Source organism: Pseudomonas sp. EggHat1, from assembly GCF_014892995.1.
Taxonomy (GTDB): domain Bacteria; phylum Pseudomonadota; class Gammaproteobacteria; order Pseudomonadales; family Pseudomonadaceae; genus Aquipseudomonas; species Aquipseudomonas chaetocerotis.
This window is the reverse complement of the sequence record NZ_JACKQK010000002.1, coordinates 1-53,588: the sequence shown is the minus strand read 5'-3', so window position 1 is coordinate 53,588 and position 53,588 is coordinate 1. Positions and strand designations below refer to the sequence as shown.

The following is a 53,588-nucleotide window of genomic DNA, read 5'->3' as shown; positions in this document are numbered from 1 at the left end:
AACGTCGGCGGCCTGTCCAACTACCTGGCCAAGATCATCTCCAGCCGCACCTACGCCAGCATGCGCGAAGGCAGCAAGAAGATCCTCTCGCGCCTGCCCGGTGCCTGGGAAATCGCGCGCAAGGTAGAGGAACACGCCAAGGGCATGCTGGTGCCCGGCACCCTGTTCGAGGAACTGGGCTGGAACTACGTCGGCCCCATCGACGGCCACGATCTGCCCACCCTGCTCGCCACCCTGCGTAACATGCGCGACCTCGACGGTCCGCAGTTCCTGCATGTGGTGACCAAGAAGGGCAAGGGTTTCGCCCCGGCCGAGGTCGACCCCATCGGCTACCACGCCATCACCAAGCTCGAACCCGTCACCCCCAGCGCGGCTCCCAAAAAGCCGGCTGGCCCCAAGTATTCCAACGTGTTCGGCCAGTGGCTGTGCGATATGGCTGCGGCAGACAACCGTCTGGTCGGCATCACCCCGGCGATGAAGGAAGGCTCGGATCTGGTGGCCTTCGCCGAGCGCTTCCCCGAGCGCTACTTCGACGTCGCCATTGCCGAGCAGCACGCCGTGACCCTTGCGGCCGGCATGGCCTGTGAGGGCGCGAAGCCAGTGGTGGCGATCTATTCCACCTTCCTCCAGCGTGCCTATGACCAACTGATCCACGACGTCGCCGTGCAGCACCTCGACGTGCTGTTCGCCATCGATCGCGCCGGCTTGGTCGGCGAAGACGGTCCGACCCACGCCGGCAGCTTCGACCTGTCCTACCTGCGCTGCATCCCCGGCATGCTGGTGATGACTCCGAGCGACGAGAACGAGTTGCGCCGCATGCTCACCACCGGCCACTTGTTCGACGGCCCGGCCGCCGTGCGCTACCCGCGCGGCACCGGCCCCAACGCTCAGCTCGATGCAGGCCTTGAGCCGCTCGAAATCGGCAAAGCGGTAGTGCGCCGCCGGGGCAAGGGCGTCGCCCTGCTGGCCTTCGGCGTGCAACTGGCCGAAGCCCTGCGCGTGGGTGAAACGCTGGATGCCACTGTGGTCGACATGCGCTTCGTAAAACCCCTGGACGAAACCCTGCTACGCGAGCTGGCAGACAACCATGAGCTGCTGGTGACCCTCGAGGAAAACAGCATCATGGGCGGCGCCGGCAGCGCGGTCAGCGAATTCTTCGCTGCAGAAAATCGCCAGGTACCGGTGCTGCACCTGGGCCTGCCGGACTACTACGTCGAACACGCCAAGCCCAGCCAGATGCTCGCCGAATGCGGCCTCGACGACGCGGGTATCGAACGCGCGGTGCGCGAGCGCCTGAGCCTGCTCAAGGCCTGAGCATGAAGCCCGCTCATCGCTGAATGAGTGGGGCTTGCTTGTCATTCATACTCGCGCGCACTAAGGTGCGCGCCATTCATGTTCCGCCAGGGTGCGCTGCGCAAGCGGCGTTAAACGGGAAGTCGGTGCGCTCTTCACGGGCAATGCCGACGCTGCCCCCGCAACGGTAATCGACAGCAAGCGCTGAGCTTGCGCCGCGTCCAACAGCCACTGGGCCAGGCCTGGGAAGGCGGACGCGGATCGACAGCCCGGAGACCGGCCAAGGCGGTGCGACTGGTGTTGCGGAGGGCGACACGGTCAAGCGCTGCCCTGCCCGCGCTTGCGCCTGCCCTCCTCGAACGTCTGCCGACCGTTGAGGAAAGAAAATGAAACTGTCTCGTCTGGCTCTGGCCATCAGCTTCATGCCTGCTGCCGTGCTGGCTGCCGAGCCTTACGCAAGCGAACCACTGGTAATCACCTCCGGGCGTCTGGCAGAACCGCAAGTGCAGGCTACCGCCGCCACCACGGTGTTTACTCGCCAGGATATCGAACGCTTGCAAGTCAGCAGCGTTGTCGAACTGCTGGAACGCGTGCCAGGCCTCAGCGTGGTCCGCACTGGCGGTGCCGGCAGCCAGACTGGCGTGTTCCTGCGTGGCACCAGCACGGCACAAACCCTGGTCCTGGTCGACGGGCAACGCATAGCGGCGGCCTCCAGCGGCACCAGCAGCCTGGAGTTTCTCGCTCCCGAACAAATCGAACGCATCGAAGTGGTCCGTGGCGCCCGTTCGGCACTCTACGGCTCCGACGCCATTGGCGGGGTGATTCAGATCTTCACTCGCCAGGGCGACGGCCCTGGTCTCAAGCCCTACGCGCGCCTGGCGGCTGGCAGCGACAGCACCTACCAGCGCAGCCTTGGCCTCTCCGGCGGAGACGAGCGCACTCGCTTTCACCTGGGCGCCGCCCTGGACGAGACAGCCGGCATTGACGCGACCCGCGACGGTTTCGGCGCCAATGGCGACGACGACGCCTACCGCAACCGCTCGCTCAGCCTGAATCTGTCGCACCGCTTCAATGATGATCTACAGGCTGGCTTCAGCGCACTCGACCAGCGCGGACAGGTGGAATACGACGACGTCTTTACCGGCCTGCTTCCGACAACGGACTTTCAGGTCAGCAGCCTTTCCGGTTTCATCGATGGCCAGCTCAACGAGCGCTGGAATAGCCGTCTGGAAATAGGCCACAGCAAAGACCAGCGCGATAGCGGTGATGACTCGCCGGCAGCGCCAGACTATTCATTCTTCACCTACACCACCTATCGCGACTCTGTGAGCTGGGTAAATACCCTGACGCTCAGCGATAACCAGCAACTGCTGGTCGGTGCCGACTGGTACGAGGATCGCCTGCACAGCAGTGCGGCCTTCGCCGAGGACTCACGCTGGAACCGAGCGGCCTTCGTCCAGCATCGTTACACCGGCGACACATTTTCTACCGAGCTGGGGCTTCGTCACGACGACAACCAGCAGTTCGGCAGCGAGAACGCCTGGAACGCGGCACTGACCCTTCCCCTGAACAGTGCCAACGACCTGATCCTGTCCTATAGCGAAGGCTTTCGTGCGCCGACTTTCAATGACCTCTACGATCAGTGGTACGGCAACCCCGGCCTGCAAGCCGAGCGTTCCGAAAGCTACGAGCTGCAATGGCGCAGCCGCTACAGCGACACAGGTTCATTGCAGGCGTCCCTGTATCGAACCGACATCGAAGATGCCATCGTCCTGGACGAAAATTTCATTCCGCAGAACGTCCAGACTGCGCGGATCAATGGCTTCGAAGCGGCCGTACAGCAGGAGCTGTTCGGCTGGCAGGCCAATCTCGCTCTGGGCCTGATCGACCCACGTGACCGCAACAGCGGCCATACCTTGCAGCGCCGGGCCAAACGCACGCTGAGCCTGGATGTCGACCGCCGCTTCGGCGATGTCTCACTCGGTGCTGGCTGGCGTGCGATCAGTGGTCGCTACGATGATGCCGAAAACCAGCGCGACATGAGCGGCTACGGCCTGCTCAGCCTACGCGCCGCCTGGCAGGCCAATGAGGAACTAGGCCTGAGCCTGAAGCTGGATAACCTGCTGGACAAGGATTACGCAGAAGCGACCTACAGCACACCCAATGGCCGTTTCGGCTACAACAGCGCCGGCCGCACTGCGCTCTTCGCCGTAACCTGGACGCCGCAACTCTGACCTTGGTGCGCGCGGCGCACCCTACGAGCGCTGTAGGGTGCGCCGTGCGCACCAAGGGCTTCGGGCTACCGCGCCCCCGCCATCCGCTCACACAACTGCTCGATGGCGCCCAGCATCTGCCGGCTGGGCCGTTCCAGGCCCTTGTCCGGCACCGCCCATACCTGTTCCCGGCGCACTGCATGCAGCTGCGGCCAGGCCTGCCAGGCTGTGAGTTCGGCATTGCTTCCGCCAAGAATCACGTCCGGATCACGCGCCAACACCGCCTCGACGCTGACCTGCGGCGCCGGCTGCGCTAGATCGTCAAACAGGTTGCGCGCGCCGCAGACCTGCAAGGCGTCACTGATCAATTGCTCGCCACCAATGGTGTAAAGCGGTTGGTGCCAGACCTGGTAGAACACCGTCAGGGGCTGCTCGCGCCGGTAGCGCTGGCGCAGCGTATCCAGCTCAGCGCGAAATTCGGCCGCCAAGCGCTGCCCCTGCTCTGCCCGGCCCACTCGCTCGCCAATCCGCACGAAAGCTTCCCCGAGCTGCTCGAGACGCTGCGGCTCGACGATCAGCAGGTCAATGCCAAAACGCTGCAACTGCGCTTGCTGCGCCAGTGGCACGCTGCCAGGCGCGATGAGGATCAGATCCGGCGCCAGCTGCAACAGGCGCTCGAATTCCAGCTGGCCATAACGACCGACTGTGGGGAGATGCGCCAGCGCGGCGGGACGCTCATCCCCTTCAAGCACGCCAACCAGCAGGTCGGCAGCATCCAGATCGAGCATGATTTCACTGAGCGAAGGAGCCAGGCTGACCACCCGCTCGGCGGCTGCCAGCGGCAGCGCCAGCAGGCAAAGCGTGAGCAGCAGCGTGCGCATCAGCCCAACTGGCGAGGTATGCGGTAGAGACCGTGCAGCACGATGGACGACAGCGCCAGCAATACCAGCGGGATCGCCTCGAGGCCAGCCAGCACCGCCAGCGCCGCGATCCACGCAGGCAGGGCAGCGCCAAGCAAGGCGCGCAAACGTACGCGATCCAGCTCCAGCCAGGCGGCGGGCTCGTCGTCGCTGTCGAGTGCTTTTTCAGTGGCGATCAGTGCGCGCTTGTAGGCGGAGAACAACGGCAGGCTGACGAACATCGCAGCCATGCCGGCGATGAACAGCGGCATGGCCAGCACCGTGGGACCGCCGCCGCCAAACAGCAGGTTGAACACAAACAGAGGCGCCAGCGCCACGCCCAGCTGACGCCACCAGGCCAGCGCCAGACGGCGCTTTACCTGGCCTCGGGTCACAAGCTTTCCTCGGTCTCGCCCTGGTGCTGATTGCCCAGCATATGGCCGAGCTTACCGGCCTTGGTGGCGAGGTAGCGCTTGTTGTAGGGGTTGTGCGCAATCTGCAGCGGAACACGATGATCCACGGCGATGCCCATGTCGCCCAGCGCCTTGACCTTGCGCGGGTTATTGGTCATCAGCTTGAGACTGTCGATACCCAGGTGCTCGAGCATCGGTAGGCAGATGGCGTAATCACGCTGGTCGGCACCGAAACCCAGGCGCTCGTTGGCTTCCACCGTATCGGCACCGCCGTCCTGCAGCTCATAGGCGCGGATCTTGTTCAGCAGGCCAATGCCACGGCCCTCCTGACGCAGATACAGCAGCACGCCACGGCCTTCGTTGGCGATGGCCTGCAGCGCCGCCTGCAGCTGCGCACCGCAGTCGCAACGCAGGCTGAACAGCGCGTCGCCGGTCAGGCATTCGGAATGCAGACGGCCAAGCACCGGCGCACCGTCGGCGACGTTGCCGAAGGTCAGGGCGACATGTTCCTTGCCGGTGGCCTCGTCAAGGAAGCCGTGCATGATGAACACACCGAAGGGGGTGGGCAGTTGGGAGGCGGCGACGAACACGACGGACACCGGATACTCCTGGCAATGAGTACGAAACAGGGCCGGCATTGTATCAGCAGCCCTCGCTGGCGGGTCAGTCAGAATTGCCGATCATCAGTATCGAAACGGTCAATGAGCACGATCAGAATCAGTTCAAAGTCTCGCGAGCTAGAGCAATGCAAGGCAGAAGTAGGCGAGGAAGCGGAGTCTACTGATTGTAAATGAGCAGTACTCGCTTCGCTCGCCCCTCTGGGGCCGCGCTGAAGCGCGTTGGCCGCAAACGGCCTCCGACCGGGCTGGCGCTCCAGCCTGCTTCTAACGCGGCAGTGCCGACGCGCAGCAGACTTTGGGCTGATTCTCATAGCTTGGACTCCAGCACTAGCATCCCCTGCTCCTCGCGCCAGCCCACCCGACCGAGGAAGCTCATGCCCAGCAGCGCCTCATGCGGCGCGCCGCCTTCGAGCACCACAGCTTCGACGCCGAGCACCTCGAGATCGCCGATCTTGACCCGGTCGAGCATCACTCGCCAGCCACGGGCCACGCCGCTGGCGGTATTGACCTGCAAAGGCCGACCACTGACCCGGTAATCGATACCCAGACGCTTGGCATGCGCATCGTTGAGCGCCACCGAGGTGGCGCCGGTATCGACCAGAAACTGCACCGTCTGGCCGTTGACCGAACCGGCCACCCAGTAATGTCCACCGATGCCCTTGGCGATGCTCAAGCGTTTCCTTACCGGCTCGGCGAAACCGGCACTGTATTCACGACTCAGTGGATAGGCACGCTCGACGCCATCGACACGCAGCACTGCGCCCTGCTTGTCGACGCTGACTACTTCTACCCCGCCCGGACCGGTCTGTCCGATCCGCACCAGCTTGCGCAGGCCATCGACATTGACCACCGCCGCGCCGGGAAACAGGCCGACCACCTGAACCTGAGAGGCCGCCCAGGAAGAACTCGCACATAGCAGCGCCAGCGCGGCGAGACAGTGACGAAGCTGCATGTATGAAGGCCTCCCGGCTCAGTCGAAGGGATAGGGTTGCTGCCAGCGCTCGAAGATCGGCCGCAGCTCACCGCTGGCGATCAGCTGCGTCATACGCTGATCGAAGAGTTCGGCCAGGGCATGAGCGCGTGGCGTATCGGCAAAACCTAGATACAGCGGCAACTGCGTCAGATTCGTCACCCGGTATTGCTGCGGCTTGGCGGCCCGGCTCAGCACGTAGTCGACCTCGGGACGGGCATCGATATAGAAATCCGCGTGGCCCAGTTCGAGCATGCCGAGGATACCGTCGCGCCGCTGTACTTCCCGGTAGTCGTGCACATTCGGCAGATATTCCTCGTAACCGTAGCCTCGCACCCAGACCAGCCGGTACTCGCCGAGGCTGTCGAGGGTCGGCACCGGTTTGTCCTTGAGGCCAAGTGCGACGATCTGATCACGATCATAGGGGTGCCTGGGGTAGAACACCGGCCCCTCGACCTCGTCACGATAGGCACCGACCCAGGCATCGGCTTCGCCACGCTGCACCAACCCGACAGAACGGGTGTAAGGCACGCTGTGAATATCCAGACGAACACCTGCCGGCTCGAACACCGCGCGCATCACATCCCAGCCCAGACCGCTACCATCGGCTTCGGTATAGGCCTCCCAGATCTCACTGGCCAGGCGTATTTCACCTGGCTGCTCACTCTGAGCCTGGACACCAGACAAGGCAGAGAGCATCAGCAGCATCCCCAACCAGACTTGCCTCATGCGCATGCCCACTCCTTAGAAACCCAGCCCGGCTCCATAGTTGTCCCAGCCCCAGACCAGCCCCTGCATGGCCAGCCAGGCAAAGACACCAGCGATGACATCATCGAGCATGATGCCGACACCGCCATGCACATGCCGGTCGATCCAATGAATCGGCCAGGGTTTGACGATGTCGAACAGACGAAACATGAGAAAGCCTAGCAGCAACCAGACCCACCCCTCGGGCACCAGCCACAGGGTGATCCACATGCCGACCATTTCATCCCAGACGATGCCTTCGTGGTCGTGCACACGCAGGTCGTCGGCAACCTTGCCGCACAGCCAGAAGCCGAACAGCATGGTCACGCCGAGCATCAGCCAGTAACCCCAGTCCGGCAGCATCTGCCAAAACGGCACGAATGGCAGTGCCACCAGTGAGCCCCAGGTGCCGGGCGCCTTGGGCAGGGTGCCGGAGCCGAAGCCGAAGGCGATGAAGTGCCAGGGATTGCGCCACACCGAAGGCGGTACGTATTCGGCGGGAACCTGGTTGGGGTGATCGGTCACGCGCACTCCGTCCTGTCAGAAATGTTGGTAGCCGCCACGCGGCGGATCGATGGGCTGGTCGGCAGCATCCAGCAACTGTACCCCAGAGCCGGCCAGTACACGGCCGATAACCCGTACATAAGGCCAATCGGCCTGCAGGTCGGCGAGCAGGGCTGGTGGCAGGGTAAAGGCGAGGCGGTAGTCGTCGCCGCCGCCCAACGCACAGATCCGAGCCTGTTCTTCACCGGCGAAAGCGCGCAGCGCTGCAGACAGCGGAACACGCGCCAGCTCGATCTCAAGGGCGACCTGTGAGGCCTTGGCGATATGCCCGCAGTCGGCCAACAGGCCGTCGGAAATATCCAGCGCGGCCGTGGCCCGCCCGCGCAAGGCCTGGCCCAGGGCCAGTTGCGGCTGCGGCGACCAGTAACGCGCCAGCAAGGGCTCGGCGACTTCAGGAGCTGCCTCACGTTGACCCAATACCAGCGGCAGGGCGCCAGCGGCATCACCCAGTTCGCCACCGACGCAGAGCAGATCGCCAACCTGGGCGCCGCTACGCAACAGCGCCTGCCCGGACGGCACACGGCCAAACACGGTCAGCGTCAGGCTCAACGGGCCCCGCGTGGTGTCGCCACCGACCAGCGCCAGTGAACAGCTCTGCGCCATCGTTTGCAGGCCGCGAGCGAACTCGGCCAGCCAGGTTTCATTGGCGCTCGGCAGGGTCAGGGCGAGGGTAAAGGCCAGCGGCGTAGCGCCCATGGCGGCCAGATCACTGGCGGAAACAGCCAGCGCGCGCTGACCGAGAAGAAAGGCATCGCAGGCTTCGGGGAAATGCACCCCGGCGACCAATGTGTCGGTGGAAACCGCCAGCTGTTCACCGGCGGGCAACGCCAGCAGTGCGCAGTCATCACCAATACCGAGAACCACTCCGTCGCCGCCCTGAGCACAACGGGCGGCGGCGAAGTAGCGGCGGATCAGTTCGAACTCATTCACGGGCAGGCAACGATCTGCTGCGCGTCGGCCCTGCTGCGTTAAAAGCAGACTCGGAAAGCCGCTTGCGGCTAACGCACTTCAGTGCGGCCCCGAAGGGGCGAGCGAAGCGAGTCATGCTCATTAGATACAGAACAGCAGCACACTGCGCTTCCTCGCCTGTTTGACTCGCTGGCGCTCGCCCTACGGGCCAGCCTTCGGCTGTTACTCCCGCTGGTCGTTGCGCCTTGCATGGCTCTAGCTCGCAAGATCGTGAATCAAGCATCCCCATGGGCCTCAACGTTTGTTGGCGTTGACTTCGGCGGCACGCAGCTTGGGCGCGAGCTTGTCGAGGATGCCGTTGACGAACTTGTGTCCGTCGGTGGCACCGAACACCTTGGCCAGCTCGATACCTTCGTTGATCACCACCTTGTAGGGGACGTCGACGCGGTTCTTCAGCTCGTAGGTGGACAGGCGCAGGATGGCCAGCTCGACTGGATCGATCTCTCCCAGCGGGCGATCGAGCAGGGGCGTGAATGTCTCGTCCAGCTCGGTCTTCTGCCGCGGCACGCCGTGCAGGATCTCGTGGAAATAGGCGCCGTCGACCTTGCTGAAATCGTTGTCGACGCGAAACTGCGCTTCGATCTCGTTCAGCGGCTGCCCGGCGATGTGCCAGGAGTACAGGGCCTGCATGGCCAGGGTGCGGGCTTCACGGCGCGCGAGGATCTTGCCGCTGGGGCCCTTCTTGGCCGGCTGGCCGTTACCGGAGTTGCTCACTTGGCCTCCAACTGCGCCAGCAGGCTGACCATTTCCAGGGCAGACAGCGCAGCTTCGGCACCCTTGTTACCCGCCTTGGTGCCGGAACGTTCGATGGCTTGTTCGATGGAGTCGACAGTCAGGACGCCGAAGGCGACCGGTACGCCGTATTCCATGGAAACCTGAGCCAGGCCCTTGGTGCACTCGCCTGCGACGTACTCGAAGTGCGGAGTGCCGCCACGAATGACCGCGCCCAGGGCAATGATTGCCGCGAACTCGCCACGCTGAGCGACCTTCTGGGTAACCAGCGGAATCTCGAAGGCACCCGGCGCGCGGATGATGGTGATATCGCTCTCGCTCACGCCGTGGCGAACCAGGGCGTCGATGGCGCCACTGACCAGGCTCTCGACGACGAAGCTGTTGAAACGGCCTACCACCAGGGCGTATTTGCCCTTCGGGGCGATGAAGGTACCTTCGATGGTCTTCAGGGTCATGACGGGTCTCACATGGGTTAAAGAGCCGGAGCGGCGGTGCGCTCCGAAAATAAAATTCGTTTGGCTGCGTAGCCCGGATGCAATCCGGGGCCAGTGTGCCGATCTTCCCGGATTTCATCCGGGCTACGTGCTTTAGCTCCCCTCTCCCATAAATGGGAGAGGGGTTGGGGCGGCCCGCGTAGGGAGAGGGTTAGGCGTTGGCCACAACACCCTCTCCCGCCCTGCGGGCACCCTCTCCCGGAGGGAGAGGGTCATCAGATGCGGCTCTGTCGAGCCGCTTCTTATTTAGAAGGCAGGTATTCTACAACCTCAAGGTCGAAGCCGGATATCGCGTTGAACTTCATCGGCGAACTCATCAGGCGCATCTTGCGTACGCCAAGGTCGCGCAGAATCTGCGAGCCGGCGCCCACCGTGCTGTAGGTCGCCGGATTGGCCGGCTGCTGACGGCTGATCAGCGCCAGCAACTCCGGCCCGGTCAGCGGATTGCCCAGCAGCAGCACCACGCCGCTGCCAGCCTTGGCCACTTCCGCCATCGCTGCACGCATGCTCCAGCGCCCCGGCTGGTTGACCATGAACAGGTCGCGCAGCGGGTCCATGTTGTGCACGCGCACCAGCGTCGGCTCTTCGGCGCAGATGGTGCCCAGGGTCAGCGCCATGTGCGCGGTGTTCTCCACACCATCGCGGTAGGTCACCAGGTTGAACTGGCCCAGTTCGGTGTCCAGCGGCTGTTCGCTGATGCGCTCGACGGTGCGCTCGTGGATCAGACGGTAGTGGATCAGGTCGGCGATGGTGCCGATCTTCAGACCGTGCTCTTCGGCGAACTTCTCCAGCTCCGGGCGACGCGCCATGGTGCCGTCGTCGTTCATGATTTCGCAGATCACCCCGCTCGGTTCGAAACCGCCCATGCGCGCCAGGTCGCAGGCCGCTTCGGTGTGACCAGCACGCGCCAATACGCCGCCGGGCTGAGCCATCAACGGGAAAATATGACCCGGACTGACGATGTCCTCGGCCACGGCGTTGCGTGCCACGGCAGCCTGTACGGTGCGCGCGCGGTCGGCGGCGGAGATGCCGGTGGTCACGCCCTCGGCCGCCTCGATGGAGACGGTGAACTTGGTGCCGAAGCCGGAGCCGTTGCGCGGCGCCATCAGCGGCAGCTTGAGCAGTTCGCAGCGCTCACGGGTCATCGGCATGCAGATCAGGCCACGGGCGAAGCGGGCCATGAAGTTGATGTGCTCGGCGGTGACGCATTCGGAGGCGATGATGATGTCGCCTTCGTTCTCACGGTCCTCGTCATCCATGAGGATGACCATCTTGCCGGCGCGGATGTCTTCGATCAGTTCTTCAGCGGTGTTGAGCGCCATCGGGGCGTCTCCTCAATTCTTCAGGTAGCCGTGTTCGGCGAGAAAGCTTTCGGTCAGGCCCGAGGCCTTGGGTTCGGCGGCCTTGTCGCCGAGCAGCAGGCGCTCCAGGTAACGCGCCAGCAGGTCGACCTCGAGGTTGACCTTACGCCCGGCCTGGTAGTCGACCATGATGGTCTCGGCCAGGGTGTGCGGCACGATGGTCAGCTCGAACTCGGCGCCATCGACCGCGTTGACGGTCAGGCTGGTGCCGTCGACGGTGATCGAGCCCTTGTGTGCGATGTACTTGGCCAACTCACGCGGGGCGCGCACCTTGAACTGCACGGCGCGGGCGTTATCGGCGCGCGAGACGATCTCGCCAACGCCGTCGACGTGGCCACTGACCAGGTGCCCGCCGAGGCGACTGGTTGGCGTCAGGGCCTTTTCCAGGTTCACCGCGCTGCCGGGCTTGAGATCGACGAAGGCGGTGCGCGCCAGCGTCTCGCGACTGACGTCGGCCCAGAAGCCGTCGCCAGGCAGTTGCACAGCGGTCAGGCACACGCCGTTGACGGCGATGCTATCGCCGAGTTTGACGTCACCCAGATCAAGCTTGCCGGTGGCCACGTAGACACGCACGTCGCCCCCCTTGGGCGTCATGGCGCGAATGCTGCCGATGGCTTCGATTATGCCGGTGAACATAAGCCCTCCGGTTTCACGTTGAAGGTATTTCTGAACAGCATGGACGAACTCCTGTTTTGGTCAAAAACAGGGCAATGCCGATCGATAGGGATTTCGCGGACACGCACGAGGCGCCCGTGGAGGGAATCCCGCTCTCTCTTTATCCGGACTATACCGTCGGCCCCGGAATCACACCGGGTCTGCTGGACCTCGCACGGCAGGTGCCGTGGCGAGCGCTCGCGGGCTAGGTTCTGCGAACCATTACCGCCGGTGGGGAATTTCACCCCGCCCTGAGAACGTTGCGGTCATCTGAAATGACCGCGTGGCGTTTTACCATATTTATCGCTGCGCTGCATGGCCTGTAGGTTGCGCTGCGCGCACCAGGGTCAACCGTCAATATGCCAGGCCAGCGCCTGCTCCCGTGCCAGCTCGAATCGTTGCCACCAGACAAGGGGCATGTGGGAAAACTGCGGCAACCGCAGTGCGCACGGCGCACCCTACCTGGCCTTGGGCATTGCAGTCCCGTAGGGTGCGCTATGCGCACCGGGGCTAACCGCCGATTTGCCAGGCCAGCGCCTGCTCCCGTGTCCGTTCGAGTCGCTGCCACCGGGCAAGGGAGACTTGGAGAAAACTGCGGCGCACTCTACCTGGCCTTGGGCACTGCAGTGATCTGCCAGTCGTCGCCGACAGCACGAATATCGAGAATCTGCAGTTCCGGTGCCTCGGCCATGCGGTTGAGCGGCAGCTCGAACAGCGGCCGCGCACTGGACCCCAGCAGCTTGGGCGCGATGAAGATGCGGTACTCGTCCACCAACCCGGCACGGGCAAAGGCTCCGGCCAGACGCGGCCCGGCCTCGACCAGCACTTCGTTGACGCCACGGCCAGCCAGCTCCAGCAGCAGCTTGCGCAGGTCGACATGGCCATTGCTGCCGGGCACGGCGAGCAGTTCGTGACCATCGACCAGATAGCGATCACGCGCGGCGGCCGCCGCGCAGGTGGCCACCAGCGCCGGGCCGACCTGGAAGAAGGCTTTGCTCAGCGGCACGCGCAGACGGCCATCGACCAACACCCGCAGCGGCGGCCGCGAAGCGGCCATGAAGGTGGCTTCGACACCCAGCCCCAGCTCGTCAGGGCGCACGGTCAACCGGGCATCGTCCGCCAGCAAGGTGTCGGCGCCGCTGAGCACCACGCTGGACTGCGCGCGCAAGCGCTGCACCTCGGCGCGCGCCGCCGGGCCGGTGATCCACTGACTCTCACCGCTGGCCATGGCCGTGCGACCATCCAGACTCATCGCCGACTTGACCCGCACCAACGGCAACCCGCTCTCCATACGTTTGATGAAACCGGCATTGAGTGCTCGCGCCTCGGCCTCCAGCACGCCGGACAGCACTTCGATACCGGCATTGGCCAGGCGCAACAGGCCGCGACCAGCGACCTGCGGATTGGGGTCCTGCATCGCCGCGACCACCCTGCCAACGCCAGCGGCGACCAGCGCATCAGCGCAAGGAGGCGTACGCCCGTGATGGCTGCAGGGCTCCAGTGTGACGTAGGCCGTGGCACCGCGCGCCCGTTCGCCGGCCTGGCGCAAGGCGTGCACCTCGGCGTGTGGCTCACCGGCACGGGCATGCCAGCCCTCGCCAACGATCTCGCCATCACGCACGATGACGCAGCCGACACGCGGATTGGGATGAGTGGAGTAGAGGCCTTTGCGCGCCAGCTTGAGGGCACGCGCCATGAAGACGTGGTCGCGCTCGCTCATCGGCTTTTCGACGGTTCGCGGGCCAGGCGTTCGATTTCCTCGCGGAATTCGTTGAGGTCCTGAAAACGGCGGTAGACCGAGGCGAAACGGATATACGCCACCTCGTCGAGCTTGCTCAGCTCGGTCATCACCAGCTCGCCGAGCACCAGCGACTTCACCTCGCGCTCGCCGGTGGCACGCAGTTGCTGCTTGATGCGGGCGATGGCCTCTTCCAGGCGTTCGACGCTCACCGGACGCTTTTCCAGCGCACGCTGCATGCCAGCGCGCAGCTTCTCTTCATCGAAGGGCTGACGGCTGCCGTCCTGCTTGATCAGGCGCGGCATCACCAGTTCGGCGGTTTCGAAGGTGGTGAAACGTTCGCCGCAGGCCACGCATTCGCGGCGGCGGCGCACCTGATCGCCCTCGGCGACCAGACGGGAATCGATGACCTTGGTGTCGTTGGCGGCGCAGAAGGGACAATGCATGGCAGGCGCGGGCTAGTGGCGGCAAAGGCGTCATGGTAGCGCATAGAGGCAGCAAGACAAATTAAGCTATGGGGACGCACCTCCAAGAGCCGTACATGCCATGAACCGATACCTGCCCCTCCTGCCACTGGCCCTGAGCGGCCTGCTTGCCGCCTGCGCCAGCGAGCCCACGAACACTGCGCCGCCCATGCCAGCACCTGCACCGGCAGAACCCAGCACTGCGCCGACTCTGGGCCCTGGCCTGCGTGGCGAGTTGCTTGGCGTCGCGGCAGGCGCCGATGTCGACCTGGCACTGTTGGGCGTGGATATGCGCGGCAGGCCACGTGCCCTGCTCGGCCAGGTTCATCTGCGTGGCAACGGCGAAGCGCTGCCGTTCCATCTGCCGCTGGACACGCTGCTGGCGCCTCAGGATCTGCGCCTGGAACTGCGCGGCCGCGTCAGTCACGCCGGGCGCCTGGTGAAACGTCTGCCGGCGCGCAGCATCGCCGAACTGAGCGATCAGGACCTCGGCGCGCTGCATCTGGTGCCGGCGCCATGAGGCCACCCCAAGCGCTGCAGCAGGCACTCAGCGAACTGCTCGGCGATGCCCGCCTGGTGGCCGAAACCCTGCCGGGTACCGATATCGCCCTGTGGCTGATCGATGCCAGCAACATGGATCGCGCTTTCAACCCCGAGGAAACCCAGCGCATTCTCGAAGAGCCGCCCTACTGGTGCTTCTGCTGGGCCAGCGGCCTGGTGCTGGCGCGCTGGCTGGCCGAGCGCCCCGAATGGGTGCGTGGCAAACGCGTGCTGGATTTCGGCGCAGGTTCCGGTGTGGCCGCCATCGCCGCAGCCAAGGCCGGTGCCGCCGAAGTGGTAGCCTGCGACCTCGACCCCGTGGCGCTGGCCGCCTGCCGTGCCAATGCCGAACTCAATGGCGCGACGCTGAGCTACTCGGCAGATTTCTTCGCCGAAGCGGATCGCTACGACCTGATCCTGGTGGCCGACGTGCTTTACGATCGTGCCAACCTTCCACTGCTCGATCACTTTTTAAGCCGCGGGCGCCAGGCGCTGGTGGCCGATTCGCGGGTCAAGGACTTCCAGCATCCGCTCTACCAGCGCCTGACAGTGCTGGATGGCTGCACCTGGCCGGACCTGGCCGAGCCGGCGCAATTCCGCGAAGTCAGCCTGTATCATGCGCAACGACCGACGTAGCCCGGATGTAATCCGGGAAACAGGGTGCCGGCCATCCACGGATTGCATCCGGGCTACAGGCAATATCGGCGCCCCCTTGTTTCGCCAGCCACCCGCCCGCATTAATAAGCCATTGCCCTTCTTTTTCGAGACCGACCATGAGCGACTCCCCTTACATCTTCGACATCTCCGGCGCCGCCAGCTTCGAGCAACTGGTGATCGAGAACTCCTTCCACAAACCGGTGCTGGTGGACTTCTGGGCCGAGTGGTGCGCACCGTGCAAGGCGCTGATGCCGATGCTGGCGAAGATCACCGAGGAGTACGCCGGTGAATTGCTGCTGGCCAAGGTCAACTGCGATATCGAGCAGGACATCGTCATGCGCTTTGGCATCCGCAGCCTGCCCACCGTGGTGCTGTTCAAGAACGGTCAGCCGGTGGACGGCTTCGCAGGCGCGCAGCCGGAAGCGGCGATCCGCGAGATGCTCAAACCCCATGTCGCCGAACCAGCTCCCGCCGCTGCCGACCCGATGGAAGTCGCCCAGGCGCTGTTCGCCGAAGGACGTTTTGCCGAAACCGAAGCACTGCTCAAGCAGGTGCTCACGGAAGACAACGAGCATGCGGCCGCGCTGATCCTCTACGCGCGCTGCCTGGCCGAACGCGGCGAGTTGGGCGAAGCGGAAACCGTCCTCAACGCGGTCAAGGGCGACGAACACAAGCAGGCGCTGGCCGGCGCCAAGGCGCAACTGACCTTCCTGCGTCAGGCCGTCGACCTGCCTGACGCCGCCACACTGAAAAGCCGTCTGGCACAGAACGCCGAGGACGACGAAGCGGTGTATCAGTTGGCCGTGCAACAACTGGCGCGCCAACAGTACGAAGCGGCACTGGACGGCCTGCTCAAGCTGTTCGTGCGCAATCGCAGCTACAGCGACGGCTTGCCGCACAAGACCCTGCTGCAGGTGTTCGATCTGCTCGGCGGCGACCACCCGCTGGTCACCACCTACCGCCGCAAGCTGTATCAGGCGATCTACTGATCTTAGGTTTTTTCACGCAGGGTGCGCCACCGCAGGCCTCTCCAGGCCTGCCCGGTGCGCGCGGCGCACCCTACGGACCACTCGGACAAGACGTTGGCCTGCCATGGATGGCCTTTGTAGGGTGCGCCATGCGCACCGGAATCTCGCCAGTTCCAGCAGGTAATGCCTGATGCGCGCAGCGCACCCGACGAAGGGCCAGAGCGGGCCGCAACGCCCTACTCCGTCACCCAGTGATAGATCGGCGCATCCGCACCGGTTTCCATGCGGATCTGCTCGCAATGACGCAGACGCACCAGCAGGCGTTTGCCTGCAGCTTCGCCACCCGCCAGCGCAGCCAGCTGCGCCATCAGCCGTGGCCCTTCGACCTGCCCCGCATCGCGTACCAGCTGCAATGCGGTCTGCCATAGCGCATCACCCGCATCCGTCATGGGAGTCGCTGCCACCACATTGGCGGCCGGCGTAACCGCCACATGCTGCGCAAATTGCGCCCAATCCTCGGCATCCAGCTCCAGCGTCAGGTCCACCGGCCAGTCGCCAATGCGCCCACGTATTCGCACCATGTTCAGCCTCCAGTCATGATCTTGCATGCTCCCATGACAGCGGCAGACTGGCCAGTTCGCCACGAAAGTTGTTATAACGTAACAATCGAATCGTACCTACGCTGGAGACAACCATGCGCCACCTGCTGCTCGCCCTGCCCTTCGCCCTGCTGCCCCTGGTCGCCGCCCAGGCGCAAGAGCACGACCACGACCATGAACATTCCCACGACAGCCTGGGTGCTCACGAGCACGGCGTTGCCAGCCTCAATGCCGCGCTGGACGGCAACCTGCTGGAGCTGCAACTCGAAAGTCCGGCGATGAACCTGGTCGGCTTCGAACATGCAGCCAAGAGCGATGCCGACAAGGCCAAGGTCGCGGCAGCCAAACGTGAACTGGAGCAGCCCATCAGCCTGTTCGCCCTGACCAGCGGCGACTGTAAGGCCACTCAGGTCGAACTGGAAAGCCCACTGTTCGCCGACGCAGATCACGACCACGACCACGACCACGACCATCATGATCATGAGAGCGAACACAGCGATATCCACGCGCACTATCGCTTCGAATGCGCCAAGGCCAACGAATTGAAACAACTGGATCTGGCCGAGCTGTTCAAACGCTTCCCCGCCACCGAGAAGATTCAGGTACAACTGATCGGCCCGAACGGCCAGCAGGGCGTGGAGCTGACTCCAGCCCAGCCACGCCTGTCTTTCTGATGCCGTAGGGTGGATCGGGGCGCGTAGCTGACGCTCGTTTCACCCACTACGCCAGCGTTGTGGGAGGGCCAGGTGGCGACCTGCTTTAGCCGCGAAAAAGCTCGCTGCCAAAGCGCCTCCCGCAAAACCTGCTCAGGAGGTATGAATGCCATCCTCGAGCTCTGCTAACACAATCAGGCCACCATGCCCGGCTTTTCATGAACGACGATTCGAAGAAACCATGACCCAACCTCTGATCGAACTCGCCGATCTCGGCTTCGCCTGGCCCGGCCAGACGCAGTTGCTGGATATTCCCGATTTCACCCTGGCGCGTGGCGAGAGCCTGTTTCTCAAGGGCCCCAGCGGCAGCGGCAAGACCACCCTGCTCGGTCTGCTAGGCGGCGTGCAACGGGCACAAAACGGCCATATCCGCCTGCTCGGCCAGGACCTGGGCCAGCTTTCGGCCGGCGCCCGAGACCGTTTTCGCGTCGATCACACCGGCTACATCTTCCAGCAGTTCAACCTGCTGCCGTTTCTTTCCGTGCGCGAGAACGTCGAGCTGCCCTGCCGCTTCTCGCGACTGCGTGCCGAGCGCGCACGCCAGCGCCATGGCAGCATCGATGCGGCCGCCGCGGCGCTGCTCGACCACCTTGGCCTGCGCGCCGACCTGCTCGGCCGCCGCGCCGACGAGCTGTCCATCGGCCAGCAACAGCGCGTTGCCGCTGCCCGCGCGCTGATCGGCCAACCGGAGCTGGTGATCGCCGACGAACCGACCTCGGCACTGGACTTCGACGCACGCGAGGCCTTCTTGCAATTGCTCTTCGCCGAATGCCGCGCTGCCGGCGCCAGCCTGCTGTTCGTCAGCCACGACCAGAGCCTGGCCCCATTGTTCGACCGCAGCCTGTCGCTGGCCGAGCTCAACCGCGCCGCCAAGCCCGCCGAGGTCTGAGATGCACCTTCTGCGTATAGCCCTGGCCAGCCTGGCCAACCGCCGCTTCACCGCCCTGCTCACCGTGTTCGCCATCGCACTCTCGGTGTGTCTGCTGCTGGCCGTCGAACGCGTACGTACCGAAGCACGCGCCAGCTTCGCCAACACCATCAGCGGCACCGACCTGATCGTCGGCGCCCGCTCGGGCAGCGTGAACCTGCTGCTGTACTCGGTGTTTCGCATCGGCAACGCCACCAACAACATCCGCTGGGACAGCTTCGAACACTTCGCCAACCACCGTCAGGTGAAGTGGGCCATTCCCATCTCCCTCGGCGACTCGCACCGCGGCTACCGGGTGATGGGCACCAGCACCGCCTATTTCGAGCATTACCGCTACGCCCGCAGCCAGGCGCTGAAGCTGGCCCAGGGCCGTGAGTTTGCCGACGATCCCTTCGAAGTGGTGCTCGGCGCGGAGGTGGCGCAGGCGCTGGGCTACGGCCTCGGCGAAAAGATCGTCCTGGCTCATGGCGTCGCCACCATCAGCCTGGTCAAGCATGACGACAAGCCCTTCACTGTGGTCGGCATCCTCGAACGCACCGGCACACCGGTCGACCGCACGCTGCATATCTCCCTGGCCGGGATGGAGGCGCTGCATATCGACTGGCAGAACGGTATGCCGGCTCGTGGCGCCGCGCAGATCAGCGCCGATCAAGCCCGCACCATGGACCTGCAACCCAAGCAGATCACCGCGCTCATGCTCGGCCTCAACAGCAAGATCGCCACCTTCAGCCTGCAGCGAGAGATCAATGAATTCCGCGGCGAGCCACTGCTGGCCATCCTGCCGGGTGTCGCGCTGCAAGAACTGTGGAGTCTGATGGGGACCGCCGAAAAGGCCCTGTTCGTGGTCTCGCTATTCGTCGTGTTGACTGGTCTGATCGGCATGCTCACGGCGATTCTCACCAGCCTCAACGAGCGTCGCCGAGAGATGGCCATCCTGCGCTCGGTGGGTGCCCGTCCCTGGCATATCGCCAGTCTGTTGGTACTGGAGGCCTTCACTCTGGCGCTGGCCGGCGTGGCCTTCGGTGTCGCGCTGCTCTATCTGGGCATAGCCAGCAGCCAGGGTTTCGTGCAGGCCAATTACGGCCTGTACCTGGCACTCAATACGCCGTCGAGTTACGAATGGAAACTGCTGGGTGGCATTCTCGCCGCCGCCGTGGCGATGGGCAGCGTACCGGCCTGGCGGGCCTATCGGCAGTCGTTGGCCGATGGCCTGTCGATCAGGCTCTGAGAGCCTGTTCGCGATCTGCTGCGCGTCGGCGCTACTGCGTTAAAAACAAGCTGGATTGCCAGCCCAGTCGAAAGCCGCTTGTGGCTAACGCACTTCAGTGCGGCCCCGAAGGGGCGAGCGGAGTGAGTAATGCTCATGTACAAAAGTACAGTCGCCCGCGACCCCGGCCGTTCCTCCCTTGTTTTTGCCTTGTATCGCTCTAGCTCGCAAGATCGTGAACAAGGCTCTGAGGGAAAGTTGAGAGCGCCTGTCGTACACTGCGCAGGCGCTCTTACTACGAGGTTCCTCATGTCCCGCCCCCTGCTCGCCACCCTGCTGCTGACCCTGGCACTGCCGCTGGCCGCCGCTGATGTGCGCGAACTCACCTGGTCCGAGCTGATTCCGCCGGATGCTCCGCCGCAGGTCATCGACCCCGCGCCGATCCACGACCTCTCGCAACTGGCCGACGCGCTGGCCGAATCCGGTCCGGCCGCTATGCAGCAATCGCCAGCCGCCCCGGTGGTCAAGGAACTCAATGGTCAGCAGGTGAAGCTGCCCGGCTATATCGTGCCGCTGGACGTGACTGACGAAGGCCGGGTAGTGGAGTTTTTGCTGGTACCCTACTTCGGCGCCTGCATCCACGTGCCGCCACCGCCCTCGAACCAGATCGTGCATGTCACCAGCGAGCTCGGCGTGCTGCTCGACGCGCTGTACCAGCCGTTCTGGGTGGAAGGCCCGCTGAAGACCGAGCACGTCAGCAGCGAGCTGGCCGAGGTCGGTTACCAGATGGAAGCGGACAAGATCTACGCCTATGAGCTGCCCGATAGCTGATACCTGCCGGGGCATTCGTAGGTGCCTGTAGGAGCGGCTTCAGCCGCGAAAATGATTCGCGGATAAATCGGAACGCCGCCCGCCGCTCCTACAGATACGCCACCCAAGAAAAAGCCAGACCCTGGGGCCTGGCTTTTTACTTGGTGCGCGCCGCGCACCCTACGGGCGGCGGCCACCCGCGTAGGGTGAGCCGCGCGCACCGACGAACGACTCAACTGCGACTGGCGACCCGGTTCTCCCGCTCGAAACGCAGCTCACTTTCCGCCCACTGCCGCCACGAACGCACCTTGGCGCGCTCGGCGCCGCCGCGTTCGGCACGCGCCAGCGCGTCCAGCCCGGCCTGCCAGCGCGACTGCTCCAGCTCCAGTTGAGCGACGTACAGCCAGTGCTTGCCGTTACCGCTTCGCTCGGCCAACGGCCGCAGCACGCGCACTGCAGCGGAGCGATCACGCGCCTGCCACCAGAACAGACCCAGGCGCTCCTGGCGCGCAGCGGTGTTGGCCAGCAGGCCGCTGTCGAGCATCCCGGCGAGCAGCTTGGCGCCCTGCCAGGGCTGATCCGCAGCACCGGCGAGCAACACCAGATTGTCCAGCTCCGACTCGCTGAAGCGCAGGCCTTTGCTGTGCGCCGCACGCAAGGTCGCCAGCGCCTTGTCGTTGCTGCCAGCCATCTGCTGCAGACCGGCCAGTTGGCGCCAGCCCTTGGCATCATTCGGCTGGCGCACCAGCAGTTGACGTTGCCAGCGCTCAGCCTGGGCGTAGCGTTTCAGATCGGCGTTGGCCCCCACCAGAAACTGCAGCCAGATGTCCGCCGCATTGGGATTGGCCTGCACGTAGCGCTCGGCCAGCGGCAACGCCTTGGCCGGCTGGTTCATGCCCTGGTAGGCCTGCACCAGCATCTGCAACACCTCCTCGGAGGCGCTGGCCTGATTCGGCGCCAGCAACTCGACGACCTTGGCGTAGCGGCGCTCGCCCAGGTTGAGCTTGGCCAGATTGAGGCGCTCGCCAGCCAGCATCTCGGCGTCCAGCTTGCCGCTGCGCACGGCCTTGTCCAGCCAGTCGATGGCCTGGCCGTTGTTGCCGGCGGACCAGGCCACATAGGCCTTGCTGCGCCAGACCAGCGCTTCTTCGAAACTGCCACTCTTGGCCTGGACGCCATCGAGCGCACGCCTTGCGGCGGCATGATCACCCTTCTGCTGCGCGGCCTGCGCCGTGTTCAGTGCCTTGAACACGGCCGGGTCGACGGTCTGCTGGGCCATGCCAGGCACGGCCGCAGCACTGAGCATCACGAGCAACAACCAACGGTACATGGTCAGCTCCTTTCCAGACGGAAGTAGAGAGTTTTAACCGCTTCGCGGTCCACCGCCAGGCCACCCTCGGTACGCGGCGCGAAGCGCCAGCGAGATGCGGCGCGGCGCGCTTCGCGCTCGAAAACGTTACGCGGGTTGGCCTCCAGCACGCGGATGTTCTCCACGCTGCCGGAGCGATTGATGGTGAAAGCCAGTTTGACGAAACCTTCGATGCCACGCTGCAGCGCATAACGCGGGTATTCCGGGCGCACGTCGTTGAGCGGCATGACTTCGCTCTCCATGCCGCCCATCTGCCCGCCGGATTCGGCGGCCTCGCTCGGCGGCGTCGGAGCCGGAGCACCCGGCGCAAGGCCGGACAGACTCGGTGCCGGCGCGCTGTTGACGGCAATACCGCTGGCCAGGCTGGGCAGCTGGATATCCAGCGCCGGCAGGTTGGCATTCGGCGTGGCCGTTTGCGGCGTCGGCGGCGTGGGTGGCTGCGGCGTTTGCGGCTGCGGCGGCTGCGGTGCCTGCTGACGGGTACGGCTGGCCGTCTCGCTGGCGTTACCATCCATGCGCACGAAGTTGGCCACGCTGACCGGGTCCTGGCTCACCTTGGCGCTCGGTGGCGCGACCATGTACAGCATCAGGGCGAAGAGCCCCAAGGCCATCAGGCAGGCACCGAGGAAAGACAGCGGCAGGCGCATCAGTTGACTCCGCTACCGGCAGCCAGGGCGACATCCTGCACGCCGGCCAGACGCGCCTGATCCATCACCTGGACGACCAGGCCGGTACGCGCATCCTGATCGGCCTGCACCACCACGGCGCCTTCCGGCTGATCGACGCGCATGCGCTCGACATGCGCCCGCACGCTGCGGATGTCCACTGGCTGCTTGTCCATCCAGATCTGCCCGTCGGCGGTGACGGCGATAAGGATGTTGCCCTTGTCCTGCGGGCTGGCGGTTTCCGCCTGCGGGCGCTGCACCTCGACCCCTGACTCACGAATGAAGGAGCTGGTGACGATGAAGAAGATCAGCATGATGAAGACCACGTCGAGCATCGGCGTGAGGTCGATACCGGTGTCTTCGTCCTGCTGGTGGTGACGACGCATTCTCATGTTGGGCGATCTCAGTCGTGACGCAGCTGGTCGGCCAGCCGCTCGATGGCCTGGCTGGCTTCGCGTTCGAGACGCGCCAGGCTGAACAATCCAGGAATGGCCAGAACCATGCCGGCCATGGTCGGCAGGGTCGCCTGCCACACGCCTGCGGCCATGCCGCGTGGGTTACCGGTGCCGTTGAGGGCGAGCACGTCGAACACGGCGATCATGCCCAGCACGGTGCCGAGCAGGCCCAGTAGCGGATACAGCGCCACCAGGGTCTTGCCCAGGCGCAGCGGCGCCGCCAGTTGCTGCCGCGCCTGCGCCAGCCAGGCCAGGCGCACGGCGCGCTGCCAGTTGCCGTTGTCATCGGCCAGCACCTGTTGCCAGGCCTCGCGGCGCTCCTGCACCCAGCGCGGGAAAATCCTGCGCATGTACCAGAAGCGCTCGAACACCAGGGTCCAGAACACCACGCAGAGCACTGCCAGCGCCCACATCACCACGCCGCCGGCCCCCATGAAGTCGAGCAGTGCATGGGCACTGTCGACTGCACGCAGCCAGAAGGCGAACAGATCAGTCACGGCGCGGCGCTCCTGACAGGTGCAGGGCAATCAGACCGGCGCTCTGCTGCTCCAGAATCTGGATCAGGCCCTTGCTGCGACTGGCCAGCAAGCTGTGCAGGAACAGCAGCGGGATGGCCACCACCAGACCCAGCACGGTGGTCACCAGCGCCTGGGAAATACCGTCAGCCATCAGGCGTGAATCGCCGCCACCACTCTGGGTGATGGCCTGGAAGGTCACGATCATGCCGGTCACGGTGCCCAGCAGGCCGAGCAGCGGTGCCACGGCAGCGAGCAGCTTGAGCAGGCCCTGGCCTTTCTCCAGCGGCGGCGTCTCCTGCAGGATCGCTTCGTCCAGCTTCAGCTCCAGGGTCTCCAGATCGGCCAGCTGCGGCTTGTTACCCAGCACGCCGATCACGCGACCCAGCGGGTTGTCATGCCGTGGTGCGCTGAGGTCATGCATCTGCGCCTTGACGCCACTGCCAACGCGGCCCAGATAGACCATGCGCCAGACAGCCAGAAGCAGGCCGAAAGCACCGAGCACGACGATCACCCAGCCGACCAGACCGCCCTGCTGCAGGCGATCCCACAGGGTCGGCTGTTGTTGCAGTTGCGCCAGCAGACTGCCACGGCTCGGGTCGATGGGCAGCGTGGCGAGTGCGTCGGTGCTGCTCAGGTAGTCCTCGACCTGGCCCAGACCAGAGGGCTGACGCGGCGGCGCCACCAGTTGCCCGGCATCGGCGTCGTAGCGCAGGAAGGCATCTTCGCCATATACGGCGAACGCGCCGACACGCAGCACCTGCTGCTCCTGACGCGAACCATCGGCATTCACCACCGGCAACTGCAGGCGTTCGATACGGCCGCTGGCGGCCAGGTCTTCGAGCAGCAGCATCCAATAGCCGTCGAGGTCTTCGGCGGACGGCAGCGAGCGGCTTTCAGCCAATGCCTTGAGGCGCTTCAGACGCTCCGGATACTGGGCATTGAGCAGGCTGTCCTGCCATTGCCCGGCGACATCACCGGCACTCTGGCGTACCACACCGAACAGCTCACCGAGGTGACCGATACGCTGTGCCAGCAGCTTTTCCTGCTCGGCCAGCTCGGCCTCCTGACGATCGAACTCGGCTTTCAGGCGCTCGCTTTCGGCTTTCTGGGTATTCAGCGCAGAGCGGGCAGCGGCCAGCAGTTGCGCTTGCTCACTGCGCTTGGCGAGAAACGCCTGCTCGCGCTCCTGCATGGCGCTGACTTCGGCAGCGCGCTCGCTGCGAATGCGCTGCAGCAGTTGATCGGGGTTGAGGGTTTCGGCCACTGCGGCCAGTGCCGGCAACAGGCTGAGCGCCAGTACGGCTACAACACGACGACTCATTGTGCGGCCTCCTCGGCCAGGGTCTTGATCGGCAGGGACAGCACGGCGGGCGCCTGCTGCTGACGGGCAATGGCGATGGCCTGGGTCAGCGGACGACGCGCGCTGCCGTCGAGCACTTCCCAGGCCTTGGTCTGCGGGTTCCACCAGCCGCTCTCGTGGGCATCGAGGGTCTGGTAATAGAGCATGCTGCGGCCCAGACGCAGGAACTCGACGCTACGCGAGCCGCCATCGGCCTGGGTCAGCTCGCCACGCCAGGCTTCCAGGGTACGACCGTAGTCGCTTTCGATCTGGTAGGCCTCGAGGATTCGGCGATATTTGTCGGCCAGGCTGACATCGGCGCGCGGCAACAAATCCTGCAACTGAGCCAGACGATCCTCGCGTTCTTCAGGCAGGAACGGCAGATCTGCGGCAATGAACTCGCCCAGTACCTCGACCATCTTGACCATCTGCGGGCTCACCGCTTCCTGGGTACGTTCGATGCCATCGAGCTGCTTCTGGTAACTGGCCAACTCCTGACGCTGGGCTTCGACCAGGTCACGAAGTTGACTGTTATAACCTTTCAAAGCCTCAGCCTGCTGCAGGGCATTTCGGTACTCATTGAGCATCTCGCGGCTGGCGTCATCCAGCTGTTCGACACGGCCCTGAGAGGCTTTCGCCTCGGCGGCCAGGCGCTGGCTTTCGTCAAGCGCAGCATCCAGCGGCGCGGCAAGCAGCGAGCCGCTGCTGAGCATCAGCGCCACGGCCAGGGAACGGAGGGGGAAGCGATTCATGCGCAGAGGGTCCTCGACAGACAGGCTTGCTTCAAAAAGAGAAACATTATCATCTACAGACGCATTCGAAGCAATGGACAAAACACCGCAGCAGAGCTCGCCGATCTATTGAGCCAGGTCAAAAAGTTGATTGTTGCTTGGCTTAGCATTGATTTCAGCCAAAGACACAACCGACTCGAACTGGAGCTCGCTATGTACAAATCACTGTTCACTGCCTCACTGCTGGCCCTGGCCATCGCCGCCCCTGTCGCACAAGCCCATCAGGCTGGCGATATCCTCATCCGTGCCGGCGCCATCACTGTCAATCCGGAGGCCGACTCGTCCAGCGTCAAGGTCGATCGTGGCGGTCTCGCCGGCACCGACCTGGGCGGCAAGGCAACCCTGAACAGTGATACTCAGCTGGGTCTGAACTTCGCCTACATGCTCACCGACAATCTGGGCATCGAGTTGCTGGCGGCAACGCCGTTCGAACACGATGTGAAGATCAAAGGCACCGTCCTCGATGCAGCCAATGGCAAGCTGGGCTCGCTCAAGCACCTGCCACCGACCCTGAGCCTGGTGTACTACCCGCTGGACGCCAAGTCGGCCTTCCAGCCCTATGTTGGCGCCGGTATCAACTACACCTGGATCTTCGACGAGCACGTCGGCAGCGCTGCCAGCGCCAATGGCTTCAACAACTTCCGCGCCAAGAACTCCTGGGGTCTCGCCTGGCAGGTAGGCGCCGACTACATGCTGACCGACAGCCTGATGATCAACGCACAGGTGCGCTATATCGATATCGACACCACCGCTTACGTCGACAACACTGCGCTTGGCGTACGGGCCAAGGTCGACGTGGACGTCGACCCCCTCATCTACATGGTCGGCCTGGGCTACAAGTTCTGACAGCCCTCGCAGAAATGAAGAAGCCGGCAGATGCCGGCTTTTTCATTTCCCCGATGCGCAGCCCGAGCTACCTTTGGTGCGCACGGCGCACCCTACGGTGCGTGCTCCGGATAGCACGCCGATAGCCCGGCTATGCGTAGGGTGCGCCGATGAAGGCGCATTTTTCGCCGCGCACAGCGCATGCGGAACGGCCCAGCCACGGGATCTAACCGTCGCGGCGCCTCACGTTTCCGGCAGCTTACAGCCCGAGCAGTTGGCGCAATCCTTCACGCAGCGGCGTCTGCTCTGGCATGCGGTAGTGAGCCTGCAAGCGCGCATTGTCAGCACGCGAATGACGGATATCGCCAGCGCGTGCCGGTAAGTGCGTCACCGGCGGCAAACCGCCGCAAAGCACGCCGATCTCAGCCAGCAATTGATTGAGGCTTACCGCCTGGCTCCACCCCACATTGAGCGGATCACTCACCACCTGCTCGCTGAGCAAGCCCTGCATCAACAGCACGACCAGATCACCGACATAAAAGAAATCGCGAGTCTGCTCACCATCACCGAAGACGCTGATCGGCAGCCCCTGCTGCGCGCGCTGGGTGAAGATGCTGATCACCCCGGAGTACGGCGATGATGGATCCTGGCGCGGCCCGAAGATATTGAAGAAACGAAACACCGCCGGCTCCAGAGCATGCTGGCGGCGGTAGAAATCCAGGTAGTGCTCGCCGGCCAGCTTGTCGGCCGCATAGGGCGTCAGCGGCGCCTTGGCGGTCGCTTCGTCGATGGCCACGCCCTCGCCGTTGTTGCCATAGATGGCCGCGCTGGAGGCATAGACCACGCGTCGCACGCCATGCTGGCGCATGGCCTCGCAGACATTCAGGGTGCCGATGAAATTGCTCTGGTGCGTGGACACCGGATCATCCACCGAAGCCTGCACCGACGCTACCGCTGCCAGATGCGCCACACCTGCGCAACCAGCGACCGCCTGCGCGACCACCTCGGCATCGGCGACGTCGCCCTCGATGAAGCGCAAACGCGGGTTGTCCAGCGGCAGGTTGCTGCGCTTGCCCATGGACAGATTGTCCAGCACGCGCACTCCGTGCCCAGCGGCCAGCAAGGCGTCGACCAGGTTTGAACCGATAAAGCCCGCACCACCCGTTACGAGAAATTCAGCCATGGCGATAGTAACGATCCAGTAAGCTCGGCAGAGCAGAGCGCCAAGCGCGCGGCTTGATGCCGAAGGTGTGAAGAATCTTCTTGCAGGCCAGCACGGCGTGCTGCGGCTCATCGACTGCATCCGGACGAGCGGCGTGCGCTTGCGGCGCGACATCCTCGACCAGATTGCTGCGATAGTGACGCGCCTCACTCAGTACCGCCTGCCCCAGGCTCAGCGACGTACTCGCTTCATGGCCTCCGTAGTGATAGGTGCCCCACAGGGGCGACTCGCAATCGAGCTGCTTGAGCACCGCCAGAATCACCCGCGCAGCATCGTCCACCGGCGTCGGGTTACCGCGCCGGTCATCGGCGAGATAGAGGGCATCGTCGCGCTCGGCGCGCAGCAGAAAGCGCCCCAGTAGTCCCTCACGACTGTCATCGAGCAGCCAGCCAAAGCGCAGCAGCACATGACGCGGACAGATCGCTCGCACGCTTTGCTCCAGACGCCATAACGCCTGGCCACGCAGCCCGAGGGGGATCGGCTCTTCCTTTTCACTGTAAGCAGTAACTCGCGAACCATCGAAGACCCGATAGCTGGACGGCTGCAGTAACACGATGGAATGGTGCTGGCACAGCTCTGCCAGTCGCTCCACCGCGCGCTCCTGCGTATGCAGGCGCGACTCGACCACCGACTCGGCCTGGAACCAGTCGAAGTAGTAGGCCAGGTTGATCAGTGCATCCGGGCGGGTCTCGTCGAGCAGCTCGGTCAGACTGGCGGCGTCCCAACCGTCTTCCGGCGGGCGTGGCGCGAGGAAGCCGATATCTTCCTCGGCGCCAAGACGGATCAGCGCTTGCCCCAGGGCGCTACCGCCGCCCAGCAGCATCAGGCGCATTCGCATGGTGGCTCGGGTGACTCCAGAATTGTTCTGCCAGCCGGTGTGGCGGCGATGATGGCCGATATTCTGCTGGTTTTACCCGGTGTCGTCACCCTGCAATCACGCGCTGCAGTGGATCGGTAGCAAGTTCTCCGGCCTGATCGAAGGCTTGCTGCGCCCGGGCGATCTCGGCGACATTGCGCTCCACCCAGTGGTCGATGGCGCGAATCGGCTCGCTGAGCGAATGCCCCAGCGGCGTCAACGAGTACTCCACGCGAGGTGGCACCTCGGCGTAGGCCTGGCGTGCGACTAGACCAAAGCGCTCCAGGCGGCGAATCGTCTGAATCAGCATCTTCTCCGAGATGCCCTCGACACGCCGACGCAACTCGGCGGTACGCAAGGTGCCGCCATGCGCCAGCGCGTGGATCAGCAGCAGCGACCACTTGTCAGCGATCACTGCGAGCACATGGCGCGCTGGGCAAACGCCACTGAATACATTGCCGAGGCGGACGTCATCGGGCATCGCAGTGACTCCAATACTTACCAGTAGGTGGGTACTTGCTCAAAAGAAAGCAAAGAGTAAGCTCTTTCGCGCCCACCCTCCACCCATGAACACAAGGAATCTCGCATGAAGCTTTACTACAAAGCCGGCGCCTGCTCACTCTCGCCACACATCGCCCTGCGCGAAGCCGGTATCGAATTCGAGATGGAAGCGGTTGACCTTCAAACCAAGCGCACCGAGTCGGGCGCCGATTTCACCCAGATCAACGCCAAGGGTTATATCCCCGCCCTGGTACTGGACAACGGCAAGGTACTGACCGAAGGAGCGGCTATCGCGCAGTACATCGCCGACCTCAAGCCTGAAAGCGGCCTGGCGCCAGCCAATGGCAGCGAAGCGCGCTACCAGTTGCAGAGCTGGCTGAGCTTCATCTCCACAGAACTGCACAAACCGATGGGCAGCCTATTCAATCCGACCCAGAGCGAAGACTGGAAAGCGGCGGCGCAGGCCCTGCTGAGCAAGCGCCTCGACTGGCTGGTCGGCGAACTCGGCGAGAGCGAGTTTCTGCTCGGTGATCGCTTCACCGTGGCCGACGGCTACCTGTTCACCGTTCTGGGCTGGGCAGGCCCGGTCGGTTTCTCCCTCGACCCGTGGCCGAGCCTGCAGGCATACCGCTCGCGTATTGGCACCCGCCCGAAGGTGATCGAAGCCCTGAAGGCCGAAGGCCTGATTTGACACCAAAAAGAAAACCCCGAGTCTGGCTCGGGGTTTTCGTATCAGCTCGGTATCACGCGTCAGAACGGGATATCGTCATCAAAGCTGTCGTAGTCAGGCGCTGGCTGAGCCTGCTGCGGCGCAGGACGCTCCTGACGCGGGGCCTGCTGCGGCTCGCGCTGCGGGGCCGGACGCGATTGACGCGGAGCGCCGCCTTCATCACCGCTCGGACGACCGCCCAGCAGCTGCATGGTGCCCTGCATGTCGACGATGATCTCGGTGGTGTAGCGCTTGATGCCGTCCTTTTCCCACTCGCGGGTCTGCAGCTTGCCTTCGATGTACACCTGCGAACCCTTGCGCAGGTACTCGCCGGCGATCTCGGCGACCTTGCCGAACAGGGCGACGCGGTGCCATTCGGTCTTCTCGACCTTCTGCCCGGTCTGCTTGTCGGTCCACTGCTCGCTGGTGGCCAGGCTCAGGTTGGTGACCGCGTTGCCGCTGGGCAGGTAGCGTGTTTCCGGGTCCTGGCCGCAGGTACCGACCAGAATGACTTTGTTAACCCCACGGGCCATAACGTTCTCCTAGACTCGGCACGCCGCTGGTGCCGATATGATCAGGCTTTCCAGCGTCGCGCGATCCACTTGTTGGGTATCGACTTTGATATAGATGGCCGCTTCGTCGACCACCACCACGGCGTCCGCCACTCCCGGCGTTGCCTTGAGGCGTTCGACCAGTCCGACATCGGCCAGTGCCGCGGCATCGAGCGGCAGGCGCAAACTGGTCACGTACGGCGGTTCGCGCATAGTAACAGCAATAGCCAGCCAAATTGCACAGAGCGCGGCGCAGCCGATGAACACACTGCTCAGGCCTATGTGCTGGTAAAGCCAGCCGCCGAGAATGCCGCCCAGGGCTGCGCCGAGGAACTGGCTGGTGGAATAGACGCCCATCGCAGTGCCCTTGCCGCCTGCCGGCGCCACCTTGCTGACCAGCGACGGCAGCGAGGCTTCGAGCAGGTTGAAGGCGGTGAAGAACACCACGATACCCAGTACCAGCGCCCGCAGGCTGCTGCCGAAGAAGGCGAAGTAGAGCTCGCAAGCCAACAACACGCTGACGGCACCGAGCAGCACGCGCTTCATCTGGCGCTTTTTCTCGCCATAGATGATGAACGGCACCATGCCGAAGAAACCGATCAACAGCGCGGTGAGATACACCCACCAGTGCTCTTCCTTGACCAACCCGCCCTGCTCCACCAGCGCCAGCGGCAAGGCGACGAAACTGGCCATGAGCACCGCATGCAGAGCCAGGATGGCGAAGTCCAGACGCAGCAGGTCGGTGTGCCTGAGGGTCGGCCACAGCGCCTGCGCCGCCACGCCTGATTCACGATGCTGCAGCGGGCCAGCGTCTTTCGGCACGATGCCGGCGACGATCAGAATGCCGAGCAACGCCATCGCCGCCGTCGCCCAGAACAGACCGGACAGGCCGAAGGCGCGAGTCAGTAGCGGACCAACGACCATGGCCACGGCGAACGACAGGCCAATGCTCATGCCGATCATGGCCATGGCCTTGGTCCGGTGCTGCTCACGGGTCAGATCCGACAACAGCGCCATTACCGCTGCAGAAATCGCACCGGCGCCCTGCAGCACACGCCCGGCGATCACGCCCCAGATCGAATCGGCATTGGCCGCCAGCACGCTGCCTGCAGCAAAAATCAGCAAGCCGGCGTAGATCACCGGACGTCGGCCAATACGGTCACTGAGCATGCCGAAGGGAATCTGCAGCACAGCCTGGGTCAGGCCATAGGCACCGATGGCCAGGCCAATCAGCGCAGGCGTGCTGCCCGCCAGATCCATGCCGTAGGTGGCCAGCACCGGCAGCACCATGAACATACCCAGCATACGAAACGCGAACACCATAGCCAGGCCGCCGGCCGCGCGGGTCTCGCTACTACTCATGCGCTCGCTGTGCGGATCGTGCATCGAATAAACCCTGAGGAAATCAGCCGGCGATTCTAGCAGCCGTCGTCGTTTCGGCACAGGCGCACACTTTGCCGCAGGGTAGCGCCAGGCCCTATACTCGACCGTTTTCCGCCCGCCCAGCGAGGCCCGTTGTAAGTGGACAAGATTCTGATCCGTGGGGCACGCACCCACAATCTCAAGAACATCGACCTGACCCTGCCGCGCGACAAACTGATCGTGATCACCGGTCTGTCCGGCTCCGGCAAGTCCTCTCTGGCTTTCGATACCCTTTACGCGGAAGGCCAGCGCCGTTACGTCGAGTCGCTGTCGGCTTATGCCCGGCAGTTTCTGTCGATGATGGAAAAGCCCGATGTCGACACCATCGAAGGCCTGTCACCGGCGATTTCCATCGAACAGAAATCCACCTCGCACAACCCGCGCTCGACCGTCGGTACCATCACCGAAATCTACGACTACCTGCGCCTGCTCTATGCCCGCGCCGGCATTCCGCGCTGCCCGGATCACGATGTGCCACTCGAAGCGCAGACCGTCAGCCAGATGGTCGACCAGGTGCTGACCCTGCCGGAAGGCCGCAAGCTGATGCTGCTGGCGCCGGTGATCCGCGAGCGCAAGGGCGAACACCTGTCGGTATTCGAGGAGCTGCGCGCCCAGGGTTTCGTCCGCGCACGGGTCAACGGCAAGCTGTTCGAACTGGACGAGCTGCCCAAGCTGGACAAGCAGAAGAAGCACTCCATCGACGTGGTGGTGGACCGTTTCAAGGTCCGTGAAGACCTGCAGCAGCGCCTGGCTGAGTCCTTCGAAACCGCGCTCGGCCTGGCCGACGGTATCGCCCTGATCGCCCCCATGGATGATGAGCCGGGCGAAGAGATCATCTTCTCCGCGCGCTTCGCCTGCCCGCATTGCGGCCATTCGATCAGCGAGCTGGAACCCAAGCTGTTCTCCTTCAACAACCCGGCCGGCGCCTGTCCGACCTGCGATGGCCTGGGCGTGAAGCAGTTCTTCGACGTCAAGCGCCTGGTCAATGGCGAACTGACCCTGGCCGAGGGCGCCATACGCGGCTGGGATCGGCGCAATGTCTACTACTTCCAGATGCTCGGTTCGCTGGCCGCGCACTACGGCTTCAGCCTGGAAGAGCCCTTCGACGAGCTGGCCGCCGAACACCAGAAAGTCATTCTGTTCGGCAGCGGTGCGCAGAGCGTCGATTTCAAGTACCTCAACGACCGCGGCGATATCGTCAAACGCTCGCACCCTTTCGAGGGCATCATCCCCAATCTCGAACGGCGCTACCGCGAGACCGAGTCGGCCAGCGTGCGCGAGGAGCTGGCCAAGTTCCTCAGCACCCAGCCCTGCCCCGATTGCCGTGGCACGCGCCTGCGCCGCGAGGCGCGACATGTGTGGGTCGGCGAGAAGACCCTGCCGGCAGTGACCGGCCTGCCGGTCGGCGACGCCTGCGATTACGTCGCCAACCTGCACCTGACCGGCCGTCGCGGCGAGATCGCCGAGAAGATCCTCAAGGAAATCCGCGAACGCCTGCAGTTCCTGGTCAATGTCGGCCTCGACTACCTGACCCTGGATCGCAGCGCCGACACCCTGTCCGGCGGCGAAGCGCAGCGTATCCGCCTGGCCAGCCAGATCGGTGCTGGCCTGGTGGGCGTGATGTACATCCTCGACGAGCCGTCCATCGGTCTGCACCAGCGTGACAACGAACGCCTGCTGGGCACCCTCAACCATCTACGCAACCTGGGCAATACGGTGATCGTGGTCGAACACGACGAAGACGCCATCCGCATGGCCGATTACGTGGTCGATATCGGCCCGGGCGCTGGCGTACACGGCGGACGTATCGTGGCCGAAGGCACGCCGGACGAGGTGATGAATCACCCCGACTCGCTGACCGGCAAATACCTGTCCGGCCGCGAGAAGATCCGCTATCCAGCGCAGCGCACCCCGCGCGACAAGAAGAAACTGCTCAAGCTCAAGGGCGCACGGGGCAACAACCTGCGCAATGTCGATCTTGAGATTCCGGTGGGTCTGCTTACTTGCGTCACCGGCGTGTCCGGCTCGGGCAAGTCGACGCTGATCAACAACACCCTGTTCCCGCTGACCGCCACGGCCCTGAACGGCGCAACCACCCTGGAAGCAGCGCCGCACGATTCCTTCGACGGCCTGCAGCATCTGGACAAGGTGGTCGACATCGACCAGAGCCCGATCGGCCGCACGCCGCGTTCCAACCCCGCCACCTATACCGGCCTGTTCACACCGATTCGCGAGCTGTTCGCTGGCGTGCCGGAATCACGCTCGCGCGGCTATGGCCCGGGCCGTTTTTCCTTCAACGTCAAGGGCGGGCGCTGCGAAGCGTGCCAAGGCGACGGCGTGATCAAGGTGGAGATGCACTTTCTGCCGGACATCTACGTGCCGTGCGACGTGTGCAAGGGCAAGCGCTATAACCGCGAAACTCTGGAAGTGAAGTACAAGGGCAAGAGCATCACCGAAGTGCTGGACATGACCATCGAGGAGGCCCGTACCTTCTTCGACGCTGTACCAGCCATCGCCCGCAAGCTGCAGACGCTGATGGACGTCGGCCTGTCCTATATCAAGCTGGGCCAGAGCGCGACCACCCTGTCCGGCGGCGAGGCGCAGCGGGTCAAGCTGAGTCGCGAGCTGAGCAAGCGCGATACCGGCAAGACCCTGTACATCCTCGACGAACCGACCACCGGTCTGCACTTCGCGGACATCCAGCAACTGCTGGACGTGCTGCACCGCCTGCGTGACCACGGCAACACCGTGGTGGTGATCGAGCACAACCTGGATGTGATCAAGACCGCCGATTGGCTGGTGGACCTCGGCCCGGAAGGCGGCTCCAAGGGCGGCATGATCATCGCCACCGGTACACCGGAAGACGTGGCCGACAACCCGGCATCGCATACCGGGCACTTCCTCAAGCCACTGCTGGAACGCGACCGCGCCTGACACGAAAGAGCCCCGCACATGCGGGGCTCTTTCGTGATGGACAACCCACCGTAGGGTGCGCCGCGCGCACCTCAACCTAAGTATCGGTGCGCACGGCGCACCCTACATTACATCTGGCTCTGCAGGTACTTCTCCAGCCCCAGTTTGTCGATCAGTTGCAGCTGAATCTCCAGCCAGTAGGCGTGGTCTTCCTCGGTATCCTTGAGCTGGACCAGGAGGATGTCGCGGGTCTGATAATCCTGGTGTTTCTCGCACAGCTCGATGCCCTTGCTCAGGGCTGCGCGTACTTCGTATTCCAGGGCCAGATCCAGCTTCAGCGCTTCGGGCACGGTCTGCCCGTACTTGAAGGGGTTGGGTGCCATGTCCGGCACGCCCTCAAGAAAGATGATGCGCTTGAGCAGGGCATCGGCGTGCTGGGTTTCCTCTTCCATCTCGTGGTTGATGCGCTCGTAGAGTTTGCTGAAGCCCCAATCCTCATACAGCCGCGAATGGATGAAGTACTGGTCGCGCGCGGCCAACTCGCCCTTGAGCAGATGCTTGAGATAGTCGATGACTTCGGTATGGCCTTTCATGCCGGCAATCCTTGTTGCGTTCGTGAGCAGAGGGCAATGCTCCGCCTGAGGCCCGGTTCGGTCAAGCAAAAGCACAACGCCTCCACGAGGGAGGCGTTGCGGTTTACTGACGCACCACCGGTGCGCCACTCAGGCTCAGGCCAGATCGAAACGATCCAGGTTCATCACCTTGGTCCAGGCGGCAACGAAGTCCTTGACCAGCTTCTCCTTGCCGTCGGCACTGGCATAGACCTCGGCGTAGGCGCGCAGCACCGAGTTGGAGCCGAACACCAGGTCGTTGCGGGTGGCGGTGTACTTCACCTGGCCATCCTTGCGTGTACGCCCTTCGAAGACTTCGTTGCTGTCATCGGCGGCCTTCCATACGGTGCCCATATCCAGCAGGTTGACGAAGAAGTCATTGGACAGCACGCCGACCTTGTCGGTGAACACGCCATGCTGACTGCCGTCGTAGTTGGCGCCCAGCACACGCAGACCACCGACCAGTGCAGTCATCTCCGGTGCGGTCAGCGTCAGCAACTGCGCCTTGTCCACCAGCATCGCCTCGGTGGGCACACCCAGGTTGCCTTTACTGTAGTTGCGGAAACCATCGGCAGCAGACTCCAGTACATCGAAGGAGTCGACATCGGTCTGATCCTGGCGCGCATCGACACGCCCCGGCGCGAAGGGTACGTCTACCGTCACACCGGCAGCCTTGGCAGCCAACTCGACACCGACATTACCGGCCAGCACGATCACGTCAGCCAGGGAGGCCTTGCCGGATGCCTGCTGGATCTCCACCAGTTTCGGCAGCACCTTGATCGCCCGCTGGTTGGCGGCCCAATCCTTCTGCGGTGCCAGCGCCAGGCGCGCACCGTTGGCACCACCGCGCTTGTCGCCACCGCGGAAGGTCGAGGCCGAAGCCCAGGCCACGGACACCAGATCACCAACCGACAGCCCGGAAGCGGCGATCTTCGCTTTCAGATCGGCAATATCGGCAGCGCTCGGGTTGTGGGTGGCAGCAGGCAGCGGGTCTTGCCAGATCAGGTCCTCTTTCGGCACTTCCGGGCCCAGGTAACGGGCTTTAGGCCCCATGTCGCGGTGGGTCAGCTTGTACCAGGCACGCGCGAAAGCATCGGCGAAGGCCTGCGGATCTTCATAGAAATGCTTGGAGATCTTGCCGAACTCCGGATCGAAGCGCAGGGTCAGGTCGGTGGTGAGCATGGTCGGCTTGTGGAATTTGCCCGGCACGTGCGCGTCCGGGATGATCTCCGGCGCATCCTTGGCTACCCACTGCTTTGCGCCAGCTGGCGACTTGGTCAGCTCCCATTCGAACTTGAACAGGTTCTCGAAGAAGTTGTTGCTCCACAGTGCCGGCGTCTTCGTCCAAGTCACTTCCAGGCCACTGGAAACCGTGTCCTTGCCGAAGCCACTGCCGAAGTTGCTGGTCCAGCCCAGGCCCTGGGCTTCGATAGGTCCGGCCTCGGGCTCCGGTCCCTTGTGCGACTCCGGCGCTGCGCCGTGTGCCTTGCCAAAGGTGTGACCGCCAGCGATCAGCGCGACGATTTCCTCGTCGTCCATCGCCATGCGATAGAACGTGGCACGAATGTCCTTGGCTGCGGCCAGGTAGTCGCCGCTGGCATTGGGGCCCTCCGGGTTCACGTAGATCAGCCCCATGTGGGTGGCGCCAAAGGGTGCGGTCAGCTCGCGTTCGTCATTGACGCGCTTGGGATCGACACCCAGCCAGGCGACTTCAGCGCCCCAGTTGACGTCCTGATCCGGTTCCCATACGTCTTCGCGACCGGCACCGAAGCCGAAGGTGCGGAAACCCATGGATTCCAGCGCGACGTTACCGGCGAGGATGTACAGGTCGGCCCAGGAAATGGACTGGCCATACTTCTGCTTGATCGGCCACAGCAGGCGGCGCGACTTGTCGATGTTGACGTTGTCCGGCCAGGAGTTGAGCGGCGCGAAACGCTGCTGACCACGGCCGCCACCGCCACGGCCATCGGTGGTGCGATAGGTGCCGGCAGAGTGCCAGGCCATGCGGATGAACTGCGGACCGTAGTGACCGAAGTCAGCAGGCCACCAGTCCTGGCTGTCGGTCATCAGTCTGACCAGATCGGCCTTGAGCGCCTTGTAATCGAGCCTCTTGAAGGCTTCGGCGTAGTTGAATGTTTCACCTAGTGGATTGGATCGGTCGGAGTGCTGATTGAGCAAATCCACACGCAGCTGATTCGGCCACCAATCTTTGTTGGTCGTGCCACCACCAGCGACGTGATTGAACGGACATTTACCTTGGTTCGACATGGTTCTCTCCTTCTCCTCATCGGGTCGGTCCCAGCGAGTGCGACCAACAATGGGACAAGCCTAGACCCGCTTTGCCAAGCGAACCAATTCATGAAGCATAACGACTCGATAGTTATTTTCTTTCGAGCACGCCATGAAAAAACGGGCAACCAGGGCCCGCTTTTCCAAGGATGAGCAAGGAGATTCAGGCGACGATAATGAAGCCCACAAAAGCCACTGCGGCGGCGACCAGCGTATAAGGCAGCTGAGTGATCGCATGGCTGATCAGGTTGCAGCCCGAGCCCTGCGCCGCCAGCACAGTGGAGTCGCTGTAGAAGCAGGCCTGACTGCCAAAGGCTGCGGCCGACATCAGTGCGCCGATCACCAGTGGAATGTCCGCACCCAGGGCGTAGGCCAGGGGCATGACGATCGGGATGGTCACGGCGAAGATGCCCCAGGACGAGCCAGTGGCGAACGACAGCACCGCCATGCACAGGAACACCATGGCCGGCAGCATCTGCGGCGTCATGTAAGGTTTGAGCGTCTCGACCACGTACTGCGGCAGCATCAGTTGATCGCAGACATCCTTGAAGACGAAAGCCGCCACGCAGATGCCGATGGCCGGAAGCATCGTCTTGAAGCCGTCGACCATCTGATCGAGCATCTCTGACAGCGGCATCAAGCGCTGTACCAGATAGAACGGCAGAGTCAGCAACATGGTGGCGATCATGCCCATCCACACGTCGATGTCGAAATACACAGTGAAGCCGACCAGCATGGCCAGCGGCACCAGGAAGTTATGCAGCTTGCCCCCCTCCTTGTCGGCCCCCTCGAACTCCTCTTCCAGTGATTTCATCGAGTAATTGTGCTCGGGGCTCAGCTCGCCAACGTGCATGGCACCGGCGGAGCCGTGGCGCGCCTGCAACTCGGCCTTGCGCATCGGCCCGATATCCGGGAATAGCCCGGCAGCCACCAGCAGCACCAGCAGTACCGCAGCCCAGGCGTAGAGCATGTAGGGAATAGCCTGGATATAGACATTTATGCCCTGACCACTCTCGGCGATGCCATTGTTCTCCAGCAGGCCGCCAAAGAACACCGCCCAGGTGGACAGCGGAACCAGTACGCAGATCGGCGCAGCGGTGGAATCCACCACGTAAGCCAGCTTTTCGCGCGAAACACTGAAACGGTCGGTGACGCGTTTCATGGTCTCACCCACCGTCAAGGCATTGAGGTAGTCGTCGACGAAAATCACCACGCCGAGCACGAACGTCATCAACAGCGAGGAGCGACGCCCCTTGGCCAGCTTCAGCGCGCTGCGACCAAAGGCCAGGGCACCACCGGTACGCACCAGCAGGGCGATCAACGCACCGAAGCTGCCGCACACCAGGATGAGCCAACCGATGGTTTCATCCTGCATAACCTTCAGCGAGATTTCCGCGAAGCTACCCAGCGCATCCTGGGGTGAGAGCAGCAACAGACCGCTGCAGGCACCGACCAGCAAGGCAAGGATGGGGCGACGCAGCCAGATGGCGAGGGTCAGGACAACGACAGGAGGGATGAGACTCAAAGCAGTAGGTTCGGACATGATCAGCAATTGTTCTTGTTGGGGCCGGCACAGCGGCGAAGCGGAGACAGCCGCACCTTACCCGAGCCCCATGACGTACACAATATCAAACAATACGTGCGGAAAAATATTCACACCACTGACTAGCCACCTTCGGCTCGACAAATCACGGGCAACAAAAAACCGGGCACGAGGCCCGGTTTCTTGTACAACCAGCAACTTACTCGGCAGCTTCTACCGAACCGCCGACCGGACGGTCGACCAGTTCAACGTAAGCCATCGGAGCGTTGTCGCCAGCGCGGAAACCGCACTTGAGGATGCGCAGGTAGCCGCCGTTACGGGTGGCGTAGCGCTTGCCCAGATCGTTGAACAGCTTGCCTACGATGGCTTTCGAACGGGTACGGTCGAAGGCCAGACGACGGTTGGCAACGCTGTCTTCCTTGGCCAGGGTGATCAGCGGCTCGGCAACGCGACGCAGTTCCTTGGCTTTCGGCAGGGTAGTTTTGATCAGCTCGTGCTCGAACAGCGAGACCGCCATGTTCTGGAACATGGCCTTGCGGTGAGCGCTGGTGCGGCTGAGGTGACGGCCACTTTTACGATGACGCATGGTTCAATTCCTTACCAAACTTGTTCGTTCGGTGATGATGACGATCAGGCAGTGGCCTTATCGTCTTTCTTCAGACTTGCCGGCGGCCAGTTGTCGAGGCGCATACCGAGGGACAGACCGCGAGAAGCCAGAACATCCTTGATTTCGGTCAGGGATTTCTTGCCCAGGTTCGGGGTTTTGAGCAGCTCTACTTCGGTGCGCTGAATCAGGTCACCGATGTAGTAGATGTTCTCTGCCTTGAGGCAGTTGGCCGAACGTACGGTCAGTTCCAGGTCATCGACAGGACGCAGCAGGATCGGATCGATCTCGTCTTCCTGCTCGACCACCACTGGCTCACTGTCACCTTTGAGGTCGACGAACGCGGCCAACTGCTGCTGCAGGATGGTCGCGGCACGACGGATAGCCTCTTCAGGGTCCAGAGTACCGTTGGTTTCCAGGTCGATAACCAGTTTGTCCAGGTTGGTACGCTGCTCGACACGGGCGTTTTCCACCACGTAAGCAACCCGACGCACAGGGCTGAACGAAGCATCCAGCTGCAAGCGACCAATGCTGCGGCTTTCATCTTCGTCGCTCTGACGCGCGTCAGCCGGCTCATAGCCGCGACCACGAGCCACGGTGAGCTTCATGTTCAGCGCGCCATTGGAGGCCAGGTTGGCGATTACGTGGTCGCCATTGACGATTTCGACATCGTGATCCAGCTGAATATCGGCAGCGGTAACTACGCCCGGGCCCTTCTTAGCCAGAGTCAGGGTCACTTCGTCACGGCCGTGCAGCTTGATAGCCAGACCTTTCAGGTTGAGCAGGATCTCGATTACATCTTCCTGCACACCTTCGATCGCGGAGTACTCATGGAGTACGCCATCGATCTCGGCCTCGACTACTGCACAGCCAGGCATGGAGGACAACAGGATGCGACGCAGCGCGTTGCCCAGGGTATGGCCAAAGCCACGCTCGAGAGGCTCGAGGGTGATCTTGGCGCGGGTCGAACTGACCTCCTGCACATCGATGTGACGGGGGGTCAGGAACTCATTTACCGAAATCTGCATGGATGCACCTATTTTCTAGCCCTTACTTGGAGTAGAGCTCGACAATCAGGCTCTCGTTGATGTCGGCGGACAGATCGCCACGAGCCGGTACGTTCTTGAACACACCAGACTTCTTCTCGGCGTCTACTTCTACCCACTCAACACGGCCACGCTGGGCGCAGAGCTCGAGAGCCTGAGCGATGCGCAGCTGATTGCGCGATTTCTCGCGAATAGCAACGACGTCGCCAGCCTTAACTTGGTAGGACGGTACGTTTACGGTCTGACCGTTGACGCTGATCGCTTTGTGCGAAACCAGCTGACGGGACTCGGCACGAGTAGCGCCAAAACCCATACGGTAAACCACGTTGTCCAGACGGCACTCCAGCAGTTGCAGCAGATTTTCGCCGGTGGCGCCTTTCTGGCTGGCAGCTTGCTTGTAGTAACCGCTGAATTGACGCTCCAGTACGCCGTAGATACGACGAACTTTCTGCTTCTCACGCAGCTGGGTGCCGTAGTCGGACTGACGGCCACGGCGCTGGCCGTGGATACCCGGGGCTGCTTCGATATTGCACTTAGATTCAAGCGCGCGAACACCACTCTTCAGAAAGAGATCGGTGCCTTCACGACGAGACAGTTTGCACTTGGGACCAATGTAACGAGCCATTTCTCACTGTCTCCTGATTACACGCGACGCTTCTTCGGCGGACGGCACCCGTTGTGCGGGATTGGCGTCACGTCGGTGATGCTGGCGATTTTGTAGCCGCAGGCGTTCAGAGCACGCACGGCGGATTCGCGACCTGGGCCTGGACCTTTGACGTTGACGTCGAGGTTCTTCAGACCGTATTCCAGTGCAGCCTGACCAGCGCGCTCAGCGGCGATCTGGGCAGCGAACGGAGTCGACTTACGCGAGCCGCGGAAACCCGAACCACCAGAGGTAGCCCAGGACAGGGCGTTACCCTGACGGTCGGTAATGGTCACGATAGTGTTGTTGAAAGACGCGTGGATGTGGGCGATGCCATCAACCACCGTCTTTTTGACTTTTTTACGAGTACGAGCAGCAGGTTTTGCCATGACTAAATTCCTGTCGATTCGCGAATGCGATTACTTGCGGATCGGCTTACGCGGGCCCTTACGGGTGCGAGCGTTGGTCTTGGTACGCTGACCGCGAACCGGCAGACCTTTACGATGACGCAGGCCACGGTAGCAACCCAGATCCATCAAGCGCTTGATCTTCATATTCACTTCACGACGCAGGTCGCCTTCGGTATTCACCTTGGCTACTTCGCCACGCAGCTGTTCGATCTGCTCGTCAGTCAGATCCTTGATTTTCGCAGCCGGATTTACACCGGTAGCGGCACAGATTTTCTGTGCAGTAGTGCGACCAACACCAAAGATGTAGGTCAGCGAGATAACAGTGTGCTTGTTATCCGGAATGTTAACGCCTGCAATACGGGCCATTCAGTGGAACTCCAATTGACAGCTACCTACGCCCCGGAAGCCAAGAAATAGGGCGCGAGATATTAACGCTGTAATAACAAATAATCAACCCGGCAGCGCACTAGCTGCCGGGCTTATCACGCGTGGTTCACACTCAGCCTTGGCGCTGCTTGTGACGCGGCTCTGCGCTGCAGATCACCCGCACGACACCTTCGCGACGGATAATTTTGCAGTTACGGCACAGCTTTTTCACCGATGCACGAACTTTCATTACCAACTCCTCGAACCTTACGGGTGGATCAGCGGAGCATGCCGCTGCCATAGCCCTTCAGGTTGGCTTTCTTCATCAGGGAATCGTACTGGTGAGACACGAGGTGCGATTGCACTTGGGACATGAAGTCCATTACAACCACGACCACGATCAGCAACGAGGTCCCGCCAAGGTAGAACGGAACGTTGGCTGCAACCACCAGGAACTGGGGCAACAGGCACACGGCCGTCATGTACAGAGCACCGAACATGGTCAAGCGGGTCAGAACGCCATCGATATAGCGTGCAGACTGCTCACCCGGACGGATACCCGGAATAAAGGCACCGGACTTCTTCAGGTTTTCCGCTACGTCTTTCGGGTTGAACATCAGCGCTGTGTAGAAGAAGCAGAAGAAAATGATCCCTGCACTAAACAGCAGAATGTTCAACGGCTGACCAGGAGCGATAGCCTGCGAAATGTCCTGCAGCCAGCCCAAACCCTCGGACTGACCAAACCAGGCACCCAGCGAGGCCGGGAACAGCAGAAGGCTGCTGGCGAAAATGGCCGGAATTACGCCCGCCATGTTCACCTTCAACGGCAGGTGGCTGGTCTGCGCAGCGAAGACCTTGCGGCCCTGCTGACGCTTGGCGTAGTGCACCGCAATGCGACGCTGACCACGCTCAATGAACACCACGAAACCGATGATCGCTACTGCCAGCAGGCCGATGGCGATCAGAGCGAAAATATTGATATCGCCCTGACGAGCAGACTCGAAAGACTGCCCGATCGCCGACGGCAGACCGGCCACGATGCCTGCAAAAATCAGCATCGAGATACCGTTGCCGACACCGCGCTCGGTGATCTGCTCGCCCAGCCACATCATGAACATCGCGCCCGCCACGAAAGTGGTGATCGCCACGAAGTGGAAGCCGAAATCGACCGAGAACGCTACGCCCTGGCTAGCCAGACCAACGGACATACCGATGGCCTGAACGAACGCCAGGACGAGAGTGCCGTAGCGGGTGTACTGGCTGATCTTGCGACGGCCAGCTTCACCTTCCTTCTTCAACTGCTCCAGCTGCGGGCTGACGGCGGTCATCAGCTGCATGATGATCGATGCCGAAATGTACGGCATGATCCCCAGTGCAAAGATGCTCATCCGCTCCAGCGCGCCGCCGGAAAACATGTTGAACAAGCTAAGAATGGTCCCCTCATTCTGCCGGAACAGATCCGCCAGTCGGTCTGGGTTGATGCCAGGAACCGGGATGTGCGCACCTATCCGGTAGACGATGATCGCCAGGAACAGGAAACGCAGACGAGCCCAGAGTTCGGACAACCCGCCACCTGCCAGCGCTGAGAGAGCACCTTGCTTAGCCATTTAGTCCTCGAACTTACCGCCAGCTGCTTCGATAGCCGCACGCGCACCCTTGGTGGCGGCGATACCTTTCAGGGTGACCGCACGGGTAACCTCACCGGACAGCATGACTTTCACACGCTGTACGTGATGGCCTACCAGATTGGCATCCTTCAGAGCCTGCAGAGTTACAACACCCTCTACCTTGTTAAGCTCGGAAGTACGCACTTCGGCGCGATCCATAGCCTTCAGGGAGACGAAGCCGAACTTCGGCAGACGGCGGTGCAGCGGCTGCTGACCACCCTCGAAGCCCGGAGCGATGGAGCCACCGGAGCGGGAGGTTTGACCTTTGTGGCCACGGCCACCAGTCTTACCCAGACCGCTACCGATGCCACGGCCCGGACGGTGCTTCTCGCGACGGGCACCCGGCGCGGAACGCAGATCGTTCAGTTGCATGATTAACCCTCCACCTTCAGCAGGTAGTAAGCCTTGTTGATCATGCCGCGGTTTTCCGGAGTATCCAGAACCTCTACGGTGTGACCGATGCGACGCAGGCCCAGGCCCTTGACGCAAGCTTTGTGATTGGCCAGACGGCCATTGGTGCTCTTGATCAGAGTCACTTTGACGGTATTAGCCATGGTTAGAGAATCTCCTCGACGCTCTTGCCACGCTTGGCCGCAACGGACGCTGGAGACTGCATGGTCTTCAGACCCTTGAAAGTGGCATGAACCACGTTCACCGGGTTGGTCGAGCCGTAGCACTTGGCCAGAACGTTCTGCACACCAGCCACTTCCAGCACGGCACGCATGGCGCCGCCGGCGATGATACCGGTACCTTCCGAAGCCGGCTGCATGAACACCTTGGAGGCGCCGTGAGCGGATTTGATCGGGTACTGCAGAGTGGTGCCGTTCAGATCAACTTGGATCATGTTGCGACGAGCGGCTTCCATCGCTTTCTGGATAGCAGCCGGAACTTCGCGGGACTTGCCACGGCCGAAACCGACGCGACCCTTGCCATCACCCACCACGGTCAGCGCGGTGAAAGTGAAGATACGGCCACCCTTTACGGTCTTGGCAACGCGGTTAACCTGAACCAGCTTCTCGATGTAGCCTTCGTCGCGCTTTTGGTCGTTATTTGCCATAACTTAGAACTCCAGCCCGCCTTCACGAGCAGCATCAGCCAGCGCCTTGACGCGGCCGTGGTACTTGAAGCCAGAACGGTCGAATGCCACCTGGGTCACACCAGCGGCTTTCGCACGCTCAGCAACCAGCGCACCAACTTTCTTGGCTGCGTCGACGTTGCCGGTGGCGCCATCACGCAGTGCTTTGTCCAAGGTAGAGGCGCTGGCCAGAACCTTGCTGCCGTCGGCCGAGATGACCTGGGCATAGATGTGCTGCGAAGAGCGGTACACGCACAGACGCACGGCTTCGAGCTCGTGCATTTTCAAGCGTGCTTTGCGAGCGCGACGCAGACGAGTAACTTTTTTGTCGGTCATTTCTCAGCCCCTTACTTCTTCTTGGCTTCTTTACGACGGACAACTTCATCCGCGTAACGAACGCCTTTGCCCTTGTAGGGCTCAGGACGACGGAAGTCACGGATTTCCGCAGCCACCTGACCCACCAGTTGCTTGTCGATACCCTTGATCAGGATTTCGGTCTGGTTCGGGGTTTCGGCCACGACGCCTTCCGGCAGTTCGTAGTCGATCGGGTGGGAGAAGCCCAGTGCGAGGTTCAGCACCTGGCCTTTGGCTTGAGCTTTGTAGCCCACGCCGACCAGTTGCAGCTTACGCTCGAAGCCTTGGCTGACACCGATGACCATGTTGTTCACCAGGGCGCGAGTAGTACCGGCCATAGCGCGGTTCTGCTGATCGCCATTACGAGCAGCGAAACGCAGTTCGCTACCTTCCTGGATCACTTCAACGGACGAGTGAACGTTCAGTTCCAGAGCGCCCTTGGCACCCTTAACCGAGAGCTGCTGACCGGCGAGTTTGATCTCGACACCGGCAGGCAGCACAACGGGGTTCTTAGCAACGCGAGACATGCTTATCCCCCCCTTAGAACACGGTGCAGAGCACTTCGCCGCCGACACCGGCAGCGCGCGCAGCGCGATCCGTCATCACACCTTTGTTGGTGGAGACGATGGAAACACCGAGACCGCCGCGAACCTTCGGCAGGTCATCGACGGATTTGTATTGACGAAGGCCAGGACGGCTCACGCGCTTGACTTCCTCGATGACCGGACGGCCTTCGAAGTACTTCAGCTCGATGGACAGTTGTGGCTTGGCTTCACCATTGACTTCATAACCCGCAATGTAACCTTCGTCTTTCAGAACTTTGGCTACTGCTACCTTCAGAGTGGAAGAAGGCATGCTTACGACGGACTTTTCAGCCATCTGGGCATTACGGATACGAGTTAGCATGTCCGCTAACGGGTCCTGCATACTCATGGGCTAGACGCTCCTGATACAAAAAGAACAGCCCGAGGGCTGTGGGATCATCCAAAAGCTCGGCATGGAAATACCAGGCTCAGGAGAGCCGGACATTCTAGAGACCGATCAAAAATGAATCAAGCCCCAAAAGGGGCTTGATTCATTATTCTGCTGGTAGTCTTGCGAGCTAGAGCCAGGCAAAGCGCAAGGAGGTGAGGATCGGCTGGAGTCGCGAGCGACTTTACTGTAGAGCAATACTCGCTTCGCTCGCCCCGATGGGGCCGCACTAAAGTACGTTAGCCGCGAGCGGCTTTCCGAACCTACTTGCAACGCGGCATGGCCGACGCGCAGCAGACCGCCATAAAGACAAAGCCGGCACTAGGCCGGCTTCGCTTTTTAACTACGCCTTACCAGCTGGCTTTCACCAGACCCGGTACGTCGCCACGCATAGCGGCTTCACGCAGCTTGTTACGCGACAGACCGAACTTGCGGTAAACGCCGTGCGGACGGCCGGTGATGCGGCAACGGTTACGCAGGCGCGAGGCGCTGGCGTCACGCGGCTGCTTCTGCAGTGCGACCTGGGCTTCCCAACGCGCTTCCGGACTGGTGTTCGGATTAGCGATGGTGGCTTTCAGCTCAGCACGCTTCTTGGCGTACTTGGCAACCGTCTGCTGACGCTTCAGCTCGCGGTTCTTCATGCTTGTCTTGGCCATTATCCAGACTCCGATCAGTTGCGGAACGGGAAGTTGAAAGCACGCAGCAGAGCGCGGCCTTCATCATCGTTACGGGCAGTGGTAGTCAGGGTGATGTCCAGACCACGCAGCGCATCGATTTTGTCGTAATCGATTTCCGGGAAGATGATCTGCTCTTTCACGCCCATGCTGTAGTTGCCACGGCCATCGAAGGACTTGGCATTCAGGCCGCGGAAGTCACGCACGCGCGGCAGGGAGATGGACAGCAGACGATCCAGGAACTCGTACATACGCTCGCGACGCAGAGTGACCTTGACGCCAATTGGCCAACCTTCACGAACCTTGAAACCTGCGATCGACTTGCGGGCATGAGTCACAACGACTTTCTGACCGGTAATCTTCTCGAGGTCGGCAACAGCGTTTTCGATGATCTTCTTGTCACCGATCGCTTCGCCCAGGCCCATGTTCAGGGTGATCTTGGTGATGCGCGGAACTTCCATCACGTTCGCCAGCTTCAGTTCTTCCTTCAGCTTGGGCGCGATTTCCTTCCGGTAAATCTCTTTCAGTCGTGCCATGGTATTTACCTACGGATTCTCAAGCGCCAACCGGCTTCTGGGTGGACTTGAAGACACGAATTTTCTTGCCGTCTTCGGTCTTGAAGCCAACGCGGTCAGCCTTGTTGGTTTCAGAGTTGAAGATGGCAACGTTGGAAGCGTGCAGAGGCGCTTCTTTCTCGACGATACCGCCTTGAACGCCCGACATCGGGTTCGGCTTGGTATGACGCTTCACCAGGTTGATGCCACCGACGACCAAACGGTCGTCAGCGAGAACCTTGAGCACCTTACCGCGCTTACCTTTGTCTTTGCCGGCGATCACGATGATCTCGTCGTCACGACGAATCTTTTGCATGTCGGATCTCCTTAAAGCACTTCAGGGGCGAGCGAGACGATCTTCATGAACTTCTCGGAACGCAGTTCACGGGTCACTGGCCCGAAGATACGGGTACCGATCGGCTCTTGCTTGTTGTTCAGCAGAACAGCAGCGTTGCCGTCGAAGCGGATGATCGAACCGTCGGCACGACGAACGCCGTGACGGGTGCGAACAACCACTGCGGTCATGACCTGACCTTTCTTCACTTTGCCGCGCGGAATTGCTTCCTTGACGGTGACCTTGATGATGTCGCCGATGCCGGCGTAGCGACGATGAGAGCCGCCCAGCACCTTGATGCACATAACGCGACGTGCACCACTGTTGTCAGCAACATCGAGCATGGATTGAGTCTGAATCATAAAATTTCTCCGACCCCTAGCCCTTAGACGTCAACTGCGCGTTCGACGACTTCAACCAGAGCCCAAGACTTGGTCTTGGACTGCGGACGGGTTTCGCGAATGGAAACCTTGTCGCCGATCTTGCACTGGTTGGTTTCGTCGTGAGCGTGCAGTTTGGTCGAACGCTTGACGTATTTACCGTAGATCGGGTGCTTTACACGGCGCTCGATCAGAACGGTGATGGTCTTGTCCATCTTGTCGCTGACAACACGGCCGGTCAGCGTACGGACTGTTTTTTCGGCTTCAGCCATGATCACTTACCTGCCTGCTGGTTGAGCACAGTTTTCACACGAGCGATGTCGCGCTTAACTTGCGAGAGCAGGTGAGACTGCCCCAACTGGCCAGTTGCTTTCTGCATGCGCAGATTGAACTGGTCGCGCAGCAGACCGAGCAATTGCTCGTTCAGTTGCTGTGCGGTTTTTTCACGAAGTTCGGTCGCTTTCATCACATCACCGTCCGCTTAACAAAGGTGGTGGCGAGCGGCAGCTTTGCAGCAGCCAGGGCGAAAGCCTCACGCGCCAGCTCTTCGGAAACGCCTTCGATCTCGTACAGGACCTTGCCTGGCTGGATCTGGGCTACCCAATATTCGACGCCACCCTTACCTTTACCCATCCGCACTTCGAGAGGCTTCTTGGTAACCGGCTTGTCCGGGAATACGCGAATCCAGATCTTGCCGCCACGTTTTACGTGACGAGTCAGAGCACGACGAGCGGACTCGATCTGACGGGCGGTGAGACGACCGCGGGCTACAGACTTCAGCGCGAACTCGCCGAAGCTGACCTTGCTACCGCGCTGAGCCAGACCACGGTTGTGGCCGGTCATCTGCTTGCGGAACTTCGTACGCTTTGGTTGCAACATGATGCGTACTCCTTATTTCTTAGCAGCTTTACGAGGAGCGGGCGCTTGCGGCTTCAGCTCTTCAGTGCGGCCACCAATGACCTCACCCTTGAAGATCCAAACCTTGACGCCGATCACACCGTAAGTGGTGTGCGCTTCGTAGGTGGCGTAATCGATATCTGCACGCAGGGTGTGCAGGGGCACACGACCTTCGCGATACCACTCGGTACGGGCGATTTCAGCGCCACCAAGACGACCACTCACCTGGATCTTGATGCCCTTGGCACCAATACGCATGGCGTTCTGTACAGCGCGCTTCATGGCGCGACGGAACATTACGCGACGCTCCAGCTGCTGAGCTACGCTCTGTGCAACCAGCATACCGTCGAGCTCCGGCTTGCGGATCTCTTCGATGTTGATGTGCACCGGCACACCCATTTGCTTGGTCAGGTCCTGACGCAGCTTCTCAACATCTTCACCTTTCTTGCCGATCACGATGCCGGGACGAGCGGTGTGGATGGTGATGCGTGCGGTTTGAGCCGGGCGAGCGATGTCGATACGGCTAACGGACGCGCTTTTTAGTTTGTCTTGCAGGTATGCACGAACCTTCAGGTCGGCGTTCAGGTAGTCGGCGTAAGTGCGACCATCTGCATACCAAACCGAAGTGTGATCCTTGACGATTCCCAGGCGGATGCCAACGGGATGTACTTTCTGACCCATCTGATCGACTCCGTTACTTGTCCGCAACCTTGACAGTGATATGGCAAGACCGCTTGACGATGCGATCAGCACGGCCTTTGGCACGCGGCATGATGCGCTTAAGCGAACGCCCTTCGTTGACGAAAACGGTGCTGACCTTCAGGTCATCAACGTCTGCGCCTTCGTTGTGCTCGGCGTTGGCAACGGCCGACTCCAGCACTTTCTTCATGATCTCGGCGGCCTTCTTGCTGCTGAAAGCCAGCAGATTGAGCGCTTCGCCCACCTTCTTCCCGCGGATCTGGTCGGCGACCAGGCGAGCTTTCTGGGCGGAGATGCGAGCGCCCGACAACTTAGCGGCTACTTCCATTTCCAAACCCCTTAACGCTTGCCTTTCTTGTCGGCAACGTGACCACGATAGGTACGCGTGCCGGCAAATTCGCCCAGTTTGTGGCCGACCATGTCTTCGTTCACGAGAACTGGGACATGTTGACGACCGTTATGCACAGCGATGGTCAGACCGACCATCTGCGGCAGGATCATGGAACGACGCGACCAGGTCTTAACCGGTTTGCGTTCGTTCTTTTCCACCGCCGCTTCGACCTTCTTCAGTAGGTGAAGATCGATAAAAGGACCTTTTTTCAGAGAACGTGGCACTGTCGTATCCCTCTATTTACTTGCGACGACGGACGATCATGTTGTCGGTGCGCTTGTTAGCACGGGTTTTCGCGCCCTTGGTCGGGAAGCCCCATGGCGACACCGGATGACGACCACCGGAGGTACGACCCTCACCACCACCGTGTGGGTGATCAACCGGGTTCATGGCAACACCACGAACGGTCGGACGAACACCGCGCCAGCGCTTGGCACCGGCCTTACCCAGCGAACGCAGGCTGTGCTCGGAGTTCGAGACTTCGCCCAGGGTCGCACGGCACTCGGACAGGACTTTGCGCATTTCGCCGGAGCGCAGACGCAGAGTCACATAGGCACCTTCACGAGCGATCAGCTGAGCGGAAGCACCAGCAGAACGAGCGATCTGAGCACCCTTGCCCGGCTTCAGCTCGATACCGTGAACGGTCGAACCTACCGGAATGTTGCGCAGCTGCAGGCTGTTGCCCGGCTTGATCGGAGCCATGATGCCCGCAATCAGCTGGTCGCCAGCAGAAACGCCCTTCGGAGCGATGATGTAGCGACGTTCGCCGTCAGCGTATTTCAGCAGAGCGATGTGAGCAGTACGGTTCGGGTCGTATTCCACGCGCTCGACGGTGGCAGGAATGCCATCCTTGTCGTTGCGACGGAAGTCGACCAGACGGTAATGCTGCTTGTGACCACCACCGATATGACGGGTGGTAATACGGCCATTGTTGTTACGACCACCGGACTTCGACTTTTTCTCGAGCAGCGGAGCGTACGGAGCGCCTTTGTGCAGCTCCTGATTGACCACCTTGACCACAAAACGGCGGCCAGCGGAAGTCGGTTTGCATTTAACGATTGCCATGATGCACCCCTTCCTTACTCAGCACTGCTGGTGAAATCGAGTTCTTGGCCCGGCTGAAGGGAGATAACTGCCTTCTTCCAGTCGTTACGCTTGCCCAGACCGCGAGCGGTGCGCTTGCTCTTACCCAGAACGTTCTGAGTAGTAACGCGCTCAACCTTCACGCCGAACAGGCCTTCGACAGCCTTCTTGATTTCCAGCTTGGTCGCATCGGTAGCGACTTTGAAAACGAACTGACCTTGTTTGTCAGCCAGAACCGTGGCCTTCTCGGAGATGTGCGGGCCAAGCAGCACTTTGAATACGCGTTCCTGGTTCATCCCAGCAGCTCCTCGAATTTCTTCACGGCCGAAACGGTGACCAGCACCTTCTCGTACGCGATCAGGCTGACCGGATCGGAACCCTGGACGTCACGTACATCAACGTGCGGCAGGTTGCGGGCAGCCAGGTACAGGTTCTCATCGACAGCGTCGGATACGATCAGCACGTCGGTCAGGCCCAGGCCATTGAGTTTGGCCAGCAGGGTCTTGGTCTTCGGCGCATCAACGGCGAAGTCTTCGACCACGACCAGACGGTCGGTACGAACGAGCTCAGCAAGGATGGAGCGCAGAGCTGCGCGATACATCTTCTTGTTCAGCTTTTGATCATGGTTGCGGGTGGACGCTGCGAAGGTCACACCACCGCCACGCCAGATCGGACCACGAGTGGTACCAGCACGAGCACGACCAGTGCCCTTCTGACGCCAGGGGCGCTTACCGCCACCGGATACGTCGGAACGGGACTTCTGACCTTTGGTACCCTGACGGCCGCCAGCCATGTAGGCCACAACTGCTTGGTGAACCAGAGTCTCGTTGAACTCGCCACCGAAGGTCGCTTCGGACACTTCGATCGCCTGAGCGCCATTTACATTCAATTGCATCTCAGATTCTCCCCTTACGCCTTGGCAGCCGGACGAACGATAACGTCGCCGCCAGTAGCGCCAGGAACGGCACCCTTGACCAGCAACAGATTACGCTCGGCGTCTACGCGCACGACTTCCAGGGACTGCACGGTAACGCGCTCAGCACCCATGTGGCCGGACATCTTCTTGCCCTTGAATACGCGACCCGGGGTCTGGCACTGGCCAATGGAACCCGGAACACGGTGGGACACGGAGTTGCCGTGAGTGTTGTCCTGGCCGCGGAAGTTCCAACGCTTGATGGTACCGGCGAAGCCTTTACCTTTGGACTGACCGGTCACATCGACCAGTTGACCAGCTTGGAAAATTTCAGCGTTGATCAGATCGCCAGCCTGGTAGTCGCCTTCTTCAAGACGGAATTCCAGAACAGTACGACCTGCCGCGACGTTCGCCTTGGCGAAGTGGCCAGCTTGAGCTGCTGTGACACGCGAAGCGCGACGCTCGCCAACAGTGACTTGCACTGCGCGATAGCCATCGGATTCTTCGGTTTTAAACTGGGTGACGCGATTCGGCTCGATCTCGATGACCGTAACCGGAATGGAGACACCTTCTTCGGTGAAAATACGGGTCATACCCGCTTTACGACCGACTACACCAATAGTCATGTTGTAAACCTCATGAGTGTACGGGGCTTTCACCCGCTATGGCCGCCCATTTCAGAGCGTTACACGACTAAAACCGCCAGGTTTTAGCCGAGGCTGATCTGCACTTCCACGCCTGCCGCAAGGTCAAGCTTCATCAGCGCGTCAACGGTTTTATCCGTCGGCTGGACGATGTCCAGAACACGCTTATGAGTGCGGATTTCGTACTGATCGCGCGCGTCTTTGTTGACGTGCGGGGAGACCAGAACGGTAAACCGCTCCTTACGAGTAGGCAGAGGAATCGGACCACGCACCTGAGCACCAGTACGTTTCGCGGTTTCCACGATTTCCTGGGTAGATTGATCGATCAGGCGATGGTCAAAAGCCTTCAACCGAATACGGATTTGTTGGTTTTGCATTTTGACCTCAGATTCCAAGCTGCTAATCCCCACAGACGGACTACGCCCGCTCGAGGGAGGCGCAATTGTACGGATGCCCCCTGGGGGTGTCAACTTTTAACCAATCCAAAAGAAAAGGGCCCCGAGGGGCCCTTTTCCATACCGCAGATCGTTGATTACTCGACGATCTTGGCAACCACGCCAGCACCAACGGTACGGCCGCCTTCGCGAATCGCGAAACGCAGGCCATCTTCCATGGCGATCGGCTTGATCAGGGTGACAACCATTTTGATGTTGTCGCCCGGCATTACCATCTCAACGCCTTCCGGCAGTTCGCACGAACCGGTCACGTCAGTGGTACGGAAGTAGAACTGAGGACGGTAGCCCTTGAAGA

General features: G+C 62.1%; 68 protein-coding genes, 1 pseudogene and 2 riboswitches (1 of these 71 running past the window's edge). Of the genes and pseudogenes, 12 read left to right on the top strand and 57 right to left on the bottom strand.

Features of this window, described 5'->3' with window-relative positions; genetic code table 11:
* A protein-coding gene (gene dxs / locus INS93_RS04485; RefSeq protein WP_192980452.1) for a 1-deoxy-D-xylulose-5-phosphate synthase crosses the window boundary here: on the top strand, positions 1-1,314 show its 3' portion. It extends 582 nt beyond the left edge of the window; only the last 1,314 of its 1,896 coding nucleotides appear in the window; its start codon lies off the left edge, out of view; it ends in the stop codon at positions 1,312-1,314.
* 72 nt (positions 1,315-1,386) lie between these two features.
* Positions 1,387-1,593, top strand: a riboswitch (cobalamin riboswitch).
* Between the two features lie 86 nt (positions 1,594-1,679).
* The gene (locus tag INS93_RS04480) at positions 1,680-3,527 is read left to right on the top strand and encodes a TonB-dependent receptor domain-containing protein (RefSeq protein ID WP_192980451.1); all 1,848 of its coding nucleotides are present in this window, start codon (positions 1,680-1,682) and stop codon (positions 3,525-3,527) included.
* Positions 3,528-3,592: 65 nt separating this feature from the next.
* Here INS93_RS04480 and INS93_RS04475 read toward each other — a convergent pair whose 3' ends face one another.
* The 13 genes from INS93_RS04475 to nrdR all read right to left on the bottom strand — a co-directional run bounded on the left by INS93_RS04475 (position 3,593) and on the right by nrdR (position 14,113).
* Positions 3,593-4,387, bottom strand: a complete 795-nt coding sequence (locus tag INS93_RS04475) for a cobalamin-binding protein (RefSeq protein WP_192980450.1) — start codon at positions 4,385-4,387, stop codon at positions 3,593-3,595.
* Positions 4,387-4,800 (bottom strand): MFS transporter, encoded by a 414-nt coding sequence (locus tag INS93_RS04470; RefSeq protein ID WP_160016999.1) that lies wholly within the window; start codon positions 4,798-4,800, stop codon positions 4,387-4,389. The genes INS93_RS04475 and INS93_RS04470 overlap by 1 nt, the downstream gene beginning before the upstream one ends.
* Positions 4,797-5,417, bottom strand: a complete 621-nt coding sequence (gene ribA, locus INS93_RS04465) for a GTP cyclohydrolase II (RefSeq protein ID WP_160016998.1) — start codon at positions 5,415-5,417, stop codon at positions 4,797-4,799. Before ribA ends, INS93_RS04470 begins: the two co-directional genes overlap by 4 nt.
* 328 nt (positions 5,418-5,745) lie before the next feature.
* Entirely contained in the window at positions 5,746-6,390 is a 645-nt protein-coding gene (locus INS93_RS04460; RefSeq protein ID WP_192980449.1) for a retropepsin-like aspartic protease family protein, read from the bottom strand.
* Positions 6,391-6,408: 18 nt separating this feature from the next.
* On the bottom strand, positions 6,409-7,143 hold the full coding sequence (locus INS93_RS04455; RefSeq protein WP_192980448.1) for a substrate-binding periplasmic protein: 735 nt from the start codon (positions 7,141-7,143) through the stop codon (positions 6,409-6,411).
* Between the two features lie 9 nt (positions 7,144-7,152).
* Positions 7,153-7,680: a phosphatidylglycerophosphatase A gene (locus INS93_RS04450; protein ID WP_192980447.1), complete on the bottom strand. Its 528-nt coding sequence runs from the start codon at positions 7,678-7,680 to the stop codon at positions 7,153-7,155.
* A gap of 15 nt (positions 7,681-7,695) precedes the next feature.
* Positions 7,696-8,649, bottom strand: coding sequence for a thiamine-phosphate kinase (gene thiL, locus INS93_RS04445; protein ID WP_192980446.1), 954 nt, complete (start codon positions 8,647-8,649; stop codon positions 7,696-7,698).
* Between the two features lie 273 nt (positions 8,650-8,922).
* On the bottom strand, positions 8,923-9,402 hold the full coding sequence (gene nusB, locus INS93_RS04440; protein WP_192980445.1) for a transcription antitermination factor NusB: 480 nt from the start codon (positions 9,400-9,402) through the stop codon (positions 8,923-8,925).
* The gene (ribE, locus tag INS93_RS04435; protein WP_003243999.1) at positions 9,399-9,875 is read right to left on the bottom strand and encodes a 6,7-dimethyl-8-ribityllumazine synthase; all 477 of its coding nucleotides are present in this window, start codon (positions 9,873-9,875) and stop codon (positions 9,399-9,401) included. Before ribE ends, nusB begins: the two co-directional genes overlap by 4 nt.
* Before the next feature lie 281 nt (positions 9,876-10,156).
* Positions 10,157-11,236 carry a bifunctional 3,4-dihydroxy-2-butanone-4-phosphate synthase/GTP cyclohydrolase II gene (gene ribBA, locus INS93_RS04430; protein WP_160016992.1) on the bottom strand — a complete coding sequence of 360 codons (1,080 nt, stop codon included), beginning with the start codon at positions 11,234-11,236 and terminating at the stop codon, positions 10,157-10,159.
* Positions 11,237-11,248: 12 nt separating this feature from the next.
* Positions 11,249-11,911: a riboflavin synthase gene (locus INS93_RS04425; RefSeq protein WP_192980444.1), complete on the bottom strand. Its 663-nt coding sequence runs from the start codon at positions 11,909-11,911 to the stop codon at positions 11,249-11,251.
* Between the two features lie 126 nt (positions 11,912-12,037).
* A riboswitch (FMN riboswitch) is annotated at positions 12,038-12,192 on the bottom strand.
* A 341-nt stretch (positions 12,193-12,533) separates the two neighbouring features.
* Complete coding sequence (gene ribD / locus INS93_RS04420) at positions 12,534-13,649, bottom strand: bifunctional diaminohydroxyphosphoribosylaminopyrimidine deaminase/5-amino-6-(5-phosphoribosylamino)uracil reductase RibD (RefSeq protein ID WP_192980443.1); 1,116 nt, start codon at positions 13,647-13,649, stop codon at positions 12,534-12,536.
* The gene (nrdR, locus tag INS93_RS04415; RefSeq protein ID WP_003243991.1) at positions 13,646-14,113 is read right to left on the bottom strand and encodes a transcriptional regulator NrdR; all 468 of its coding nucleotides are present in this window, start codon (positions 14,111-14,113) and stop codon (positions 13,646-13,648) included. The genes ribD and nrdR overlap by 4 nt, the downstream gene beginning before the upstream one ends.
* A gap of 100 nt (positions 14,114-14,213) precedes the next feature.
* Between nrdR and INS93_RS04410 the strand changes: the two genes are divergently transcribed.
* From INS93_RS04410 to trxA, 3 genes are all read left to right on the top strand, one after another.
* On the top strand, positions 14,214-14,651 hold the full coding sequence (locus tag INS93_RS04410) for a hypothetical protein (protein ID WP_192980442.1): 438 nt from the start codon (positions 14,214-14,216) through the stop codon (positions 14,649-14,651).
* Complete coding sequence (locus INS93_RS04405) at positions 14,648-15,307, top strand: class I SAM-dependent methyltransferase (protein WP_192980441.1); 660 nt, start codon at positions 14,648-14,650, stop codon at positions 15,305-15,307. Before INS93_RS04410 ends, INS93_RS04405 begins: the two co-directional genes overlap by 4 nt.
* Before the next feature lie 137 nt (positions 15,308-15,444).
* Positions 15,445-16,317 (top strand): thioredoxin, encoded by an 873-nt coding sequence (gene trxA / locus INS93_RS04400; RefSeq protein ID WP_160016988.1) that lies wholly within the window; start codon positions 15,445-15,447, stop codon positions 16,315-16,317.
* A 215-nt stretch (positions 16,318-16,532) separates the two neighbouring features.
* Here trxA and INS93_RS04395 read toward each other — a convergent pair whose 3' ends face one another.
* The gene (locus INS93_RS04395; protein ID WP_160016987.1) at positions 16,533-16,877 is read right to left on the bottom strand and encodes a hypothetical protein; all 345 of its coding nucleotides are present in this window, start codon (positions 16,875-16,877) and stop codon (positions 16,533-16,535) included.
* 113 nt (positions 16,878-16,990) lie between these two features.
* On the opposite strand from INS93_RS04395, the gene INS93_RS04390 reads away from it, so the two are divergent.
* The 4 genes from INS93_RS04390 (at position 16,991) to INS93_RS04375 (ending at position 20,574) form a co-directional block, all read left to right on the top strand.
* Positions 16,991-17,569, top strand: coding sequence for a DUF2796 domain-containing protein (locus INS93_RS04390; protein ID WP_192980440.1), 579 nt, complete (start codon positions 16,991-16,993; stop codon positions 17,567-17,569).
* Between the two features lie 220 nt (positions 17,570-17,789).
* On the top strand, positions 17,790-18,497 hold the full coding sequence (locus INS93_RS04385) for an ABC transporter ATP-binding protein (protein ID WP_192980439.1): 708 nt from the start codon (positions 17,790-17,792) through the stop codon (positions 18,495-18,497).
* 1 nt (position 18,498) lies between these two features.
* Positions 18,499-19,764 (top strand): ABC transporter permease, encoded by a 1,266-nt coding sequence (locus INS93_RS04380; protein WP_192980438.1) that lies wholly within the window; start codon positions 18,499-18,501, stop codon positions 19,762-19,764.
* Positions 19,765-20,052: 288 nt separating this feature from the next.
* Positions 20,053-20,574 carry a DUF3299 domain-containing protein gene (locus INS93_RS04375; protein ID WP_192980437.1) on the top strand — a complete coding sequence of 174 codons (522 nt, stop codon included), beginning with the start codon at positions 20,053-20,055 and terminating at the stop codon, positions 20,572-20,574.
* A 211-nt stretch (positions 20,575-20,785) separates the two neighbouring features.
* On the opposite strand, the gene INS93_RS04370 is transcribed toward INS93_RS04375, so the two are convergent.
* The 6 genes from INS93_RS04370 to INS93_RS04345 are packed head-to-tail and all read right to left on the bottom strand — an operon-like array spanning position 20,786 to position 25,651.
* On the bottom strand, positions 20,786-21,883 hold the full coding sequence (locus INS93_RS04370) for a tetratricopeptide repeat protein (protein WP_192980436.1): 1,098 nt from the start codon (positions 21,881-21,883) through the stop codon (positions 20,786-20,788).
* A 2-nt stretch (positions 21,884-21,885) separates the two neighbouring features.
* Positions 21,886-22,569 carry an energy transducer TonB gene (locus INS93_RS04365; protein ID WP_192980435.1) on the bottom strand — a complete coding sequence of 228 codons (684 nt, stop codon included), beginning with the start codon at positions 22,567-22,569 and terminating at the stop codon, positions 21,886-21,888.
* The gene (locus tag INS93_RS04360; protein WP_021489595.1) at positions 22,569-22,979 is read right to left on the bottom strand and encodes an ExbD/TolR family protein; all 411 of its coding nucleotides are present in this window, start codon (positions 22,977-22,979) and stop codon (positions 22,569-22,571) included. The genes INS93_RS04365 and INS93_RS04360 overlap by 1 nt, the downstream gene beginning before the upstream one ends.
* Before the next feature lie 11 nt (positions 22,980-22,990).
* On the bottom strand, positions 22,991-23,539 hold the full coding sequence (locus tag INS93_RS04355; RefSeq protein WP_192980434.1) for a MotA/TolQ/ExbB proton channel family protein: 549 nt from the start codon (positions 23,537-23,539) through the stop codon (positions 22,991-22,993).
* On the bottom strand, positions 23,532-24,881 hold the full coding sequence (locus INS93_RS04350) for a MotA/TolQ/ExbB proton channel family protein (protein ID WP_192980433.1): 1,350 nt from the start codon (positions 24,879-24,881) through the stop codon (positions 23,532-23,534). Before INS93_RS04350 ends, INS93_RS04355 begins: the two co-directional genes overlap by 8 nt.
* The gene (locus INS93_RS04345) at positions 24,878-25,651 is read right to left on the bottom strand and encodes a DUF3450 domain-containing protein (RefSeq protein ID WP_074858079.1); all 774 of its coding nucleotides are present in this window, start codon (positions 25,649-25,651) and stop codon (positions 24,878-24,880) included. The genes INS93_RS04350 and INS93_RS04345 overlap by 4 nt, the downstream gene beginning before the upstream one ends.
* A 192-nt stretch (positions 25,652-25,843) precedes the next feature.
* On the opposite strand from INS93_RS04345, the gene INS93_RS04340 reads away from it, so the two are divergent.
* Positions 25,844-26,536, top strand: a complete 693-nt coding sequence (locus INS93_RS04340) for an OmpW/AlkL family protein (protein ID WP_074858075.1) — start codon at positions 25,844-25,846, stop codon at positions 26,534-26,536.
* Positions 26,537-26,774: 238 nt separating this feature from the next.
* Here the strand turns inward: INS93_RS04340 and INS93_RS04335 are convergent, their stop codons facing one another.
* The 3 genes from INS93_RS04335 to INS93_RS04325 form a co-directional block, all read right to left on the bottom strand.
* Positions 26,775-27,698: an NAD-dependent epimerase/dehydratase family protein gene (locus INS93_RS04335; RefSeq protein ID WP_074858072.1), complete on the bottom strand. Its 924-nt coding sequence runs from the start codon at positions 27,696-27,698 to the stop codon at positions 26,775-26,777.
* A complete protein-coding gene (locus INS93_RS04330; RefSeq protein ID WP_074858069.1) occupies positions 27,691-28,575 on the bottom strand; it encodes a sugar nucleotide-binding protein in 885 nt (294 codons plus the stop codon). Before INS93_RS04330 ends, INS93_RS04335 begins: the two co-directional genes overlap by 8 nt.
* 85 nt (positions 28,576-28,660) lie before the next feature.
* Positions 28,661-29,074, bottom strand: a complete 414-nt coding sequence (locus INS93_RS04325) for a winged helix-turn-helix transcriptional regulator (RefSeq protein ID WP_104730397.1) — start codon at positions 29,072-29,074, stop codon at positions 28,661-28,663.
* 105 nt (positions 29,075-29,179) lie between these two features.
* On the opposite strand from INS93_RS04325, the gene gstA reads away from it, so the two are divergent.
* The gene (gstA, locus tag INS93_RS04320) at positions 29,180-29,785 is read left to right on the top strand and encodes a glutathione transferase GstA (RefSeq protein WP_192980432.1); all 606 of its coding nucleotides are present in this window, start codon (positions 29,180-29,182) and stop codon (positions 29,783-29,785) included.
* A gap of 59 nt (positions 29,786-29,844) precedes the next feature.
* On the opposite strand, the gene INS93_RS04315 is transcribed toward gstA, so the two are convergent.
* Together INS93_RS04315 and INS93_RS04310 are read right to left on the bottom strand one after the other, a co-directional pair.
* Positions 29,845-30,336: a single-stranded DNA-binding protein gene (locus tag INS93_RS04315; protein ID WP_003463262.1), complete on the bottom strand. Its 492-nt coding sequence runs from the start codon at positions 30,334-30,336 to the stop codon at positions 29,845-29,847.
* A gap of 9 nt (positions 30,337-30,345) precedes the next feature.
* Positions 30,346-31,740: an MFS transporter gene (locus tag INS93_RS04310; RefSeq protein ID WP_192980431.1), complete on the bottom strand. Its 1,395-nt coding sequence runs from the start codon at positions 31,738-31,740 to the stop codon at positions 30,346-30,348.
* Positions 31,741-31,875: 135 nt separating this feature from the next.
* Between INS93_RS04310 and uvrA the strand changes: the two genes are divergently transcribed.
* Positions 31,876-34,710 carry an excinuclease ABC subunit UvrA gene (gene uvrA / locus INS93_RS04305; protein WP_192980430.1) on the top strand — a complete coding sequence of 945 codons (2,835 nt, stop codon included), beginning with the start codon at positions 31,876-31,878 and terminating at the stop codon, positions 34,708-34,710.
* A 107-nt stretch (positions 34,711-34,817) separates the two neighbouring features.
* On the opposite strand, the gene bfr is transcribed toward uvrA, so the two are convergent.
* The 32 genes and pseudogenes from bfr to tuf form a co-directional block, all read right to left on the bottom strand.
* Positions 34,818-35,282 carry a bacterioferritin gene (gene bfr / locus INS93_RS04300; protein WP_160016976.1) on the bottom strand — a complete coding sequence of 155 codons (465 nt, stop codon included), beginning with the start codon at positions 35,280-35,282 and terminating at the stop codon, positions 34,818-34,820.
* A gap of 135 nt (positions 35,283-35,417) precedes the next feature.
* Complete coding sequence (katG, locus tag INS93_RS04295; protein ID WP_192980429.1) at positions 35,418-37,568, bottom strand: catalase/peroxidase HPI; 2,151 nt, start codon at positions 37,566-37,568, stop codon at positions 35,418-35,420.
* 184 nt (positions 37,569-37,752) lie between these two features.
* Positions 37,753-39,132, bottom strand: coding sequence for a Na+/H+ antiporter NhaC family protein (locus tag INS93_RS04290; protein ID WP_160016974.1), 1,380 nt, complete (start codon positions 39,130-39,132; stop codon positions 37,753-37,755).
* Between the two features lie 199 nt (positions 39,133-39,331).
* Complete coding sequence (gene rplQ, locus INS93_RS04285) at positions 39,332-39,718, bottom strand: 50S ribosomal protein L17 (protein WP_003243945.1); 387 nt, start codon at positions 39,716-39,718, stop codon at positions 39,332-39,334.
* Between the two features lie 44 nt (positions 39,719-39,762).
* Entirely contained in the window at positions 39,763-40,764 is a 1,002-nt protein-coding gene (locus INS93_RS04280; protein ID WP_099526271.1) for a DNA-directed RNA polymerase subunit alpha, read from the bottom strand.
* A 22-nt stretch (positions 40,765-40,786) separates the two neighbouring features.
* Positions 40,787-41,407: a 30S ribosomal protein S4 gene (gene rpsD / locus INS93_RS04275; protein WP_074682440.1), complete on the bottom strand. Its 621-nt coding sequence runs from the start codon at positions 41,405-41,407 to the stop codon at positions 40,787-40,789.
* Positions 41,408-41,424: 17 nt separating this feature from the next.
* Positions 41,425-41,814, bottom strand: coding sequence for a 30S ribosomal protein S11 (gene rpsK / locus INS93_RS04270; protein WP_003243933.1), 390 nt, complete (start codon positions 41,812-41,814; stop codon positions 41,425-41,427).
* 30 nt (positions 41,815-41,844) lie between these two features.
* On the bottom strand, positions 41,845-42,201 hold the full coding sequence (rpsM, locus tag INS93_RS04265) for a 30S ribosomal protein S13 (protein WP_003463275.1): 357 nt from the start codon (positions 42,199-42,201) through the stop codon (positions 41,845-41,847).
* A gap of 133 nt (positions 42,202-42,334) precedes the next feature.
* Positions 42,335-42,451 carry a 50S ribosomal protein L36 gene (rpmJ, locus tag INS93_RS04260; RefSeq protein ID WP_002555468.1) on the bottom strand — a complete coding sequence of 39 codons (117 nt, stop codon included), beginning with the start codon at positions 42,449-42,451 and terminating at the stop codon, positions 42,335-42,337.
* 28 nt (positions 42,452-42,479) lie between these two features.
* Positions 42,480-43,808 carry a preprotein translocase subunit SecY gene (gene secY / locus INS93_RS04255; protein ID WP_036999706.1) on the bottom strand — a complete coding sequence of 443 codons (1,329 nt, stop codon included), beginning with the start codon at positions 43,806-43,808 and terminating at the stop codon, positions 42,480-42,482.
* Positions 43,809-44,240, bottom strand: coding sequence for a 50S ribosomal protein L15 (rplO, locus tag INS93_RS04250; protein ID WP_017675610.1), 432 nt, complete (start codon positions 44,238-44,240; stop codon positions 43,809-43,811).
* Positions 44,241-44,242: 2 nt separating this feature from the next.
* A complete protein-coding gene (rpmD, locus tag INS93_RS04245) occupies positions 44,243-44,422 on the bottom strand; it encodes a 50S ribosomal protein L30 (RefSeq protein WP_003243922.1) in 180 nt (59 codons plus the stop codon).
* A 2-nt stretch (positions 44,423-44,424) separates the two neighbouring features.
* Positions 44,425-44,925 (bottom strand): 30S ribosomal protein S5, encoded by a 501-nt coding sequence (rpsE, locus tag INS93_RS04240; protein WP_074918509.1) that lies wholly within the window; start codon positions 44,923-44,925, stop codon positions 44,425-44,427.
* Positions 44,926-44,928: 3 nt separating this feature from the next.
* Entirely contained in the window at positions 44,929-45,279 is a 351-nt protein-coding gene (rplR, locus tag INS93_RS04235; RefSeq protein ID WP_017675612.1) for a 50S ribosomal protein L18, read from the bottom strand.
* An 11-nt stretch (positions 45,280-45,290) separates the two neighbouring features.
* Positions 45,291-45,824 (bottom strand): 50S ribosomal protein L6, encoded by a 534-nt coding sequence (gene rplF / locus INS93_RS04230; protein WP_017675613.1) that lies wholly within the window; start codon positions 45,822-45,824, stop codon positions 45,291-45,293.
* A 13-nt stretch (positions 45,825-45,837) separates the two neighbouring features.
* Complete coding sequence (rpsH, locus tag INS93_RS04225; RefSeq protein WP_003243915.1) at positions 45,838-46,230, bottom strand: 30S ribosomal protein S8; 393 nt, start codon at positions 46,228-46,230, stop codon at positions 45,838-45,840.
* A 389-nt stretch (positions 46,231-46,619) separates the two neighbouring features.
* A complete protein-coding gene (gene rpsN, locus INS93_RS04220; protein ID WP_003463288.1) occupies positions 46,620-46,925 on the bottom strand; it encodes a 30S ribosomal protein S14 in 306 nt (101 codons plus the stop codon).
* A gap of 14 nt (positions 46,926-46,939) precedes the next feature.
* On the bottom strand, positions 46,940-47,479 hold the full coding sequence (gene rplE, locus INS93_RS04215) for a 50S ribosomal protein L5 (protein WP_017675614.1): 540 nt from the start codon (positions 47,477-47,479) through the stop codon (positions 46,940-46,942).
* A 19-nt stretch (positions 47,480-47,498) separates the two neighbouring features.
* The gene (rplX, locus tag INS93_RS04210; protein WP_017675615.1) at positions 47,499-47,813 is read right to left on the bottom strand and encodes a 50S ribosomal protein L24; all 315 of its coding nucleotides are present in this window, start codon (positions 47,811-47,813) and stop codon (positions 47,499-47,501) included.
* Between the two features lie 11 nt (positions 47,814-47,824).
* Complete coding sequence (gene rplN / locus INS93_RS04205; protein WP_003243907.1) at positions 47,825-48,193, bottom strand: 50S ribosomal protein L14; 369 nt, start codon at positions 48,191-48,193, stop codon at positions 47,825-47,827.
* A gap of 23 nt (positions 48,194-48,216) precedes the next feature.
* Positions 48,217-48,483, bottom strand: coding sequence for a 30S ribosomal protein S17 (gene rpsQ / locus INS93_RS04200; protein WP_026088453.1), 267 nt, complete (start codon positions 48,481-48,483; stop codon positions 48,217-48,219).
* Positions 48,484-48,485: 2 nt separating this feature from the next.
* A complete protein-coding gene (rpmC, locus tag INS93_RS04195; protein WP_003463299.1) occupies positions 48,486-48,677 on the bottom strand; it encodes a 50S ribosomal protein L29 in 192 nt (63 codons plus the stop codon).
* Positions 48,677-49,090 carry a 50S ribosomal protein L16 gene (rplP, locus tag INS93_RS04190; RefSeq protein ID WP_003243901.1) on the bottom strand — a complete coding sequence of 138 codons (414 nt, stop codon included), beginning with the start codon at positions 49,088-49,090 and terminating at the stop codon, positions 48,677-48,679. Before rplP ends, rpmC begins: the two co-directional genes overlap by 1 nt.
* Positions 49,091-49,102: 12 nt before the next feature.
* On the bottom strand, positions 49,103-49,789 hold the full coding sequence (gene rpsC / locus INS93_RS04185; protein WP_017675617.1) for a 30S ribosomal protein S3: 687 nt from the start codon (positions 49,787-49,789) through the stop codon (positions 49,103-49,105).
* Between the two features lie 13 nt (positions 49,790-49,802).
* Positions 49,803-50,135, bottom strand: a complete 333-nt coding sequence (gene rplV / locus INS93_RS04180) for a 50S ribosomal protein L22 (RefSeq protein ID WP_003103908.1) — start codon at positions 50,133-50,135, stop codon at positions 49,803-49,805.
* 11 nt (positions 50,136-50,146) lie between these two features.
* Positions 50,147-50,422, bottom strand: a complete 276-nt coding sequence (rpsS, locus tag INS93_RS04175) for a 30S ribosomal protein S19 (protein ID WP_017675618.1) — start codon at positions 50,420-50,422, stop codon at positions 50,147-50,149.
* A 16-nt stretch (positions 50,423-50,438) separates the two neighbouring features.
* Positions 50,439-51,263, bottom strand: coding sequence for a 50S ribosomal protein L2 (gene rplB / locus INS93_RS04170; protein WP_017675619.1), 825 nt, complete (start codon positions 51,261-51,263; stop codon positions 50,439-50,441).
* A gap of 14 nt (positions 51,264-51,277) precedes the next feature.
* A complete protein-coding gene (rplW, locus tag INS93_RS04165) occupies positions 51,278-51,577 on the bottom strand; it encodes a 50S ribosomal protein L23 (protein WP_003463306.1) in 300 nt (99 codons plus the stop codon).
* Positions 51,574-52,176 carry a 50S ribosomal protein L4 gene (gene rplD, locus INS93_RS04160; protein ID WP_036999711.1) on the bottom strand — a complete coding sequence of 201 codons (603 nt, stop codon included), beginning with the start codon at positions 52,174-52,176 and terminating at the stop codon, positions 51,574-51,576. Before rplD ends, rplW begins: the two co-directional genes overlap by 4 nt.
* A 14-nt stretch (positions 52,177-52,190) precedes the next feature.
* Complete coding sequence (gene rplC / locus INS93_RS04155) at positions 52,191-52,820, bottom strand: 50S ribosomal protein L3 (RefSeq protein WP_017675621.1); 630 nt, start codon at positions 52,818-52,820, stop codon at positions 52,191-52,193.
* A gap of 83 nt (positions 52,821-52,903) precedes the next feature.
* Positions 52,904-53,215 (bottom strand): 30S ribosomal protein S10, encoded by a 312-nt coding sequence (gene rpsJ / locus INS93_RS04150; protein WP_003186070.1) that lies wholly within the window; start codon positions 53,213-53,215, stop codon positions 52,904-52,906.
* 155 nt (positions 53,216-53,370) lie between these two features.
* Positions 53,371-53,588 (bottom strand): annotated as a pseudogene (gene tuf, locus INS93_RS04145) (elongation factor Tu); the annotation flags it as partial.

Bases quoted from the DNA above. Each gene is read 5' to 3' on its own strand.
- ribBA (WP_160016992.1), bottom strand. From the start codon at position 11,236: ATGGCGCTCAACACCGCTGAAGAACTGATCGAAGACATCCGCGCCGGC.
- INS93_RS04365 (WP_192980435.1), bottom strand. From the start codon at position 22,569: ATGCGCCTGCCGCTGTCTTTCCTCGGTGCCTGCCTGATGGCCTTGGGG.
- rpsJ (WP_003186070.1), bottom strand. From the start codon at position 53,215: ATGCAAAACCAACAAATCCGTATTCGGTTGAAGGCTTTTGACCATCGC.
- rplP (WP_003243901.1), bottom strand. From the start codon at position 49,090: ATGTTGCAACCAAAGCGTACGAAGTTCCGCAAGCAGATGACCGGCCAC.
- INS93_RS04315 (WP_003463262.1), bottom strand. From the start codon at position 30,336: ATGGCCCGTGGGGTTAACAAAGTCATTCTGGTCGGTACCTGCGGCCAG.
- rplO (WP_017675610.1), bottom strand. From the start codon at position 44,240: ATGCAACTGAACGATCTGCGTTCCGCGCCGGGTGCCCGTCGCGAGAAG.
- INS93_RS04330 (WP_074858069.1), bottom strand. From the start codon at position 28,575: ATGCGAATGCGCCTGATGCTGCTGGGCGGCGGTAGCGCCCTGGGGCAA.
- INS93_RS04280 (WP_099526271.1), bottom strand. From the start codon at position 40,764: ATGCAGATTTCGGTAAATGAGTTCCTGACCCCCCGTCACATCGATGTG.
- INS93_RS04370 (WP_192980436.1), bottom strand. From the start codon at position 21,883: ATGTACCGTTGGTTGTTGCTCGTGATGCTCAGTGCTGCGGCCGTGCCT.
- INS93_RS04345 (WP_074858079.1), bottom strand. From the start codon at position 25,651: ATGAATCGCTTCCCCCTCCGTTCCCTGGCCGTGGCGCTGATGCTCAGC.
- INS93_RS04480 (WP_192980451.1), top strand. From the start codon at position 1,680: ATGAAACTGTCTCGTCTGGCTCTGGCCATCAGCTTCATGCCTGCTGCC.
- INS93_RS04290 (WP_160016974.1), bottom strand. From the start codon at position 39,132: ATGTCCGAACCTACTGCTTTGAGTCTCATCCCTCCTGTCGTTGTCCTG.
- INS93_RS04375 (WP_192980437.1), top strand. From the start codon at position 20,053: ATGTCCCGCCCCCTGCTCGCCACCCTGCTGCTGACCCTGGCACTGCCG.
- trxA (WP_160016988.1), top strand. From the start codon at position 15,445: ATGAGCGACTCCCCTTACATCTTCGACATCTCCGGCGCCGCCAGCTTC.
- rpsM (WP_003463275.1), bottom strand. From the start codon at position 42,201: ATGGCCCGTATTGCAGGCGTTAACATTCCGGATAACAAGCACACTGTT.
- rplQ (WP_003243945.1), bottom strand. From the start codon at position 39,718: ATGCGTCATCGTAAAAGTGGCCGTCACCTCAGCCGCACCAGCGCTCAC.
- INS93_RS04385 (WP_192980439.1), top strand. From the start codon at position 17,790: ATGACCCAACCTCTGATCGAACTCGCCGATCTCGGCTTCGCCTGGCCC.
- rplB (WP_017675619.1), bottom strand. From the start codon at position 51,263: ATGGCAATCGTTAAATGCAAACCGACTTCCGCTGGCCGCCGTTTTGTG.
- INS93_RS04460 (WP_192980449.1), bottom strand. From the start codon at position 6,390: ATGCAGCTTCGTCACTGTCTCGCCGCGCTGGCGCTGCTATGTGCGAGT.
- katG (WP_192980429.1), bottom strand. From the start codon at position 37,568: ATGTCGAACCAAGGTAAATGTCCGTTCAATCACGTCGCTGGTGGTGGC.
- INS93_RS04350 (WP_192980433.1), bottom strand. From the start codon at position 24,881: ATGAGTCGTCGTGTTGTAGCCGTACTGGCGCTCAGCCTGTTGCCGGCA.
- rpmC (WP_003463299.1), bottom strand. From the start codon at position 48,677: ATGAAAGCGACCGAACTTCGTGAAAAAACCGCACAGCAACTGAACGAG.
- INS93_RS04395 (WP_160016987.1), bottom strand. From the start codon at position 16,877: ATGGTGCGAATACGTGGGCGCATTGGCGACTGGCCGGTGGACCTGACG.
- rpsN (WP_003463288.1), bottom strand. From the start codon at position 46,925: ATGGCCAAGACAAGCATGAAGAACCGCGAGCTGAAGCGTCAGCAGACG.
- INS93_RS04360 (WP_021489595.1), bottom strand. From the start codon at position 22,979: ATGAGAATGCGTCGTCACCACCAGCAGGACGAAGACACCGGTATCGAC.
- rplW (WP_003463306.1), bottom strand. From the start codon at position 51,577: ATGAACCAGGAACGCGTATTCAAAGTGCTGCTTGGCCCGCACATCTCC.
- rplV (WP_003103908.1), bottom strand. From the start codon at position 50,135: ATGGAAGTAGCCGCTAAGTTGTCGGGCGCTCGCATCTCCGCCCAGAAA.
- INS93_RS04335 (WP_074858072.1), bottom strand. From the start codon at position 27,698: ATGGCTGAATTTCTCGTAACGGGTGGTGCGGGCTTTATCGGTTCAAAC.
- INS93_RS04310 (WP_192980431.1), bottom strand. From the start codon at position 31,740: ATGCACGATCCGCACAGCGAGCGCATGAGTAGTAGCGAGACCCGCGCG.
- INS93_RS04325 (WP_104730397.1), bottom strand. From the start codon at position 29,074: ATGCCCGATGACGTCCGCCTCGGCAATGTATTCAGTGGCGTTTGCCCA.
- INS93_RS04475 (WP_192980450.1), bottom strand. From the start codon at position 4,387: ATGCGCACGCTGCTGCTCACGCTTTGCCTGCTGGCGCTGCCGCTGGCA.
- INS93_RS04455 (WP_192980448.1), bottom strand. From the start codon at position 7,143: ATGCGCATGAGGCAAGTCTGGTTGGGGATGCTGCTGATGCTCTCTGCC.
- secY (WP_036999706.1), bottom strand. From the start codon at position 43,808: ATGGCTAAGCAAGGTGCTCTCTCAGCGCTGGCAGGTGGCGGGTTGTCC.
- rplD (WP_036999711.1), bottom strand. From the start codon at position 52,176: ATGCAATTGAATGTAAATGGCGCTCAGGCGATCGAAGTGTCCGAAGCG.
- rpsC (WP_017675617.1), bottom strand. From the start codon at position 49,789: ATGGGTCAGAAAGTACATCCCGTTGGCATCCGCCTGGGAATCGTCAAG.
- rplF (WP_017675613.1), bottom strand. From the start codon at position 45,824: ATGTCTCGCGTTGCTAAGAACCCCGTTGTGCTGCCTGCCGGTGTCGAG.
- INS93_RS04390 (WP_192980440.1), top strand. From the start codon at position 16,991: ATGCGCCACCTGCTGCTCGCCCTGCCCTTCGCCCTGCTGCCCCTGGTC.
- INS93_RS04410 (WP_192980442.1), top strand. From the start codon at position 14,214: ATGAACCGATACCTGCCCCTCCTGCCACTGGCCCTGAGCGGCCTGCTT.
- rpsK (WP_003243933.1), bottom strand. From the start codon at position 41,814: ATGGCAAAACCTGCTGCTCGTACTCGTAAAAAAGTCAAAAAGACGGTG.
- rplC (WP_017675621.1), bottom strand. From the start codon at position 52,820: ATGACTATTGGTGTAGTCGGTCGTAAAGCGGGTATGACCCGTATTTTC.
- ribD (WP_192980443.1), bottom strand. From the start codon at position 13,649: ATGAGCGAGCGCGACCACGTCTTCATGGCGCGTGCCCTCAAGCTGGCG.
- INS93_RS04380 (WP_192980438.1), top strand. From the start codon at position 18,499: ATGCACCTTCTGCGTATAGCCCTGGCCAGCCTGGCCAACCGCCGCTTC.
- rpsQ (WP_026088453.1), bottom strand. From the start codon at position 48,483: ATGGCTGAAGCCGAAAAAACAGTCCGTACGCTGACCGGCCGTGTTGTC.
- rpsH (WP_003243915.1), bottom strand. From the start codon at position 46,230: ATGAGTATGCAGGACCCGTTAGCGGACATGCTAACTCGTATCCGTAAT.
- bfr (WP_160016976.1), bottom strand. From the start codon at position 35,282: ATGAAAGGCCATACCGAAGTCATCGACTATCTCAAGCATCTGCTCAAG.
- rplR (WP_017675612.1), bottom strand. From the start codon at position 45,279: ATGACCGACAAAAAAGTTACTCGTCTGCGTCGCGCTCGCAAAGCACGC.
- INS93_RS04425 (WP_192980444.1), bottom strand. From the start codon at position 11,911: ATGTTCACCGGCATAATCGAAGCCATCGGCAGCATTCGCGCCATGACG.
- rplE (WP_017675614.1), bottom strand. From the start codon at position 47,479: ATGGCACGACTGAAAGAGATTTACCGGAAGGAAATCGCGCCCAAGCTG.
- rplN (WP_003243907.1), bottom strand. From the start codon at position 48,193: ATGATTCAGACTCAATCCATGCTCGATGTTGCTGACAACAGTGGTGCA.
- rpsE (WP_074918509.1), bottom strand. From the start codon at position 44,925: ATGGCAAATAACGACCAAAAGCGCGACGAAGGCTACATCGAGAAGCTG.
- gstA (WP_192980432.1), top strand. From the start codon at position 29,180: ATGAAGCTTTACTACAAAGCCGGCGCCTGCTCACTCTCGCCACACATC.
- INS93_RS04340 (WP_074858075.1), top strand. From the start codon at position 25,844: ATGTACAAATCACTGTTCACTGCCTCACTGCTGGCCCTGGCCATCGCC.
- rplX (WP_017675615.1), bottom strand. From the start codon at position 47,813: ATGCAAAAGATTCGTCGTGACGACGAGATCATCGTGATCGCCGGCAAA.
- rpsD (WP_074682440.1), bottom strand. From the start codon at position 41,407: ATGGCTCGTTACATTGGTCCCAAGTGCAAACTGTCTCGTCGTGAAGGC.
- rpmD (WP_003243922.1), bottom strand. From the start codon at position 44,422: ATGGCTAATACCGTCAAAGTGACTCTGATCAAGAGCACCAATGGCCGT.
- nrdR (WP_003243991.1), bottom strand. From the start codon at position 14,113: ATGCATTGTCCCTTCTGCGCCGCCAACGACACCAAGGTCATCGATTCC.
- INS93_RS04405 (WP_192980441.1), top strand. From the start codon at position 14,648: ATGAGGCCACCCCAAGCGCTGCAGCAGGCACTCAGCGAACTGCTCGGC.
- ribE (WP_003243999.1), bottom strand. From the start codon at position 9,875: ATGACCCTGAAGACCATCGAAGGTACCTTCATCGCCCCGAAGGGCAAA.
- rpmJ (WP_002555468.1), bottom strand. From the start codon at position 42,451: ATGAAAGTTCGTGCATCGGTGAAAAAGCTGTGCCGTAACTGCAAAATT.